Consider the following 56,678-nt stretch of genomic DNA (forward strand, 5'->3'; position numbering starts at 1 on the left):
GAGGGCGCGCTCCTCGTGCTGTGGGCGCTCCAGCGGCGCAGCAGCGAGTAACTCGGTACAGCGGCTGAGAAACGGCCCGCCAAACCACACGGATGACCGGCGCTGCTAGCGGGTACCCGCTACTTACCGCCGGATAACCGGACCGTTAACACCGGTGCGTCCGCTGTCCGGACGACTTTCTCAGTGACGCTCCCCAGTAGAAACCGGTCCAGACCGCTCCGGCCGTGGGTTCCCATGACGATCATATCGATACCTGCAGTCTCGGCATAGTCGATAATCTCCTCGTAGGGGTCGCCCATTCGGTGCTCGGCGACAACGGCCGCACCGTGGTCGGCGATATCGTCGACAGTCTCGTCAATGACCTGTTCGGTCTGTTTCTGCAGCGATTCGATAGTCGTTGCTTCGGCCGCGGCGCTCCCGAGATACGTCGAATCAACGACAGAGAGCACGTGAATCGTCGCGTCGTGCGTCGCTGCCAGTTCGAGCGCATGTGCGAGCGCCTCGTCTGCACCGTCACTCCCGTCGGTCGGAAACAGAATATCGTCGTACACGCGTGGCCTATTCTCCCCAATATACTTAGTATTTGTCTGACAATTTTGAAGATAGTTGCGTATTCATCCACTCTACCCGCTATTCTGTGGATTGTAGCGGCCGGAACGGGGCGTGCGTTAGGGCCTCGACTGGGTGGCTGCGAGTGTGTTTTATTCCTCCACGACAACGAGAACCCATGCACAGGCTGGCCGTCGCCACGAACGCCGAGACTTTCGATCGGATGCAGGCCCCGCTGGCGGCCCGAGATATCGAGGTGGGCCACGTCGAGACGGCCGAGCGGACGCTGCCACTCGATGAGAGTCCTTTCGACGAGTACGACGTGGGGTTCGTCTATCCCTCTCGAATCATGGAGGGAGCGGTCGCCGACGCCATGCTGGACGTGCCGTGGGTCAACGACCGCGAGGCCATTCTCCGCTCGCGGAACAAGGCCGACGTGCTGGCGCGTCTCGGCCGTGCGGACGTTCCGGTTCCCGAGACCGTCGTCGTATCGAACCCGGCGAGCGAGGCCGAACTAACGGCGGCGTTCGAGCGGTTCGACTCGCCTGTGGTCGTGAAGCCAAACTCGACGACACGCGGCGTCGGCGTCGCGAAAGCCCACGATCTGGACTCGTTTCTCGGGATTGTCGACTACCTCGATCTGGTTCACGACTACCGCGCGGTCGGCGACCAGTCGTTTCTCGTGCAGGAGTACATCGCCGACGCCGCCGACTACCGCGTGATGATCGTCGACGGTGAGTACGTCGGCGCGGTCGAGCGCCGCCTCCCCGAAGCGAGCCGCGAACAGGGTCGGTGGAAGCACAACGTCCACCGCGGGGCCGAGGCCGAAGGGCAGGAACTGCCAGCGGCGCTCCGGGAACTGGCCGAAAGCGCGGCCGACGAACTGGCGATTCCGTACCTCGGCGTCGACCTGCTGGTGACCGAGGACCGCGCAGTGGTCAACGAGACGAACGCCCGGCCGACGATCGACTCGGCGACGAAGTACGAGGACGGCTTCTGGGATGACCTGGCGGCGTTGATACGGCAAACAGCGGAGCGGTAGCGATGCGAGTGCGCTGTTCTCGCCTTTTAAAAAGTAGAACGTGTGCTGCGCGCTACAGTTCGATGTCTGCGGAGTCCTCTTCGGGGTCGAAGGTGACTTCGAGGATGCCGTTGTTGTACGTCGCGGCGGCCGAGTGTTCGTCGACGCGGGTCGGCAGGGTCAGTCGTTCATGGTACTCGCGCTCCGGACTTTCGGCGTTGATCGTGAGGACAGTGCCGTCGCACTTGAGGTCGATTGCGTCCTTGTCGACACCCGGAACGTCGGCGACGACACGGATCTCTTCGTCGGTTTCGTGAACGTCGACGTGGAGGTCGGCCCCACCGCCACCGGTGTCCCGGTCGATGTGGACGTCGCCTTCGGCCCCCATCATCTCGTCCATCATCCGCTCTATTTCCCGGAAGAACTCGTCGAACGGGTCGTCACTGTCATCGCGTCTCATTCCTATAGGTCAGTACGTCCGTCCGTTTCAAAAGCCTTCGGACGAACCTAGTACCTGCCAACAAATACCGTCCAGCGGGCGCTCTCATCTGAGCTGGCACCCTCACTATTAATCATTCGTGCCCGAACACGCATAAACAAACACAAATTTACAACAAATCCGAAAACATTTTACACTGACCGACTGCCATTCTAGACACCAATGAGTAAGCCAGTCCGTGTCGGCCTCAACGGCTTCGGCCGTATCGGCCGCAACGTACTCCGCGCATCGTTACACAACGACGACGTCGAAATCGTCGGCATCAACGACGTCATGGATGATTCTGAGATCGATTACTTCGCCCAGTACGACACTGTCATGGGTGAACTCGAAGGAGCCAGCGTCGACGACGGCGTCCTCACAGTCGAGGGGACCGACTTCGAGGCGGGCATCTTCCACGAGACCGACCCCACACAGCTCCCGTGGGAGGACCTCGATGTGGATGTCGCCTTCGAGGCAACCGGCATCTTCCGCACCAAGGAGGACGCGAGCCAGCATCTCGACGCCGGGGCTGACAAGGTCCTCATCTCCGCACCGCCGAAGGGCGACGAACCGGTCAAACAGCTCGTCTACGGTGTCAACCACGACGAGTACGACGGCGAAGACGTCGTCTCGAACGCCTCCTGTACGACCAACTCCATCACCCCGGTCGCGAAGGTCCTCGACGAGGAATTCGGCATCAACGCCGGCCAGCTAACGACGGTCCACGCCTACACCGGCTCGCAGAACCTGATGGACGGCCCGAACGGCAAGCCCCGCCGTCGCCGCGCGGCCGCCGAGAACATCATCCCGACCTCGACCGGTGCCGCGCAGGCGGCCACTGAGGTCCTGCCCGAGCTTGAGGGCAAACTCGACGGGATGGCCATCCGCGTCCCGGTTCCGAACGGCTCCATTACCGAGTTCGTCGTCGATCTCGACGACGACGTGACGGAAAGCGACGTTAACGCCGCCTTCGAGGAGGCCGCCGCCGGCGAACTCGAAGGCGTGCTGGGCGTCACGAGCGATGATGTCGTCTCCTCCGACATCCTCGGAGACCCGTACTCCACACAGGTCGACCTGCAGTCGACGAACGTCGTCTCCGGGATGACGAAGATCCTCACCTGGTACGACAACGAGTACGGCTTCTCGAACCGGATGCTCGACGTGGCCGAGTACATCACGGAGTAATCGCTGGCCGACTGCTTCGGGGAGGCCCGACTGGCAACGGCAGGAAGATTTATAATTATTGTTCACTAGGTTTCGATACACAGAGAGCCCGAGCCAGTGCCTGACCACTGGCCATCTCTGTGTGTCAGCACAGACAACCGTGCCCGCAATCGACACGCTGTGACCCGGTGTCGGCTGTGCACGGCGCAGGTGTCTCCACCGACTTCCCACCCCACCCCTCTCCCACCCCCATTTTTACCCTGGCAACCAGAGCAGATAGCGGTGCTACTCCCTCAGCAGGCCACTCGCTGCTCGGACTCGGAAACCGTTAAGCGGTCGGCAGGTTTCCTCTTGAGTGATGACTTTCCAGACGCTCGATGACCTCGACGACGGACAGCGCGTTCTCGTCCGACTCGACCTCAACTCACCGGTGGAGGACGGCACGGTACAGGACAACCGACGGTTCGATCGCCACGCGGAGACGATCAGCGAACTGGTCGACCGTGGGTTCGAGGTCGCGGTGCTGGCCCACCAGGGCCGCCCGGGCCGCGACGACTTCGTCTCGCTTGCGCAACACGCCGACATCCTCGCCGACCACATCGGCCACGACGTGGACTTCGTCGACGAGACCTACGGGCCACAGGCGATTCACGACATCGCTGACCTCGACGGCGGCGACGTACTCGTGCTGGAGAACACGCGGATGTGCGACGACGAACTGCCCGAGGAAGACCCGGAAGTCAAGTCACAGACGGAGTTCGTCCAGACGCTCAAAGGCGAGTTCGATGCCTACATCAACGACGCCTACTCCGCAGCCCACCGCTCGCACGCCTCGCTGGTGGGCTTCCCGCTGGTCATGGACGCCTACGCCGGCCGCGTGATGGAAACCGAGTACGAGGCCAACACCGCCATCGCCGAGAAAGAGTTCGACGGGCAAGTGACGATGGTCGTCGGCGGGACGAAGGCCACCGACGTCATTGACGTGATGACCCACCTCGACGAGACGGTCGACGACTTCCTGCTTGGCGGTATCGCGGGCGAACTCTTCCTGCGGGCCGCTGGTTACCCGGTCGGTTACGACATCGACGACGCGAATCTCTACGACGAGCAGTGGGAGCAAAACAGCGAGAAGATCGAGTCCATGCTCGAAGACCACCGCGACCAGATCACGCTCGCGGTCGATCTGGCCTACGAAGACGATGGTGACCGCGCCGAGCAGGCCGTCGACGACATCGAAGAGAAGAGCGTCTCCTACCTTGACGTTGGAAGTGAGACCGTCATGGAGTACTCGCCGATCATCCGCGACTCCGAAGCCGTCTTCGTGAAGGGCGCGCTGGGAATGTTCGAGGACGAGCGGTTCTCGGTCGGCACTGCTGGCGTGCTCGAAGCCATCGCCGACACCGACTGCTTCTCCGTCATCGGCGGCGGCGACACCTCACGAGCTATCGAGATGTACGGAATGGAAGAGAACGAGTTTGGCCACGTCTCTATCGCGGGCGGGGCCTACATCCGGGCACTGACCGGGGCGGAACTGGTCGGCGTCGAAGCGCTCCAGCGCTAACTGCGGCCTTTCGTCTCGGCGTGTCGCAGGTCCCAGTCCTCAATTAGTTCCTCGGGCACCTCGACGATTCGACCGGTTTCGGTCGGCTCCGTCCGTGCGTGACGGGCAGTCCAGTCGTGGTCAGCATTGGGCGTGGCTGCCATACACCGCGTTACCAGCGGCGAGTGTAAATTCCTTCTGCAAGAGTGGTGCAAATAATTACTCGATTCCGAGTCTATATTACGTCTCCGGGAAGCGAAGTGCTTTCCGCCAGCCGCGCCGTATCTGGCATATGTTCACCGGAATCGTCGAGACGACCGGCGAGGTGCAGGCGGTTATTGACGACGAGGGCGGGCGTCGGATGCGGATCGGCGCGCCGTTCGAGGGACTCGACCACGGTCAGTCGATCAGCGTCAGCGGCGTCTGTCTCACCGTCGAGAAGGCGGCCGACGGCGAGTGGTTCGAGGTGTTTCTCGCCCAGGAAACCCTCGCCCGGACGTTCTTCGATGATCTCGACGGTGGTGACCAGGTGAATCTTGAGCGGGCGATGCCCGCCGACGGCCGGTTCGACGGCCACATCGTGCAAGGCCACGTCGATACGACAGCCGAAATCGTCGGTATCGAGCAGGAAGGCGACGACTGGACGTTCACGTTCTCCCTGCCCGAGGCCCATCGGGACTATCTGGTCCAGAAAGGGTCGATAACGGTCGACGGCATCAGTCTCACCGTCGCCGACCGCCGCTCCGAGGCGTTCGACGTGGCGATCATCCCAACGACGTACGCTGAGACGACGCTGTCGGAGAAGTCGGTCGGCGATCCGGTACACTTAGAGGTCGACGTGGTTGCGAAGTACGTCGAACAGCTTGCTTAAGGGTCGAACTCGGTCTGTTCCGGACGAATATCGGTCTCGTCAGGGTCTTCATGTGCACGATTGTACGCCTGCCGATAGGCGCGAATCTTCTTCAGCAACAGAAGCCCGAAGAACGAGTCGTACACGATGACGAAGCCGAAGAACGCCACGAGGAAGTCAACATTGTATATCGTGGCCGCAATAGCCGTAACTGGGCCGGCCAGCGTGTTGTAGACGGCGTGGATGACAGAGGCGATGAGCAACCCTTTCAGGACAATCGGGCCGGCGTCGTCCGGATTGAATTTGGCCAGACCGAGGTAGTAGCCGGCGAAGGCCGAGTAGATGACGTGGCCCGGCCCCGCGAGCGCTCTGACCGCAGTGATGTCGCTGCTGGCGGCGAGTAACTCAACTGTCCCGGTAGCCATCTCGGCGTTTTGGGTGATATACAACGCGTTTTCAATGGTCGCAAAGCCAAGACCCGCGGCAGCACCGTACACCGCGCCGTCGACAACGGTATCGAAGCGGTCATCGCGGAAGGCGTACAGACGCACCGCGAGTTGCTTCACTGTCTCTTCGACAGGGCCAACGATGAGGAAGAAAACAAACACCTGGCCGAGAAACGGGACCAGACCGAACCCGGAGCCGATTGCCTGCACCGGATCGCCCAAGCGGCCGTTGAGAATACCGGCAAAGCCGGCAAACAGCACGCCCAGCAGGAACGTCCCCACGAGCAGTGTCAGCGGCTCCGGCGTAGTCACGTCGGCGTAGTAGATGTAGGCCGCGAGTCCGAGCGCCGGCACGGCGGAGAGAATCGCCATCCCGGCAAACAGTGGCTGGTCGCTGAGTGCGCCGAGGCTCCCGAACGCGAGCTGCAGGAGGAGGATCAGAATGGCCGCAAGGATGACCAGATACCGCAGCATCCGTATTCCGATGTGGTAGAGCCAGTGGGCGAACCGGTCCAGTGTCGACCGGGGCTCCCAAGTCGATATCTCGTAGAGATCAGCAGACCCGTCAGCGTTTGCCTCGACCGGGTCCTGCCGTCGCTTTCCCATGTCTCACGTCTGCATCCCGTCTCACCTAACCGTTTGGTTCGGCTATACCTGAGCGAGCCCTGGGCGGCGGTATGGACGATACTGGGCACAGTCAGGGCAGCCCCGCCGAGACGGACACTTGCAGGAGACGAGAAGCTTTTCGCACGGGGCCACAAACAGGGGTGTATGACGCTACGCGCGGGTGTACTCGCGGTTCAGGGCGATGTCTCTGAACACGGGGACGCAATCGAGCGGGCAGCAGCGGCCCACGACCGGACTGCGGAGGTCGTCGAGATACGCGAGGCAGGGCTGGTCCCGGACTGCGATGTCCTGTTGCTACCGGGCGGGGAATCGACCACGATTTCGCGGCTTATCCACCGGGAAGGTATCGCAGAAGAGATCGAGTCCCACGTCGAGGCCGGCAAGCCGGTGCTGGCGACGTGTGCTGGGCTCATCGTCAGCGCGACCGACGCACAGGACGACCGCGTCGACACGCTGAACGTCATCGATGTCTCCGTCGAACGCAACGCCTTCGGCCGACAGAAGGACAGCTTCGAGGCCCCACTTGACGTGACCGGGCTCGGTGAGTCGTTCCCGGCAGTGTTCATCCGTGCACCGGTCATCGACTACGTGGGCGAGGACATTGAAGTGCTGGCGACGTGGGACGACCGCCCGGTCGCGGTCCGTGACGGGCCGGTCGTCGGCACGTCATTCCATCCCGAACTGACCGAGGACCCACGCATCCACGATCTGGCCTTTTTCGACTCCGTGGAGTCGTAGCGACGGCCTGAAGGCCCCGCTAACCGAACGGCGGCTATGAACGACGACACCGACGACGTTATCGACGAACTGTTCGCTGTCATCGAGGACCGCAAGGCGAACCTTCCCGAAGACTCCTATACGGCGTCGCTGTTCACCCACGAGAAGGGCGAAAACGCCGTGCTGGAGAAGCTCGGCGAAGAGACCACGGAACTGATTCTGGCGGCCAAAGACGACGACACCGAGGAACTGGCCCACGAGTCAGCCGACATCGTCTATCATCTGCTCGTCCTGTTGTCGATGAAGGAGATGGACGTCGACGATTTGCGGACGGAACTGGCCAAGCGACGGTAAGACCACCTCTCGTCAGGTTCAGCGTACGACAGATTGACACTAACACGGTGCATATCAGGGTGTATGGGCCATGTGGCGTCGGGTGTTACAGTCCTCTGTGTCGATGACGAACCGTCGTACGCCGACCTCATCGCGACACATCTCGAACGCAGCGACGAGGCGGTCAACGCCACCGGGGTCATGAGCGCTACAGACGGACTGTCGTATCTGGACGAGCACGACGTGGACTGCATCGTCAGCGACTACGATATGCCCGGTACCGACGGACTGGAGTTTCTAGAAACGGTCCGCGCCAGAGACCCGGACATGCCGTTTCTGCTGTTTACAAGCCAAGGGAGCGAGGCGCTCGCGAGCGAGGCAGTCTCGGCCGGTGTCACCGATTACATTCAAAAAGCGCACGGGACCCAGCAGTACGCCGTGCTCGCGAAGCGAGTCCGAAGCGCAGTTGAGCGAGTCAGAGCCAAAGCAACAGCCAACGCCGCACAGGCACGGACGAAACGGATTCTCGACGCGACGAGCGATGCGGTCCTCGTCAGCGTCGCCGACAGCGTCGTGTACGCGAACCCGGCGGCAGTTGATCTGTTCGGTGCCGCCGACAGCGACGAACTCCGCGACCGAGCGCTGACTGAACTCGTCGAGCCAACGGCGGACGGCGGAGTCGAGACCGTCGAAAGCGTCGTCGAAGACGACCAAACGGCCGGCCAGGTCAGACGGATGATACGGACGCTCAGCCGGCAACAGCGTTCAGGCCAGCATCACAGCGTGTGACGTGACCTGGGACGGCAACGACGGCACAGTGTCCGTCATCAGCGACCGGAGCGATACAGACAAGCGCGAGCAGCGACTCGAAGCGCTACACGAGGCCACCCGGCAGTTGATGGCCGCCGAAGTCCACAACGAAGTCGCCGGTATCGGCGTCAACGCCGCCGCAGAGATCATTGGACTCGACGTGAACGCCGTCCACCTCGTCAATGATGACGGACAGTTAGAGCCCGTCGCTGCGACCGCATCGGCCCGGGAGTTGGTCGGTGATCTCCCGACGTTCGAGTCGGGCGACAGCATCGCCTGGCGGGTGTACGAACGTGGCGAGGCGACTGCGGTTCCCGACGTGCGGCTGGAAGCAGACGTGCAGAACCCCGAGACACCGATACGCAGTGAACTGTTTCTGCCACTGGGCGAGTACGGCATTCTAATCGCCGCATCAACCACCATCGACGCCTTCGACGAAGCAGACATCGTCGCTGGACGGGTTCTCGCGGCGAACATGGAAGCGGCCCTTGCCGCCGTCGAGCGTGATAAACAGCTCCGTGACCGTGAGCAGGAACTGTCGACGCAAAACGACCGTCTGGAACAGTTCGCGACAGTCGTCAGCCACGACCTTCGAAACCCATTGAACGTCGCTATCGGTCGGCTGGGTGCATTGAAAGAGGAATGTGACGACGACAACATCACTGCGATAGAGCAGGCACTCGAGCGGATGCAGGCGTTGATAGACGACCTGCTGTTGCTGGCCCGGACCGGCGACAGCATCACCGAGATGGAAACGATAGCACTGGGAACGGCAGTCGAGGACTGCTGGGAGGTCGTCGATACCGGCGACGCGGCGCTGGTGGTCGACACCGACCGCAAGATACAGGCAGACGCAACGCGGCTCAAGCAGTTGCTTGAAAACCTTATCCGAAACGCCATCGAGCACAGCGCCACGGACGAGCAGATGCAGTCTGGCGGTGCCAGCGACTACGACGGTCCGGGCGTGACAATAACGATGAGTGCGATTCCAGGTGGATTCACCGTCTCGGATGACGGCCCGGGCATCCCCGAAGCCGACCGGGAGACGGTGTTCGAAAGCGGCTACTCGACGACGACTGACGGGACCGGATTCGGGCTCTCAATTGTCTCACAGATCGCCGCTGCGCATGGCTGGACAGTCACCCTCACTGAAAGTGACACCGGCGGCGCATGCTTCGAGTTTACTGGTGTCGACGTGGTGTCGGAAGAATAGGGCGCTTAGCTTTCGGGGCGCTACTCGTCGACGGGCGCAAACCGGTGGCGGACGACATCGCTGTCGTCGTCCCACTCGAAGCTGCCGTGGACTTTCTTCATTCGGTTCTTGTACGCAGCGAGGTCCTCTGACCCCTCTCGCTGTGCGTCCTCGTCAGTCATGTCGCCAAGCGTCCGGTGTGTTACGTCTGTCACCTCAAACTCGGTGCCGTCGATATCGAACGTGTCGCCCTCATCAGCGTACTGGTGACCACGGTGCATCTGAGTGACCCGCCCCTCAGCGGCCATCTGCTGGACGTGGTCGTTGGGCAGAATCTCGCCGGCGTCAATCTGTGCCATACCGAAACTGTGTCCGGGACGCTCAAAAACATGACTCGCAACAGTTTGGGGCGCGATTGAACGCGCTTTTACGCTCCGGCCGTCAACGGAACCTATGAGCCATCCCTTCGAGGGTCTGCCGACGACGCCCACTGCCGAGGAGCTCGTGGACAAAGCCTTCTCGCGGGCGTCACGCGCCGGCGGGGCCAAGGACGGGAACGAAGCCCAGCAGTCGATGCTGATGACGGCGTCGAACATCGCCTCCGACAACATGGAGAACGTGGTGACCGCGTGGCCGACGATTGACGACCTCGACCCCTTCTACGTCGAACTCGCCGACGCCGTTGTCGGCGAGGCCTACCCCGCGGACGACGACCCCGGTATCGACGCGCTGAAACAGCACCTTTCGGAGATCTCGTGGGCCGCCGACAAGGTCGTCGAGATCCGCCAGGAGTACGAGAGCCGCGTCGCCCGCGGCGATATCGACACCGCCCGGAAGCTCCGCAAGCAGGCCTTCGCCCGTATCGCCGACGTCGTCGAGGAAGTCGAAGACGACCTCGCCGCCGTCTCGACCGCACACAACGCCCTCAAAGACATCCCCGACATCCGCCCGGACGAGCCAGCTATCGTCGTCGCCGGCTACCCCAACGTCGGCAAGTCGTCGTTCGTCAACCGCGTTACGCGGGCCGACAACGAGATCGCTTCGTATCCGTTTACCACGACGCAGATCCGCGTCGGTCACTTCGAGGACCAGCGCATCCGCTACCAGCTCGTCGACACACCCGGCCTGCTCGACCGGCCACCGGAGGACCGCAACGAGATCGAGTCACAGGCTGTGAGCGCGCTTGAACACCTCGCCGACGCAGTCCTTGTATTCATCGACCCGAGTGGCGAGTGTGGCTATCCGCTCGCGGACCAGCTGGAACTGCGAAACGCCATCGAAGCGCGCTTCGACGTGCCGGTGCTGACCATCGCAAACAAGAGCGACCTCTCGACGGACGTGGAGGCCGACCACTACATGAGCGTCACCGAAGACGACAACGTCGACGGCGTGTTGCAGGCCGCTATCGACGCGGTGGACTACGAACTCGAACTGCCGTTTGACGAGTAGCGAGACGCCGACCATCGGGAGGCGTCTCGAAAACGCCGAGCGGGGAGCGCAGCGACCCACGAGGGTACGGTTGCCGTCGCGAGGCTGTCGTCATCGGAAGATGACGTGTAAAAACGGCCAAGCAGAAGCCGCAGTGGTGAGTAAGAACGGCTTATTCTAGTTCGTACGTGACACTAACGGAGGCGTCGACAGTGACATCGCCGGGCTGGATGTTCGTGCGTCCGCCGGCATCACTGGCAGCCATCGCTTCCGCGTACACGACGGGGCGGCCGTGGTCGCTGGTCTGGACCGTGACAGCGTCACCGACGGATCGATCCTCCGCAGCGGCGACGACTTCGGCGTCCGTCCGAGCGTTGTCCATAGCGGTCGTCAGGGCTTCTTCACGGGCGTCCTGTCGCGTCTCCTCGCTCAGTGAGTAGCGCACGCCCTCGACACGATCCGCGCCGGCGTCGACTGCGGCATCGATGAGTGTCCCGGCAGTCGAAACGTTGCTCGTTTCGGCCTCGACGGTGTGGATCGCCACGTAGCCCACCTGTTCGCGACCCTCTCGACTCTCCTCGTACTCGGGGCGGATCTGGAACCGAGAGGAGGTCACGTCTGCGCCCTCGGCTTCCAGCGCCGACGTGATGGCGTCAGCGTCGCCGCTGAGGTTGTTGCGCGCCGCTTCGGCGGTCTCACCGCGGCCCACGGCGGCGACGGTGACAGTTGCACGGTCGGGCGCGCGTTCGACGGTCGCATCGGCGTTGACGCTCACGGTCGAATTCGTTGACGGTGCGACGGTTCCAGTATCCGCGAGTGCGAATCCAACGCCACCGGCGACGAGCAATGTCAGCACACCAGCGATTGCGAGTGGTCGTGATACCATATCATCTCCGACACACCCAGCGGTATTTATGCCGTCGAACGCTCAAAGTCGGTTTTGAGCGTCAGCCGTTCCGTTCAACAGTGACATAGTGAACTTCCGTCGCAACGTCTCGGCCGGCCGCGTCGTCAGCCGCGATATCGATCTGGTCGGCAAGCAGTGGTTGCTCCGCATCCGGCGGCAGACCGACGGTGACAACGACGCGGCGCGGCCGCTGGAAAATGGCAGTGTTCGTCGACTCGACTTCGACCGACAGGACACTCGCCGGCGGGTCGACGCTCCCCTCAATGCCCTCGCGGATGTCCGACTCCGTCGTCGCTCGCTGGTAGGAGTCCAGCGTCACGCCGCCCAGAAACGCCGACAGGACGAGTATCGAGACGGCGAGGACGCCGATGCGTTTGACGGTCGCCGACCGCGCGTTGCTCTCCTGAAACCAGTGTTCCGGGCGGTAGCCCTGATACCAGAGTCCGACGAGCACTGCGAGGTTGATCGAGAGGACGTTCACCAGCAAAAGCACGGCAGACCCGAGACTGACGAGCGGCTGGCCCCAGGCTATGCCGATGCCGACCGTAGCCGCCGGCGGGATGAGTGCGACGGCAATCATGACGCCGACGAGTGCCGTCGAGACGCCGCTGGTGAGGCTGACAACGCCGGCCGCACCAGCACCGAGTGCGACGATAAGCGAGAGGAAGTCGGGCGCGACCCGCTCGCGTATCTGGCCGACCGAGGTCACGTCGGCGAGCGGCGGAATGACGTTGGCGTACCGGACGAGCAGGGCGAAGGCAGTCGCGCTTGCGACGGCAAGTCCGAGCCCGATAGCCTGGAGTTTGACGCCACGGGCGAACATCTCGTTGTCGTCGACGACGGTCCCGACGTTGGCAGTCATCGCCGGCCCGATGAGCGGCGCGATCACCATCGAACCGACGACGACAGCCGGGGAATCGAGCAGGAGCCCGGCAGTCGCGATAATCGCGCTGATGATGGTCATGAGCGCGTAGTTCGACAGTGAGGGGGCGAGGTCCTTCGCTTTCGATGTGAGCTCTTCCCGGGCGATACGGTCCTCGTCTTCCTCCTCAGCGTACGTCTCCTCTAGCTCCTCGAACTGGCTAGAGATGACAGTGTTCGCGTCCACGATGACAGTATAGCCGTCGTCGCTGATACCGACATCCCGCAGCTCTTCGAGGACTGGTTCAAGCGCGTTGGTCGGGACTGGGAAGGTGACGACAGCGGTGAACTCCCGACCGCTCGTCTCGTCGGTAAGCACGTAGTCGATGCCCTCCTCGGTCAGCACGCCCAAGACGGCATCGCGCTTCCCGGTCGGAATCAGTAGCTGTACCAGCCGCACGGCTCCGGCTGGGACCGCCGACAATAAAAAGGCGGCTAGTCGGTGGGTCGCAGGTACAGAGCAAGCGGGAAACGCGGTCGTGAATCCGGACACTGTCGGTCTCTGCAAAACGGACGCGCTTTTCCCCGCTGGCGGAGTATACGGGGTATGTTCGAATCACGACCAGACCGGGACGCCGAGGTGGTGCTCATTGGTCGGTCAAACGTCGGGAAATCGACGTTGATGCGCGAGATAACGGGCCACACGTTCGACACGGGCCAGCGGCCCGGCGTCACGCGTTCGCCAAACCACTTCGACTGGGCCAGCGCCGACTTCGTTATCAGTGACCTCCCCGGCTTCGGGTACATGAAAGGCGTCCCCGAAGATGTCCGTGAGGAAATCAAGACCGACGTGGTTCAGTACGTCGAGCGAAATGCCGAGCATATTCTCGTCGGTATTCTCGTCGTGGACGGCAAGTCGGTCATCGACATCATCGACCGCCACTCCGGCCCCGACGAGATTCCACACGACGTGGAGATGTTCCATTTCCTCCGGGAGGTTGGCGTCGAACCGGTCGTCGCCGTCAACAAGATGGACAAGGTCGACGAGAAGGATGAGCGGTTGAATGAACTCTGTGATCGGCTCGGATTGCACCCGCCGTGGCAGCAGTGGCAGGAAACTATCGCACCGATCAGCGCAAAGCGCGGCACCACCGAGCCGCTGAACGAGACCGTCCGACACCACCTCCATGAGGCCCAGCGGGACGACCTGTTTCAGTTCTTTTAAGCGGCTAAACCGTTCATAACCCAGCCTTACCCGAAAATCCACCGCGTGACAGCAGGACACCGGCGTTTGCCATCATGCTTTGTCCCAGAACATATGTGCGACTTTCAAGCACTAATTATTCATTAGAAGTGAACCATGGCATCTTGTCGTATATATAACAATATGCAGTAGTCGCGTACAGACGAGCACGATGAGTCAGATGATTGTCTATCTCGGTCCGACGCCGGGCCAGCATCTATCGAGGTGGCTATGAACCAACGCTCGTATGACTTCTTTGGCGACGTTGTCGTGACTGTTCTCGGGGACGGTGGGCGGACGAGCCGGCAGTATCGGAAGATGTACGATCAGTTCGAGACCGACACGCCCGCGAACGACCCCGACATCGTCATTGAGGAGACGACAGACGAGGTCCACGCGGAGGTCGTTCTCGGTGACCCCGACGACCATTACGCTTGGACTGGCGATGAGTTCGTCATCCGAAACGGGGCGGACTTCATCGCGGTCACGCCGGGCTGGCAACACATTCGAGTGACACGCGGTTTTGAGCCGTTTTACTCCATCTATCCGGTCGAGTTCCGTATCCGACAGCAGCGGGCTGCGCGACAGCAGGCACTGATACACGCGTCAGGCGTACGACTCAACGGCCAGACGACGCTATTCCCGGCCTGGCGCGGAGCCGGCAAGACCAACACGTTGCTGTCGCTGTTGCGCGAGGGTGCGGACTTCCTCTCCGATGACCGGCTCTGGGTCGGCGCGGACGGCACGGCTGTCGGCTACCCGCTCGGTGTGAACCTCCAGCCGTTCAATATCGAGTCGTTCCCCGAAATAAAACGACAGCACGACACAGAGCGGGACCGACTACGCAGTGAACTCCACGGGTTTATCGACGAACGAGTCGATAGAGCCGGTTCGTTCCCGGAAACGGTACTCAACTTCCTGAACGAGACGTTTCTCGGCGACGACAGCCGGGATTTCACGAATATCTCAGACCTGTATCCCCGTTCGGAGCACGTTGAGCAATCGACGGTCGACAACGTCGTGTTCCTCCAGGCCGCACCAAACGCTGACACAATCACTGTGGAAGGCATCTCGACCGACACCGCGATGTCGGCCACATCGTCTATCTGTAACTTCGAATGGGATGGACGACTCAGGGAATACTTCCACGCCTACGATTCACTCGTTGATGACGGTTCGATGGTCGCCGCCCTCGATGCGGTCGTCAAACAGGAGCGAGCGACGTTCCGGGAACTGTTCGACGACGTCGCGACCTACCGCGCATACATCCCCCGGAAACGGGACTGGGGCGACCACAATCTCGACACCGCCATCGTTGAGGCCGTCGAGTCGCTTGACTCCCCGCGTGTGATACAGGCCATGGATTGAGCCGAGTATCGTATATGCGTCGTGAAAACGGAATGAAACCGCGACATAACCTGAGAGTGACATTGAACCCCCCGGCTATGAGTAGATGGATAGTTGCGACAAAGCGTTCCCGTTGTGATAGCACCGAAAAGCAACGGCATACTCGCAGTAACCGAGCAATAACTAATCGCCGTTCAGCGAACGGGTCTGTGTTCGAGAGCCTAGCAATGTATCGATTATATGCCGAGACGGCCGACCGATGGCAGACGCGAGAGTCCCATCGTGGCGGGCGAGACAACGGATGGATCATAAGGAAGCAGTCGGGTTGCACCCTGACTCACCGCAGGATCTGTGCCGGGTGTGCGTATGGACAATAGCGACAGGTTCGAACGGTCGGCCACGACGACCAGACGAAGGGTGCTCAAAGGCATCGGTGCTGGCGTGAGTCTCACCGCGCTGGGAACCACTGTCAGCACCGGCCAGCAGTCAGACTACTGGACGGTTGTCGCACTGCCGGACACGCAGGTGTACGCCAAAGAGGGGACGCCCTACGCCAAGGATCAGACGCAGTGGATCGCCGACAACGCGGACGCGGAGAACATCGCGTTCGTCAGCCACGAAGGCGATGTGGTCGACCACGGCGACGACGACGCGGAGTGGCAGTACATGGATGCGGCCATGTCCACGCTCGATGGAGTGGTCCCATACGCTACCGTGACGGGTAATCACGACTACGCGACACTGTGGGACCGGAATTCCTCTATTGCCAAGTATCGGGAGTATTTCGGCCCGTCGCGGTACGATGGCCGGGACTGGTTCGGCGGGGCAGGCCCGACCAACGGCGACGAAGATCGAGACAACCTCAGCACCTACCAACTGTTTTCTGCCGGCGGCTACGACTTCCTCCATCTCGCCTTAGAGTGGGAGCCGCCGGGAACGGTGGGCGACCCGTCGACAACGCTGGGCTGGGCTCAGAGCGTCCTCGACCAGTATCCGAACCGGGCAACGATACTTACGACGCACTCGTATCTCCGCGACGAGCCACAGCGACGGACCCGAGAGTTGCAGGAAGCGAGCGAGGTCGGCAATACGGGTCAGACCGTCTGGGAAGACCTCGTCTCCCCAAACGGTCAGATATTCATGATTCTCTGTGGCCACTGGCACGATGGGGCGGGCAAGAGCGGCGGGGAGGCCCATCAGGTGTCGACAAACGGCGACGGCACAGCAGTGTACGAGCTGCTTGCGAACTACCAGTTCCGAAACGACGGCGGGCATGGTCTGCTTCGCCGCATCGAGTTCCGTCCGGGGGACGGTTCTGACGCCCCGGACCGGATCCAGGTCCGGACATCCTCGCCGAGCACAGACGAGGAACAGACCGACGACGACTCGCAGTTCGGGTTCGACCTCGACTTTGACGCCCGGTTCGGTTCGTCGTCCAAGACACCGGAACCAACGGCAACACCCGAGACGCCAGACGGACCGACGGCGACATTCCAGCAACGGACCGATGGCTACAGCGGGACGACTGACACGGTGATACGCGCTGCCGATCCAGAGGCGAGCTACAGCACTGCTGAGACGCTGTCTATCAGCGGCGGCGGCCCGGAGGGCTCGGGCAGTAGCACGCAGGCACTCCTCCGGTTCGATGGTATCATCGGTACAGACGGCGGGCAGATACCGCCCGGATCGGACGTGAAACAGGCCACTGTAGCGCTGGAAACATCGGACAAGGGTGATGGCGCAGCCGTCCACCGACTGCGAACAGACTGGAGCGCCGATTCAACGTGGGCGTCGCTGGACGGCGGCATCCAGGCGGACGGGTCCCAGGCCGTCGCCGATGCGGTCACACGAACCGATGCGGTAGAGACAGGTGAGACTTCGATTGATGTGACAGCGAGTGTGGAGGCATGGGCAAACGGTGCACAGAACGCAGGATGGGTGTTTCGTCCGCTCGGAAGCGACGGCTGGGATATCCAGAGCGCCGACAGCGACAGACCACCAACGCTGACCGTCAGCTACACCCCCGGAGAAACCGTGGCCGGCGATGCCGACGGCGACGGTGACGTTGACACTGGCGACGTAGACCGGATCCAGCGGTCGGTCGCCGGCGAGGACAGTGATATCGACCGGGATGCGGCAGACATCGACGGCGACGGTGATGTCGACATCGGCGATGCCGTTGCCGCCCAGAACTTGGCGGGAGGGGACCAATGAGAGCCAGCCGAACGCTTGTTATCGCCGTTGCCCTGACGGTCGTAGTCGGAACGCTCCCGGTGGCGGTCGCCACACTGGCACCGGGATCTGCAAGCGCGATTTCGCTCGGTGACACAGTTTCGGGAGCGCCCGACGACGCGATCTCCGTTGCGCCCGGTGAAACAGTCACCGTGCGGGTCTGGGCCAACACAACAGCAGTGCGTGGCTACCAGACCAACGTCACGTTTGACCCCACCATCGCGGAGATTGACAGCGTTGCCGGCAGCGACGACTTTGACAGCCCCGTCACGAACGTGAACAACGAGGCCGGCTGGGTCGCGTTCAACCAGCTTCGGTCCGAGGAGACAGACGACCCAGTTCTCGCCGAAATCACCCTCACAGTCCCGGCGGATGCGACCGGGACTACACAGCTCGCCTTCGTCGAAGCGGACACGAAACTGTCGAACAGCGACGGCGAGACTGTCGCACCTGAAGCGTTCAACAGTATTGAGCTACGTGTCGACAATGGTTCGGCGACTCCGACAGACACCGCGACACCGTCAGAAACGGACACGGCAACGGCTACGGAAGCAGTGACCGACACTGATGGCGGCGAAGATGGAAACGGTACTGACGGGTCTGATAGCAGCAACGACGGCGGTAGCAGCGATAGCGACGATGATGATGACAACGACAGTGGGGGCGGAGGCGGTGCTGTCTCCCCACCTGAACCATCGTTCTCAGTCATAAACACGTCGCTCAACAGAACATCGGTCGCGCCTGAACAGTCGGTCATGGTGTCCGGAACCATCGAGAATGCCGGTGACAGGGACGGGACGTTCGAAGCGCGTATCTATGATAACGGAACAGTGACTGGGAGGAATGCGAGCGTTGAGGTCCCGGACGGAGAACAGCGGCAGGTGAACCTCACAGTCCGGTTCAATACATCTGGTGTCCACGCCGTGAAACTCAACACAACCAGTGTGGGTAACGTAACCGTTCGAGCGGCAAACAGTACTACGAATGGGACGACGAATTCAGCCGGAAACGAGACCATGACTGAGACAGCAGCTAGGACCGTATCATCGACGCCAGGTTCGACAGCGTCGGCCACTGTAACCGACACCGAGACGGCCACCGCATCGCAGACTGCTGCACAGACGACAGCCTCGGACACCGGGACCAGCACGACAACGCCCGTTTCGGATACGCAGACGGCAACAACGGACGGCTCTGGCCCCGGCTTCAGTCTCACCGCCGTTGTCGTCTCGCTATCGCTATTGCTTGGCTGGCTCGGCCATCGACGGGACGGGAAGCAGTGACTCACGACGGCCGCCACGGCTACAGATAGCCAGTCGTTTCGACCACAGTCTACACGGTGAAAAGCTCAGCCCGGAAGCGGGTGTTACGACAGCCGGTTTTTGCGGAGAACATTCCTACGAGAAAATACCAGACGACCATGCAGATAGGGTGAGAGGGCCGCGTACCCGCAACAGCAACGATATGTGATCAGCTCGAAGTTCGCAGTACGCCAAGTGTGACGCTGTCGCTGCTCCATCGAATTCTACATGACGAAAATCTGGTATGGACTCGCCGGGATTTGAACCCGGGGCCTCTTCCTTGCGAAGGAAGCGATCTGCCACTGATCTACGAGCCCGCGTGGTCTGCCACTCGAACGCGGAGTTATAAAAACCCTGCGCGTGAGAGCGGCCTTCGATAGCGATTCACACTGTCCCGGCCAGCGGTTCGGACGGGTGGCACACCGACGCTGTCGCGAAGCGACAGCCCTCGGGGATCAGTCCTCGAGGACGATCTCGATGGAGACGTCGTTGGGAACCTGGATGCGCATCAGTTGGCGCAGTGCCCGTTCGTCGGCGTCGATATCGATGAGCCGCTTGTGGACGCGCATCTCCCAGTGTTCCCACGTCGCAGTCCCCTCACCGTCGGGGGATTTGCGGCTGGGAACCTCCAGCGTCTTGGTTGGGAGCGGAACCGGACCGGAGAGTTCGACACCGGTCTTGTTCGCTATCTCCCGCACGTCCGCGCAGATGTCGTCAAGGTCCTCGGGGCTTGTGCCCGCGAGCCGAACGCGTGCCTGCTGGGACATACGTTATCGCTCGTTGACGCTGAGGACTTTGCCGGCGGCGATGGTCTGACCCATGTCGCGGATAGCGAACGATCCGAGCTCCGGGATCTCGGAGGACGGCTCGATGCTGAGTGGCTTCTGTGGGCGGACCGTCACGACGGCGGCGTCCCCGTTCTGGATGAAGTCGGGGTTCTCCTCGGCGACCTCACCGGAGGACGGGTCGATCTTCTTGTCGATGGACTCGACGGTACAGGCGACCTGTGCCGTGTGAGCGTGGAAGACCGGCGTGTAACCCTCGGTGATGACGGACGGGTGCTGCATCACGACGATCTGGGCCTGGAAGGTCTCGGCGACCGATGGCGGGTCGTCAGCCGGACCACAGACGTCACCGCGTCGGATGTCGTCCTTGCCGACGCCACGGACGTTGAACCCGACGTTGTCACCGGGCTCGGCCTTCGGGACTTCCTCGTGGTGCATCTCGACGGTCTTCACTTCACCGGAGACATCAGACGGCTGGAAGCTGACGTTGTCGCCGGTGTTCAGGATACCCGTCTCGACACGGCCAACCGGGACCGTCCCGATACCGGAGATGGTGTAGACGTCCTGAATCGGCAGTCGGAGCGGCGCGTCCGTCGGCGGCTCCGGAGCCGGCAGGTTGTTGAGTGCTTCCAGCAGGATTTCGCCGTCGTACCAGTCCGTGTTCTCGGATTCCTCGGCGACATTGTCGCCTTCGAACGCCGAGAGCGGAATGAACTTGGCGTTGTCAGGGTCGAAGCGGACCTGCGTGAGGAGATCCTTGACCTCTTCGACGACCTGCTTGTACTCAGACTCGCCGTAGTCGACGAGGTCCATCTTGTTGACACCGACGACGAGTTCGCCGATGCCCAGGGTGCGGGCCAGGAACACGTGCTCCTGAGTCTGCGGCTGGACACCGTCGTCGGCGGCGACGACCAGGACAGCGTTGTCTGCCTGGGACGCGCCGGTAATCATGTTCTTCACGAAGTCGCGGTGACCAGGACAGTCCACGATGGTGAAATCGTAGGCGTCAGTGCTGAATTCCTGGTGGGCGATGTCGATGGTGACACCACGCTCACGCTCTTCGGCGAGGTTATCCATGACGTAGGCGAACTCGAAGCCGCCCTTGCCCTTCTCCTCGGCTTCTTCCTTGTGCTGTTCGATGACGTGCTCCGGTACCGATCCTGTCTCGTACAGGAGTCGGCCGACGAGCGTGCTCTTCCCGTGGTCGACGTGGCCGATAATGGCCAGGTTCTGGTGTTGTTCGTCGCTCATTGTTATCTCTCACGCGCAGAGGCGCTGTATCGGGTTTATTAGCTGGTGGTTCATAAAACGATTTCGAAAGCGTGTAAGCGTCAGGCCGTCGCTTTCTTGCGATTCGGCACTCCATGGCATGGTAGTGTGGCACCTGATAGCTTGGGCAGAGAAACGACCGATACCAGCAGTCACAGCCGAATTACTGTCTTTTGGAGTGGCAAGCAGACTAGTAGCTGTGAAAGACTGCGAATGCAGAGGGCAATGTGGTCGCGCTGGAAATTCTGCTATCCCGTTACAGTCGACCGATATCAGCGAGTACCGCGCTCGCCGTCTCCGGCCCGCCAGCACCGCGGCCGGAGATGTTGAGCTGGCCGGCGTGTTCAGTCTCTAGCTGGGCAATATTCCGGGTCCCGGAGACGGCAAGCGGCGCGTTGTCCGGAACGAGCCGCGGGCCGACACGGACGGATCCTTGAACGACCTCGGCGATAAGCCGGACGGTCCGACCGTCCGCCCGCGCGAGTTCGAGCGCGCTGCCGGAGATTTCCTGAATCCCAGTCACTTCAGCGTCGTCGAGCGTGTACTCCGTTTCATCGTCTGACAGGACGTTCGCGATGATGACGCCTTTCAGCGCTGCGTCAGTCCCATCCACATCGAAGGTCGGGTCGGCCTCGGCGACGCCCAGATCCTGCGCTTCCGCGAGGACGTGCTCGTAATCGAGGCCCTCGGTCGCCATCCGCGAGAGGATGAAGTTCGCCGTGCCGTTGAGCACCCCGCGGACGGCAGTGATATGGCTCGGGTCAAAGTCATCGATGGTCGAGAGGACCGGCATCGCACCACCGACAGTCGCCTCGAACAGCACGTTCCCCTCGCTTTCGCGTTCCAGCGCACGAACGTCGGCGTACCGCTCGGCGACCGGACCTTTGTTCGCCAGCACAGCGTGGCGGTCCCGCTCGAGCGCGGCTTGGATATGGCCGAAGCCGGGTTCGGCGTCACCGAGCGTCGTCGGCGTCGCCTCGACAAGCACGTCGTACTCGGCCGAAAGCGCGTCCTCGGGTGCATCGTTCCCGACCACGCCGTCGGTTCGCTTCCGGTCAAGCACTGCAGCAGTGTCGATACCGGCGCTATCGACGACGGCGCTACTGGAGTCAGCGAACGCGGTGACCGAGTGGCCGTGATCGCTCGCCAGTTCGGCGACAGAGGAGCCGACGGCGCCGGCTCCGATAACGGCGAGTCTCATGCCTCACCTCCCGCGGCGAGCGGTTCGATGACGTGGAGTCCCTTCTCGTCAGCAACAGCACGAATGGCGGCCATCGTCTCATCGACCGCCCCTTCCTCCGTCGCCAGTCGGATGCGCGCGCTGGAGGCATCGTCCGTGCCCTCGGGTGCCGACAGCGAGAGATCGGTTACGGTCGCGTCCGTCGATTTGTGAATCCGCGAGAGCGTATCAGAGAGGTCGGTGTTGACGAGGTGGCCGGTAAGAATGATCGTCAGCGCCTCGCTGTACTGCTCGGCCCCGGCCTGAATGACGTTGATGCCCGCGTCCCGGAGTGCATCGACGATTCCGTCGAACCGATCGGGGGACGCCTCCAGGTCGACCTCCACGGGGATGTGTCCCCGCGGGGTCACGTTCCCCCGCTCGTGGAAGATAGAGAGGAGGTTCCCGCCGTTGTTGGCGATGGGCTCGAGCGCCCGCAGCAGTTCGCCCGGTTCGTCGACCAGTTCCAGCCGAACTGTGTAGGACCGTACCTCGTCGGTCGAGTCGCTCATCGCCCGCTCACCTCCTGAGTATCTCGGCTCATTGTGGATGACTCAGCAGGGGCACGTATAAGAAACCGTTCGTTTGGTCTCAGGGCAGAAAGCGGTCGTACAGGTCGTCGATCCACTCGTTGTACGCCTCGCCGCGAGTCGATCCCCAGGGGTTACGTGAGAAGTAGTACATCGCTGCGAACATTCCCGCAAGTGTCAACGCCAGCCCCGTCGGGAGGACGAAACTCCAGATGAGCGTCGACGTACCGGCGATGACAGCAGCCACGAGAAGGTCCACAATCTGATGCAAGCGGTCACTCATGTCAAGCCGTTCAACGCCAGTAGACCTAAACGTGGGGCACAGCCGGTACTCGTGACGGACACAGACACCTGAACGCTACGTTTTTTTGCCTAAGGACAGAGCGATTCGCATGTGTACGCCCTCCAAACTGCATCAGTGTCGATAGGCGGAGCGTTGCTCGTCTTCGGGCTTTTCGCCGTCATCGGAGCGGGCATCGGTGCACTCGGGAGTGCAGTCGCACAACGACTCTCGAATCCCGTCGCTAGATACCGGCAGTTGTTCCTCGGCATCGTTCTCCCGTTCACGCTGCTGTCGTACGTCATCTTTCTGTTATTCGGACTCGGCCATTTGATTGCCGGCGGACAGACCGGAGTCGTTGGAGCGGTGCTGGCGACGTTCGCCGAACTGCTCGCCGCTGGCATCGTCGGGCTGGCTGCCTACGCGCCGGCTGTCCCGGGCATCCGCAGCGTTCGGGATATCAAACTCTCGACCAGTCAGGCGGTCATCCGGATGGGTCGGTACATCCTTGGAATCACTCTGCTGGTGACTGTCGTCGTCGCACCGCTTGAGTCCGGACTGTCGTCAGTTGCACTGTTGGCTCTCGTTGCCGCTTTCGGTGTCGGCGTACAGATCATTTCCCCGTGGTTCATCCCGCTAGTGCGGTCGGTAGATGATCCGGACGACCAGACAGCGGAAACACTAGACCGACTCAGAGAGCGCGCGGGACTGACCGTCCGCGACGTTCGGGTGTTGGATACAGAGCAGGAAGGAACCGCGAACGTGATTGTCCGCGGAGCCCCAGGCTACCGTCGCCTGTTCGTGACGAGCACGTTCCTCGACGCGTTTGACAACGAGATGGCAACGGCCCTGCTCGCAGTTCAGGCTGGCCGTCAGGAGGCCCGTGTGCGTGCTCGACTCATCGGCGGCCTGCTCATCGCGCTGGTCCCGGTGTTCGTGGCACTGGCCGACATCGGCCCGCTGTGGCCCCTCGTCGGTGTGAGTCTCGGACTCATCGTCGTCAGTCAATGGGTCACTCGCCGCGGTGTCCGGACAGCCGACGACTACGCGGCCGAGCGCGTTGGCCCGGATACCGTCGCAGATGCCCTCGAACGGTACGCCGACATCCACGACATGGAGCCGCCCCGACGGCGACTCGCGAACCCGCTCTCGAAATCGCCGCCGCTAGGGAACCGAATAGACCGATTGCGGGCGCAGACAGAAGCACAGTAGCGGAAGACAAGTTCGAACGCAACAAAATCAGACGGAGCGGAGGTGACACGCATACCGCGCGAGCGGAGGGAGCGCGGTTTCACTCCGAGCGCGTTCGTAGAACGCGACTCGGAGGTCGTTTTTAGCGTGGATTTTTACGAACCCGCTCCCCGCAGCGCGCTCTATGAGCGCGCGAGGAGAGGGGGTGACGTAAAAAGGTACTTAGAAGTAGTCGATGGCCGGGTTCAGTTCCTGCTTCATCCCCTTGCGCTCGCGGATCTCGCTGATCTTGTCAGGCTGAAGGTTGTCGGCAAGGACCTGGAAGCCAGCGTTCTCGGTGTTCCAGGAGGCACGGCCCTCAGTGGCGGAGCGGATGTCCGAGGAGAAGCCGATCATCTCGTCAACTGGGGCGACGCCTTCGACGACCATCAGGTCGCCTTCCTGGTACATGTCGTCGACGCGGCCACGGCGGCCCTGAATCTCGCCGCTCGCAGCGCCCATGTGGTCGTTGGGCACGTCGATGCGGACCTGCTGAATCGGCTCCAGCAGCTTGATACTGGCGTCAATGAGGGAGTTGTGCACGGCCTCGCGGACAGCCGGGATAACCTGGGCCGGACCGCGGTGGATGGCGTCCTCGTGGAGGCGAGCGTCGTGGAGACGGATGAGCGACCCCTGTACCGGCTCGGACGCGAGCGGCCCGTCGTCGAGGGCTTCTTCGAGACCTTCGATGACGAGCTCCATCGTCTCGTTGAGGTGCTGGATACCCTTCGTCTCGTCGAGCAGGATGTTGGTCCCGTGGATGTGCTCGATATTCTGGGAGTCGTCCTTGTCCATGCCGGCCTCCTGCAGCGCTTCACGGCGCTCCAGTTCTGGCATGTCCATCGACGCTTCGCCCATCTTGATTGTCTCGACGATGTCCTCGCCGAGCGGCTCGATGCTGATGTAGAAGCGGTTGTGGTTGTTCGGCGACCGACCTTCGACTTCGCGGCTGTCTTCCTGCGGGGCCTCGCGGTAGACAACAATCGGCTCACCGGTGTTGATCGGGATGCCCTGGTTGCGCTCGATACGCTGACCGATGACTTCCAGGTGAAGCTCACCCTGGCCGGAGATGAGGTGCTCGCCGGTGTCCTCGTTAATTTCGACCTGGATGGTCGGGTCTTCCTTCGCGACCTGTTGGAGCGTCTCGATGAGCTTCGGCAGGTCGTCCATGTTCTGTGCCTCGACGGACTTCGTGATGACCGGCTCCGAGATGTGCTCGATGGACTCGAACGGCGTCATCTCTTCGCTTGAGACAGTGGAGCCAGCGATGGCGTCCTTGAGGCCCGTGACGGCGGCGATATTCCCGGCGGGAACGTGCTCGACTTCCTCGCGCTCGCCACCCATGTAGATACCGACGCTCTGGATCCGGTTCTTGCCCGCGGTTCCGGAGACGTACAGCTCCTGACCCTTCTCCAGCGTGCCGGAGAAGACACGACCGGCGGCGATCTCGCCGGCGTGAGGGTCGACACCGATGTCAGTAACCATCAGGACGACTTCGCCGTCCTCGTTGACCATCGCCATGTCCTCGGCGAGCTGGGATTCGGCGTCGCCACGCCAGATACGCGGAACGCGCATCGGCTGGGCGTCGACAGGGTTGGGGAAGTGCTCACACACCATGTCGAGCACCACGTCGGACAGCGGCGTACGCTCGTGGAGTTCTTGGCGGTTGTCGTTGCGCTCAAGCTCCATGATTTCGCCGAAGTCCATGCCGGTGCGCTGCATCGACGGCATCGAGACACCCCACTTGTACAGCGCGGAGCCGAAGCCGACAGTCCCTTCCTCGACAGAGACCGTCCAGTCCTCGATGTCGTCCATCTCCTCGGTCATGCCGCGGATAAGGTCGTTAACGTCCTGGATGACCGCGAGCAGGCGCTTCTGCATCTCTTCGGGGCCTTCCTGAAGTTCGGAGATCAGGCGGTCGACCTTGTTGATGAACAGCGTCGGCTTGACGCCCTCACGGAGCGCCTGCCGGAGCACCGTCTCGGTCTGGGGCATCGCGCCCTCGACGGCGTCGACGACCACCAGCGCGCCGTCGACGGCACGCATCGCACGGGTCACGTCGCCACCGAAGTCGACGTGGCCGGGGGTGTCGATAAGATTGATGAGGTGGTTCTGGTCCTCGTACTCGTGGGTCATCGAAACGTTAGCCGCGTCGATGGTGATCCCACGTTCCTGTTCGTCTTCTTCGGTGTCCATCGCCAGCTGTTCGCCGGCGGTGTCGTCGGAAATCATGCCGGCACCAGCCAGCAGATTGTCTGTCAGTGTCGTCTTTCCGTGATCGACGTGAGCAGCGATGGCGATGTTCCGGATGTGCTCCGGATCGTCCATCAGTGTCTCACATTCTTGGACGATTTTCTTACGTCGGCCCATTATACAGCTTTCTATCAACAGCAGGGTCAAAAGGATAGTGTTTCACTACGGCCGTGACCGCTCGAAATTCGGCCGTTCGCGTGGCATGGTCTGGCATTCCGACCCGTCGATAGCTAAAGGCGTATGCTCAGCGATTATAATTATTTGCAGGCAGATGAGTAATGATTGCAAAGGTATTAGCGCCAGCCAGCGGACGGGAGCGTATGACTCGACAGCCACACATAGACACGGTCGCAGTCGATACTGAGACGGCGTCAGCAGTAGGGGATGTCACGCTCCCGATACACCTCTCCTCGACCTACGAACTGGCCGGGCTCGACACGGACCTTTCTCTAGAGGACATCGACCCGGGGGAAGGAGAGTTCCTCTACTCGCGACTGTCGAACCCGACCCGACACGGCCTCGAACAGGAGTTAGCCGCGCTCGAGGGCGGAGATCGGGCCTATGCGTTCAGCTCGGGGACGGCAGCCGTTGCGACAGCAGTGTTCTCACTGGTCGAGCCGGGTGACCACGTCGTTGCGTTTGATGACCTGTACGCGGGCACGCGGCGAATGTTCGAAACGCTGTTCCGGGATCAGCTTGGGGTCGACGTGGAGTTCGTCGATGCGACCGATGTCGACGCTGTAGCGGCCGCGATGACACCGGCAACAGAACTAGTCTGGGTCGAGACTCCGACGAACCCGGGTATCAGACTGTGTGACATCGACGCGATTGCGGCCGTCGCTGCCGACTACGACGCGACGGTCGGCGTCGACAACACTTTCGCAAGTCCGTACTTCCAACAGCCACTGTCACTCGGTGCAGACCTCGTGGTCCACAGCACAACGAAGTACCTCAACGGCCACAGCGATGCTGTCGGCGGCGCGCTGATTACCGACGACCCCGAGGTCGCCGAGCGGGTCGAGTTCCGCCAGCAGATCGCGCTCGGGAATATGCTCGCCCCGTTCGACAGCTATCTCATCTCGCGGGGCATCAAAACGCTGGGCGTCCGGATGACTCGCCACGAGAACAACGCCATGGCCCTCGCGCAGTACCTCGAGGACCACGAACGCGTCGAGACAGTCCACTACCCGGGGTTAGAGATCCACCCGCAGCACGACCTCGCTCGCGAGCAGATGCAGGGCTTTGGCGGCGTGCTCTCGTTCGAACTGACCGGAGACATGGCCGACGCAAAGCGCTTCCTCGAAGCGTTAGAGACGGTGACGCTGGCAGTCAGCCTTGGCGGCGTCGAAAGTCTGGCGGAGCTTCCGGCGGCGATGACGCACGAACCGCTCTCACCGGCGGCACGGAACGATCTCGGCATCTCTGATACGCTCATCCGCCTTTCGGTGGGGATCGAGGACGTCGAGGACCTCCGGGCCGACCTGGAGCGCGGTTTCGCGGCGCTTGAGTCCTGAGCACTGCGTGCGAACCCTGCCCCCACCCGTGGATTAATAGCTCTGTGGCCCATGAGAATGTGACACATGGATGTGCACGTGCAGGGTGGGCCGGCCGAACCGTTTCTCGGAGCGAGGGACCTCTTCTCGACGGAACACGACCTGAAACGACCAGTGACTGTCCGGGTCCGGGAGGACCCTGACGAGCGTACCCGCGTCAGCCACAGCGATGACGCTCACAGGCTGACAATCTCCCGTCAAGCCGCGACGAGCGCGATGGCCCGCGAACTGGCGTTACACGAATACGCGCACATGCACCACCACGAACGCGGACATCCGTCACACACACAATCGACGCGGGAAGCCATCTACCTCGCATTGGCGGGGCGCTCGGTCGAACAGCGAAAGCTCACGCACTGTTACCAGATCGCCAACCACATGAAAGACGTCTACGCCGACGACATCTGGATGCCGGTGGTGCCCGGCGACAAACTGGTGCCGTTTCTGGAAGCCAGCCTCGCGGCTGCCGTCGCGGACCGGCCCGACGACCCACCGACATGGGACCGCTCGGCATCGCCGACTCGAGTGCGACATCTAGGCGAACCGGCCGCACGGCTGACACCAGCTGCAGACCCGGATATCACAGCCGTCAACGCGGCGTTCGCCCTTGCGCTGTGTGAGCGCCACGACCTAGTCGAGACGGACCACCGGCTGTACGACCTCGCCCACGCCGCGGCCCAAGACGCCGAATCGATCGACCTCGCGGAGTTCAAGCACCACTTCGCAGCACTCGCGCCCGAGCCGGACGAGTCCGAGTTTCGGAAGGCGCTCGTCGACGTGACTCGCGCGTACGCTGGCGGCGGCGGCCGCGCAGCAGACTGAAGCCGAATGCGCTAGTGCTGTCTGATTCACTGACGATCGGTGTTGTCACACGCAGGCGATGGCCTCGTTGCCGTCGACTGCAGGCTTCGCTCATGCGCGAATGTAGATTAGCCGGCAGAACTGTTTTTGCGTGGACTTGTGAACTAGTTGACTATGACTGAGGCGCTTCGCGGCCGGCATCTCGACGGCGAAACCGATGTCGTCGGCGAACGGATCCGGGTATTACACATCGACGACGATCCCGACTTCGTGGCCGTCGCAGCGGATTCCCTAGAGGCCGCGGACGATCGAATCTCCGTCGAAACCGCGACCAGCGCACGAGACGGGCTTGACCGGCTCGCCCAGAAGGGATTCGACGCTGTCGTCTCCGACTACGATATGCCGAAGATGAACGGCGTCGAACTGCTCGATTCGATTCGGGAGACAAACCCGGATCTACCGTTCATTCTGTTCACCGGCAAAGGGAGTGAAGAGGTAGCCAGCGAAGCCATCTCGATGGGTGTAACCGACTATCTACAGAAGTCGTTCGGTGTCGAGGTGTACGAACTGCTGGCCAACCGCATCGAAAACGCGGTCTCTGAGTACCGCGCGAAGCGACAGGCCGCCGAGTCAGAACGCCGCGTCCGTGAACTCACTGAGGCGACTCATGATATCCTCTGGGAGTTCACCGCCGACCTGAGTGAACTGCTCGTGATCAACTCCGCCTACGAGGATATCTGGGGCCGGTCAGTTGCCAAGCTCCGGGAGAACCCCCACGACTTCCTGAACGGGATCCACCCCGAGGACCGTGAACTGATGAAAGACACGATGCAGAGCCTCATGGATGGCGAGTCGGCCGATGTCGAATGCCGTGTCAACGCAGCAGAAGAATATCAGCGCTGGGTCTGGATACAGGGCGAGCCGATCACGAACGACGCCGGTGAGATAGTTCGTGTGGCCGGATTCGCTCGTGACATCACCGAGCGGCGGAACCGCGAGCGCGAGCTCGAAGCCACAAAGAACCAGCTCGCGGAGCACAACCAGACGCTCCGGACACTCTACGAGATCAGCGCCGACGCCGACGCCTCGTTCGAAGAGAAGATACAGGCAGTCCTGGACCTAGGCCGGGAGCGTCTTGGACCGCTAGCGCGTTCCTGTCCTCGAATGATATTGACCGCGATGAGTTCACCATCCGCTATGCGAGCGGAAGCGATGACCGACTCAAGCCGGGAACTGTCACGCCACTGTCACAGTCGTACTGCCGGAAGATGATCGATACAGGGAGCATCATGGCAATCGCGGAGGCATCCGAAGAGGGGTGGGCCTCGGACCCGGCATACGAACGCTGGGAATACGAGACGTACATCAGCGGCGAGGTCCGTGTCCGTGACGCACATTCAGGGACGCTCTGTTTCGTTGACCGGGCGCACCGCGAGACACCGTTCACGGAGGAAGAAAAGACGTTTGTCCATCTCGCAACGCAGTGGGTGAGCTATGAACTCGAACGCCAACAGCGCGAGCAGCGCCTCGAGCGGTACAAAGAGTACACGGACGATATGCTGGATGCCATCGACGACGTGTTCTACGTCCTCGACAGCGACGGCCGCTTCCGGCGCTGGAACGAGAGTCTGCTGAACGTGACCGGCTACTCGGCCGCGGAAGTAGCTGGGACCCACGGAACCGAGTTCTTCCCGGAGGAGTATCGAGACCTCGTTGCGGCCGCTATCGAATCGGTGTTCGAGGGCGGAACCACCCGCGTGGAGATACCGTTTGTTGCGAAATCCGGGGACCGGATTCCCCACGAGTTCACGGCGACCCGTGTCGAGGACCCTGACGGGAATCCGATGCTGGCCGGCATCGGCCGAGATATCACCGAACGGAAGGCACGTGAACAGGAGCTTACGCGGACGAAGGAGCTTCTCGATCAGGCCCAGCGGATCGCGAGTGTCGGCGGCTGGGAGATAGACGTGACGACTGACCCACCGGAGTTGACGGCGACAGGCGAGTTCTACCGACTACACGGCTTGACACCGGAGGCGGAGATGAGCATCGAATCTCTCGTCGATCTGTACCATCCCGACGACAGAGAAACGATCATGGCTGAGTTCCATCGAGCAATAGAAACGACCGAAGGGTACGACATGGAGGTGCGCATCGAGGACGACGACACGTACCGGTGGGTCCGAACACTGTGTGAACCGGTCACCGAGAACGGCGACGTTGTCAAGCTCCGGGGCTCGGTTCAGGATATCACTGACCGAAAGCTCCGGGAGCGTGAACTTGAGGGTGCACGCGAACGGATGGAGATCGCGCTGGAGACCACCAATGCGGTCGTCTGGGACCGCGAGTTCGAGTCCGGCGACCTATCGTACTACCCCGGGTCCGAGACACTGTACGACACTGACATCGAGTCGCTGGACGAGTTTTTACCGCTGGTCCATCCAGAGGACCAGGCAGACGTGGCGGCCCGCATTGAGTCGGCAGCCGAAAGCGGGACGTATGAAGCCGAATTCCGGATCATCTGTGACGGCGAGGTCCGCTGGATAGAGGCGAAGGGGCGCGTCGAATCCGACAGCGACGGGACACCGGTCCGAGCAATCGGTATTGACCGGGACATCACTGAGCGTAAGCGCCGCGAGCAGGAACTGGAAGAGACGAACGAACGCCTCGAAGAGTTCACTAGCATCGTCAGCCACGACCTCAGGAATCCGCTGTCAGTCGCCGAGGGGCGCATCGAACTGGCCCAGCAGGAGTACGATAGCGAACACCTCGACAACGCCAGTGACGCGCTCGAACGGATGCGAACGCTCATCGACGACCTGCTCGCGACCGCACGCGATGAGCAGTCGCCGGTTGACGGCGGCGTAATGGCGCTCACGGACGCGGCCGAACAGTGCTGGCACAACGTCGAAACCAGCGACGCCAACCTCACTGTCGAGACGGACGCCGTTGTTCGTGCCGACAGGAGTCGATTGGAACAACTGCTTGAGAACCTGTTCAGTAACAGCGTGGAGCACGGCAGCGACGACGTGGCAGTCACCATCGGAGAACTTGACGATGGCTTCTATGTCGAGGACGACGGCGAGGGTATCGACGAGGAAAACCGGTCACGCGTGTTCGAAACAGGCTACTCGACATCGGACGCTGGAACCGGATTTGGGCTCTGGATCGTCGCGGAGATCGCCGATGCCCACGACTGGACGGTGACTATCGACGAGAGTAGCGAGGGCGGCGCACGGTTCGAGATTACCGGTGTCGATATCGTGGAGTAATAGCGTAGCGAAGCCATCAGTTGTACTCAGTCGTACGCAAGCGACTGGCTAGACCGGGACAAGCGGCGACACCGCCAGCGCGATGCCGAGGGCCAGTACCGGGTAGTCACGACGGTCGAATGTGAGCGGCGGAAGCGTCGGGTTCCAGGCGAAACAGCGGGCCCGCAGGGCGACCGAGAGCCGGTCTGAGCGGTCGAGCGTCCGTTCCAGTGACCGGACGGCAAGCAGCCGAACGCGGTCCCGGAGCGGGCGGGCCTCGCCGCCACGGGCGTGGATCGCGTCGCGCACCTCTCGAACGTCAGCGAGCACCAGCGGGAATAACCGGACGACAAGCGCCATCCCGATGCCGAGAATCTGGCCGGGCTTCCCGGGTATCAGACGCTGGACCGCCGCCCGCGTGTCCCGGACCGGCGTCGACGTGAGGTAGGCGGCGCTGACGAGCAACACCGGGAGGACACGCCCGACGTGCAAGGCAGAGCGGAGCGCCGGGTCGATCCGAAACCACGGTGGGCCAAGCGCCACGCCGGCGACGAACGGGGCCAGCGCCAGCACTGCGAGGACGACCCGATACGAGTGCAAAACGGCCAGTGGCGAGAGCCGCGCCGCCGCGAGGGTACCCAGTGCGAATGCGAGCGTCCCGAGAAGCCATGGGAGCGTGGGGTGAGCGACCGCGGCAATAGCGAGCCCGAACTGGACCAGCAGCTTCGACCGTGGGTCCAGCCGATGCGCAAACGTCGTGCCGGGTCGGTAGCTCAACATCGCGGGTCTCGGATGCCGAGGTCCGGGAGGGTGTCGAGCGCTTCGGCTGGCGACGCATCGAGAACGACCTGCCCCTCGTGCAGCGCGACGACGCGGTCGGCCCGCTCGTGGAGGTCCCGGAGATCGTGCGTGACGATGATGACACCCGTGCCATCAGCGACCAGCGCGTCGAGGTGGTCAAGCACTGACTTCCTCGCCGGCCAGTCGAGTCCGACGAGCGGTTCGTCGAGCACGAGGTAATCCGGCTCCATAGCGAGTGCGCCGGCGATGGCGACGCGGGCCTGCTCACCGCCGGAGAGAGCGTCGATACGGCTCTCGGCGGCACCACCGAGGTCGACAGCGTCGAGCGCCGTCTCGACCCGGCGGTCGATCTCTGTCCTGTCGAGCCCGAGGTTCTCCGGGCCGAAGGCCACGTCAGCCGCTACGGTCGCAGCGACGAACTGGTCGCGTGGGTGCTGGAACACCATCCCGATGCGCGTCCGGGCGACGACGGGGTCGTCCGTCACGTCTGTTCCGTCGACAGTGACCGTTCCGGCGTCGGGGGCCAGTAAGGCGTTGAAATGCCGGACAAGCGTCGTCTTACCGCTCCCATTGGGCCCGGCGAGCAGACAGTACTGGCCAGCAGGTATCGACAGCGTCACCCCGTCGAGGACATCGACATCGCCGTACCGATAGCGCAGGTTGCTGACCTCGATCATCAATCGCCGAGGTACCCACCCTGCACGATGGCGATCGCGATACCGAGCTTCAGGAGGTCAAGCGGGATATACGGAGCCATCACAGCGGCGGCGCGAGTGAGTGGTAGGCCAGTTACGAATGACATCCACGGGATGCCGATAGCATACACGACGGCAACCGCCGCGGTGAGCGCGACGACCTGCACCGGGACAGAGAGGTTCACGACCGGTTTCGGCGCTATGCTCCGGTGCGCGATGGCGCCGGCAACGACCGCACCGACGAGGAAGCCAACAAGGAAGCCGCCGGTCCCCTGCCCGGCAATGACGTAGCCCAGACCCGCGTTCGCGTTCGAGAATACCGGAGCGCCGGCAATACCGACAAGCACGTACAACAGCAGGGCGACGCCGCCCCACAGCGGCCCCAACAGCAGGCCGGCGAAGAACATCCCGAAGGGCTGTAGCGAGAACGGCGGTAGCGTCCCCGGGAGCGGGATAGATATCTGTGCGAGCGCCGCGGTCAGCGCCGCGAGCAGCACCGCCTTCGTGAACAAGCCCACAGTGTCGTCATCAACGAGGTCGACAGATTGCTCTGTTGCCATGGGTCTCCCTCTCTCGTCAACTGAAATATAGCCAGTGGTTCACGGAGCGCGTTTCCGCTGGCCGCCCGCGTCGTTCACTCGGCGGGCGTGACGCGCACGAGTACGTCGTCACGCTCTCGCGGGAATCCGTCGCCAGCCCGCCCGTCGCGGTTCGACGTGACGAGGTACAGCCCGCCGTCTGGGCCCTGCTCAACGTGGCGAATCCGACCGAGTTCGTCGGCCAGCAGAGAGTGGGTCGTCGCGGTGTAGGCGTCGTCGGTCCAGTCCGCGTCGTACACCTCGGCGTCGGCACCCGGTGGCAGGTCCGCACCGGCCGGTGTTAGCGTCGTCATGAGGAGTTTCTGACCCTTCAGGCCACCGGTGAGCAGTCGGTTCCGGAGCAAGGGCACAGCATCGCCGGTGTAAAACAGCGAGCCGGCGGGTGCCCACCCGCCAGTGTTGCCCGTGTTGGCGAGCGGCCGCCGGACCTCGGGGTCAGCATCGAGGTACTCCGCGTGCTTGCGAGTGTCGGGCCAGCCGTAGTAGCCCCCAGCTTCGAGACGGTTGAGTTCGTCCCGTCCGGTCGGGCCGTGCTCGGAGGCGACGAGCGTCCCGTCGGGGAGCCAGGCCAGTCCCTGTGGGTTCCGGTGGCCGTAGGTGAACACCCGCGGGTCTCCGCCCAGATTTGGGTTCCCGGGCGCAGGGTTGCCCGCAGGCGTCACGCGGAGGACCTTCCCGCCGAGCGAGTCGGTGTCGGCAGACAGTTCGCCGTCGCCCGCGTCCCCCGTCGTAATCCAGAGATAGTTCTCGGGGCCGAACGTGAGCCGCCCGCCGTTGTGTATCTTGCTCCCGGGAATGTCGCCGATGAGGACTGACTCCGTGGCAGCCGGGTCCTCGGCCGACACGTCCATCGCGACGACCCGATTGACCCGTACGTCGTCGGCGGTCATTGTCGTGTAGTAGACGTACACCACCGGCGGATCGGGATAGGTTGGGTGTGCGGCGACGCCGAGCGTGCCGCCCTCACCGCCGGTGACCCACCAGCTGTCGTCGCTTGATTCCGCGTCGATGACCTCGGCCGGTTCAGTGACTGTTCGAACGCTGCCGTCCACGAACGAGAGGACGCGTCCGACCCGTTCGGTGAGAAACAGCGTTCCGTCCGCGGCAAACGAGAGGTCCCACGGGATTTCGAGGTCTTCTATGAGTGGTTCGGTGGCGAGCGGCGTGTCAGCCGGCGACGTGGTCGGAGCCGTCCAGTCGGTGTCGGGAGACTGGGTACGCTCGTGGCTGAGGGATACGTCGTAGCGCTCCAGCGCCCGGGTCGGGCCTGCCGCCGTTGTAGTCGTCGGGTCCGGGGGCTCCGTCTGTGTCCCGGACTCACCGCGACAGCCGGCCAGTACAGTCGCTCCGATACCGCCAAGCGCGGCGAGATACTGGCGGCGGGAGCGGGCGTCACGGCAGGGGTTTCGCATAGATTTCTCTGCCGAGTATGGAAGAATAAAGATGTCGGAGACAGCCGAGTTAGCGAGCGGCAGCCGCGACGCGTTCTTTCTCTTCTTTCTGGTTGACGGCGTAGGTCTGGACGTCGTCGTTAGCAGCACCGATGAGCTGCTGTGCGAGCGATTCGGCGGCACTCGTGGTGGTCTTGAACGAGCCACCGTAGACGCCCTCAGCGAGGAACTTCAGGGCCTGGTCGACGCGGCGCTGTGGCGCGACGTCGACGGCCTTCGGGACCGAGATACCACCGTATTTCAGGCGGACGGTCTCCTCTCGGGGGGCGCTGTTCTCGACAGCACTGACGAGCACCTGAATCGGGTTCTCGTCGGTGCGCTCGTGAACGATTTCGAACGCCTCGGTGACGATGGAGGTCGCAAGCTGTTTCTTGCCCGTGTTCTCGTCAGTCTGCATCAGGCGGTTGACCAGCCGCTCGACGATGCTGATCTCGCTTTTCTTGAACTGCTTGTCCGCGTGTCGCCCCATCGTGTGGGCGATCGGCGTGACAGTGATGTAGCGCTCGGTCGAGGGGTCGGAGTACTCGATGTCCGTGATTTCCCACTCGCCGAACAGCTTCGCGCGGGCCGTCTCCGACTCGCTTTCCTCAGCCGCGTCAGCGTCAGCTTCGGGTGTGTCTTCTGCACTCATGGTTATCGGACCGGTTTCTCCGCGTTCCCGCGAACGAGTTCAATAAGGGAGACACCGTTGACCTTCTCGACCTTGTAGTTAACACCGGAGAGGTCGCCCATCGCGCGGCCCTTCGCCCCGCCGATACCCGCGATCGTGACCTCGTCGTGCTCGTCAATGAAAGAGATAGCGCCGTCACCGGGACAGAACGCGGTGACCTGCTTACCGTTCTTGATGAGCTGGACGCGGACACACTTCCGGATAGCGGAGTTCGGCTGCTTAGCCTCGATTCCGACTTTTTCCAGTACAATACCTCGTCCCTGGGGCGCACCCTCGAGCGGGTCGGACTTCTTGCCCAGGCCGCGTTCGCGACGCGCGTAGTCAGTGTCGGACCACCGGTGCTGCTGGCGGTCCTTCTTGAGCTTGCGCGCGGCGTACTTGCCGTTCGCCATAGTAGGCACTGGTACCTTTCGGAGGTACTTAAGACTCCTCTTTCGGACTCAGCCGGTAGCGTTGGCGTGTGTGGCGTTCTGTGCCATAGACGGGTCAAAAGTGCGGTAGATAGCGCGAGGGAAGGGACACGACAACGGGAAAGAAGCGGTCAACACGATGTTTCCGTCGGGGTATGACGCTCAACGCAACACGCTACCATCTGTCGAGAATCCGCGCTCTGCGACGTCGACCCCGCACAGGAGTCGACTAACACTATCGGCGGCAACCGTTTCGATGGGGCCGACAGCCTGAATTGACAGGCCCCTTCACAGCCGTGCAGCCGACAGTATGCACGTCAGCGGCTACAGGTCCCGTGCCACAGCCCGTCAACGGGGAGATAACGCACGTTCTTGGAATCAGGTGTGATAACTGGGTAGGTGGTTTCTAGTACCGGCGCTTGGGTTATTCAGACAGACCCGCCGTAGTAGCTATGAAACTTGAACAACGTCTCCCAGATGTCGTCCGGCAAACGTATCTCCGGAAGCTGGCGCTTATCATTCTCTGTATTGCCCTGCTCGTTGCAGGTGTTAGCGTCACCGCGGAGCGGACGGTTGCAGACGAACTGACAGAACAGCGCGAGAACGAACTGCAGACCGGCACCGTCCAGACAGCGGCCACGACAGCGGACTGGGTTCGGAGCCAGCGCAACGCCGCGCGAACCCTCTCGACGCTGTCCGACGTTCAGGAGGGGAGTCCGACGATGATCCGTGGCGCGTTACAGCGGCAAGCGTTCTACCAGCCGGACTCGGTGTACGCCATCCATTACGTCAATGAAGAGACTCTAGAAATCAGGGAGTCGTCGCTGAGCGACCGACGCGAGACATCGCTCCGGACGGATGACTTCGCATGGGAGGGCGAGAGCCTCTCGGTCACCGGGTCGAACTCGGTCGATATGTCGAAAGTGTACACCTACGATGGGGGGAAGTACATCGCCTTCGCGAGCCCGGTCGCTCGAAGCGACAAACTCGTGGTCGTGGTGCATAACGTGACCGCACGGACGGCCCAGTTCCGCAACTCCATCGACGGCGGTGAAACGCGGATCGTCCGACAAGATGGGACGGTCCAGTTCGCCGAGGACGCCTCGACCATCGGCACGCAGTACAACGTCTCCACCAACCTGACCGCACTCACAGCGGAAAACAGCGGCGTGGCCCGGAGTGGGTCATACCTGATCGCCGCGGAGTCTGTCGATGACACGCCGTGGATCGTCGTCAAGCAGGCCCCGAAATCGACCGCCTTCGCGCTCCGTGACAGTATTCAGGGGAGCTTCGTCGCCATCATCGGCGTCTCGCTGGCCGGGTTCGTGCTTATCGGTGTTCTCGTTGGTCGCGGCATTATGCAGTCACTCAGACGGCTCTCAACGCAGGCAGAAGCGCTCGCGGTGGGGAACTTCGACACCGATATCCAACAATCAGATCGCCTCGACGAGGTCGGCGACGTCCAGAACGCCTTCTACGAGATGAAGACGTATCTCGACACCGTCGCCGCACAGGCAGACGCGCTCTCCAGACAGGCGTTCGACGACCCGGCGCTCGATGAGGACGTCCCCGGCCAGCTTGGAGCGTCGCTATCGAGTATGCACGGTAATCTCGAATCGTTCATCAGCGACCTCGAACAGGCCCAGCAGGAGGCCGAGGAGTCCAAAGCGGAAGCAGAAGAGATAGCGGGAACACTCGAACAGCAGGCCGAGGAATTCTCGGCCGTAATGCGGAAAGCAGCCGACGGCGACCTCACCCAGCGCCTCGATACTGACACTGACAACGATGCGATGGCCGATATCGCCGCCGCGTTCAACGATATGCTCGCCCAGCTCGGCCAGACAGTCATGCGTATCCGGGAGTTCGCCGACGACGTCGACGGCTCCGCCGACCAGATCACCGCGAGCGCTACTGAGGTCCGTGGCGCCAGCGAGGAAGTCAGCGAATCCGTGCAGGAGATCGCCGACGGGGCGGAAACGCAGTACGAGAACATCGAAGAAACGGTCGACGAGATGTCGGGCCTCTCCGCGACGGTCGAAGAGGTCGCAGCACAGGCCAACGAAGTCGCGACCACATCGGACGAAGCTGCCGAGATCGGCGAAACCGGCAGCGAGCGCGCATCGGAGGCCATCGAAGTGATGAACGACATCGAGACGCGAGCAGACGAAACAATCGACCGCGTCGAGTCCCTCGACGAGGAGATGGAGCAGATCGGCGACATCGTCGACCTCATCGACGACATCGCTGAACAGACCAATATGCTTGCTCTGAACGCCTCCATCGAGGCCGCGCGGGCCGGTGAAGCGGGTGAAGGGTTCGCCGTCGTCGCCGACGAGATCAAAGGCCTCGCACAGGAGACGACCGAAGCCACCGAAGAAGTCTCGACGGTTATCGAGGATGTGCAGGACACCACCGGCAACGCCGTGACCGACATCAGACAGATGGGCGACTCCGTCACGGACGGCATCGATACCGTCGACGACGCCATCGAGTCGCTTGAGGCCATTGTCGACCGCGTCGAGGAGGTCAACGACGGCATTCAGTCCATCAGCGACGCCACCGACGAACAGGCCGCGACGACGGAAGAGGTCGTGGCGATGACCGACGAGGTCGGGACGATCAGCGAGGAAACCGCTTCTAGCGCCGAGAACGTTGCCGCCGCGGCGGAGGAACAAACCGCGACTATCAACGAGGTCACCAGCGGTATCGAATCCCTGTCCGATCAGGCCGGCGACCTCAGCGAACTCCTGCAGACGTTCGATGTCGATAGCGGACCCTCGCACAGCGATACCGACGTGTACGAGCACGACGCGTCGGACGTCTCAGTGGGCGACGACTGAACGCAGTCGCTTTCCGGTAAGCTTTAGAAAAAGACGATACGAGCGGGACCGCCCCGCTCAGGTCAGTTCGATGCCGTCGATTTCGAAATGCCGCTTGGCCAGTTGCCGGGCGGCATCGATGTTTCGGCCTTCACGGCCGATAGCGGCCCCGCGGTCTTCCTGTGCCACTTCGACGTAGGCGACGGTGTCGTCGTTCTCCGAGACGGTGACGTTGTACACCGCGGCCGGCGCGAGCGCGTTAGCCACGAAGTCCTCGGCCGTCTCGGCGGCTTCGACGAGTTTGACCTCGCGTCCCAGACGCTCTTCAACACGCTCAACCGTCTGGCCGCCCGGGCCGATGGCGTCAGCCATCTCCCCGCGTTTGATCAGATACACCACCTGGTCGTGGTCTTCGTCGACGACGCAATCCCGGACGGTGACGGCTGCCTCGTCCTCGAAGAGGGCGACCAGTCGACGTGCTTCGTCCGAGAGTTCGACCCGCATCAGTCCTGGGTCGTACCCATCCGGAGGTTGACGTCACCGGTGCCAAGTTTGATCGGCTTCCCGACGATGACATTCTCCGTGACGCCGTCGAGTTCGTCGACCTCGCCGTGGATGGCGGCGTCGAGCAGGTGATTGACCGTCACCTCGAACGCTGCACGGGCGAGCACGGAGTCTTTCGACCCCGAGATGCCGTGGCGGCCGATGGACTCGATGGTCCCCTCGTTGGTCATGATGTCGGCCACGAGCATCAGGTGCCGGACGTTCACGTCGTCGAGCCCCTGCTCTTCGAGCGTGTTCATCGTCTCGTTGATAAGCGTCTCGCGGGCCGCTTCGACGCCGAGTTCCCGGTAGATCTCGTGGATGTTGTTACACGTTGTCCGGGAGGCGTCGACGCCTTCGATGTCCAGCACTTCGCCGAAGTCCGAGCCCTCGGTGTAGAGGACAAACTCCTCGCCGTTGTCGGTCTCCTCCTTGCGGATAACGACACGGGTGATTTCCTCAATCCCCTTGAAGACGATCTCCCGCAGCTCCTCGACCAGTTGCAGCAGGTCGCGGTAGCTTGGTTCCTCCGGGCCGAACTCGATGACCGTGCCGGCCTGCCGGGTCGAGACACCGAGGTTCGACTCGATGGTCTCAGCGATCTCCTCGGCGATGGCGTCCGTGTCGTTGACCGTCGGCCACCGCTCCAGCAGCGTGTCCTCGTTGAGGTCGATCTCGACGAGCATGTCTGCGACGTTCGTCGAGATGTCACCGAGCGCGAGGATGCGCGTCGCTTCGATCTTCCAGACGACCTCGTGGGCACGCTCGCGGTCCGTGGCGTACTCCTCGTCGAGGTGGACCGTCATCATCGGCGTGTCCGGCGTCTTCCGGGCGTCCACCAGCTCGATGAGCCGTGGCAGGCCCTGCGTCACGTCGATCTCGGCGACCCCCGCGTAGTGGAACGTGTTCATCGTCATCTGCGTTCCCGGTTCACCGATGGACTGGGCCGAGACGGTCCCGACCGGGTCAAGTGGGTCGACGCGCGTGTCGAGGTAACGGGTCTCGACAGCCTTGGCGATGCGGTCAGCGTCGTCGACGCCGACGCCGCGTTCGTCGATAGTGCTGTACACTTCGTCTTTCAGCCGTCGGGGCAACTCAGTGTCCTCGACGACGGCCTCGATGTCTGCTGATACGTCGTGTGCTGTCATTGTTAGTCGTCACCCTCGGCCATCCACCAGTCGTCGGCGTGCTCCGAGAGGTTGGTCCGCTCGGTGCGGGTCCCGAGGAAGCTCTCTTTCTGTTTCTCGCTCTCGAACTCCTCGTCGAGGACGCTGTCGGCGATCTGATCGACATCCACGATATCGCCGTCCTGGTTCGAGGACACGTCGACCGGCGACGTGCCGTCCTCGCCGAACTCGAACTGGACGATGGTGTCCGAGGTGTCCCGGACAGTCCCATCGTACTGCGTTTCGAGTTCCGAGAGGGCGTTGATGAGGCGGCGCTGCAGGTACCCGGATTTCGACGTCCGGACAGCCGTATCGACAAGCCCCTCGCGGCCACCCATCGCGTGGAAGAAGAACTCCTTCGGGCCGAGCCCGGAGCGGTAGGAGGCCTCCACGAAGCCGTGGGCGTCCGCCGACAGGTCGTTCTCCTCGAAATGTGAGAGGGTGCGGTTCTCGTAGCCGCGGTTGATCCGCTCGCCACGGACTGCCTGCTGGCCGACACAGCCGGCCATCTGGGTCAGGTTCAGCATCGACCCACGCGCACCGGATTCGGCCATGATCACGGCCGGGTTGTCCTCGCCGAAGTGGTCCTCGGCGATGTCACCGGCGGAGTCACGTGCCTTGCCCAGCGTCTGCATGATCTTCATTTCGAGCGTCTCGTCGACGGTCCGGCCGGGCAGCGATTCGAGCTCGCCGCGGTCGTAGGTCTCGATGAGCTCCTCGACGCGGTCGTACGCGCTGTCGATGGCGTCGTTGATCTGCTCTTCTGCTTCCCGCGGAATCGACTCGTCGTCGATGCTGATGGAGAACCCGAAGTGCATGATCGACCGCATCGCCAGCGCCGAGACCTCGTTGACGAGAATCCGGGCACGGGTCCGCGAGTAGTCCTTGGCGATGGTGTCGACAATTTCGCCACCGAAGGCACCGACGGCGTCCTCGTCGATAGTACCGCCGGTCATCTGGCCGTCCTCGACGACGACAGTGTCGCCAGCGGAGGACGTGAACTCTAGATTCAGGTCGTCGGGCAGCAGCTCCGAGAACAGCGAGCGGCCGGTCCAGTACTCCTCGCCGCCCTCGTCGACGCCGTCGGCCTCGGGCAGTTCGTCGATGCGGGTCGCCCGGAGCAGGTCAAGCGCCTGCGTCTCGTTGAACTTCGGATTGGTGTGAGTCAGCAGGTAGGTCCCGCTGATGTGGTCCTGAATCGCGCCGATGATGTTCTCGCCAAAGCGCGGGGAGAGCATCTGTTCCTGCACACGCATGAGGACGCGGGCCTCAGCCCGGGCCTCCTCGTTTTGCAGCGCGTGCATATTCATCTCGTCCCCGTCGAAGTCAGCGTTGTACGGCGGACAGACCGTCGTGTTCAGCCGGAACGTCTTGTACGGCATCACGACGACCTCGTGGGCCATGATGGACATCCGGTGCAGCGACGGCTGGCGGTTGAAGATGATGATGTCGCCGTCAACCAGATGGCGGGACACTTCCCACTCCGCTTCGACCTTCTCTGCGAGTTCCTCGCAGTTCTTCTCGGTCACCTTCAGCCGGCGGCCATCCGGCCGCTTAACGTAGTTCGCGCCGGGGTGTGCTTCAGGCCCGTTGGAGACGTACCGTCGCGCTTCCTCCAGGTTGCGCTCGGTGACGTTCATCGTCTGGGTCATCTCCTTGGCGACCCGGTCCGGCACACCGACCTCGTTCAGCGAGAGCGTCGGGTCCGGCGAGATGACGGTACGAGCGGAGAAGTTCACGCGTTTCCCGGACAGCGAGCCACGGAATCGGCCCTCCTTGCCTTTCAGGCGCTGGGAGAGCGTCTTCAGCGGCCGGCCGGAGCGGTGTCGCGCCGGCGGCGTGCCCGAGATCTCGTTGTCCATGAACGTAGTGACGTGGTACTGCAGCAGTTCCCAGAGGTCCTCGATAATCAGCTGTGGTGCACCCGCCTCGCGGTTCTCCATGAACCGCTGGTTGATGCGGATGATATCCACGAGCTTGTGGGTGAGGTCGTCCTCGGAGCGCTGGCCGTTGTCCAGCGTAATCGAGGGGCGAGCGGTCACCGGCGGCACCGGCAGCACCGTCAGAATCATCCACTCCGGCCGGGAGCGAGCCGGCTTCATGCCTAGTACTTCGATGTCACCGTCCGGGATGTCTTCGAACCAGTCCCGGATGTCGCTGGGCATCAGCTTGTTCATGTCCTCCTCGGTCAGGTCGACCGACAGCGCCTTCTCTAGGGCCTTTCGGTCTTCCTGCCGGGGTCGGAACTCGCCGCTGAGGATCTCCTGAACGCGGCTGCTGTCGATGCCGGTTTCCTCGGAGAGGTCGATCGGTGAGATCGGCTCTTCGGACTCCTCCATCGCGGCGGCGATCCGCTCGGGGTAGTCCGAGGCCAGCACGTCCTGAACCTCGTAGTAGGTAGTCGGCTTCTCGTGTTTGATGTCGTACTGCTTCTCGCCACAGAACGGACAGCGGTCCTTCTTTCGGGCCTGCCGGATTGCGGCCTTTGTCACGTCGTTGAGGTCGCGACCGAGGTCCTGGGTCCGTGTCAGTCGGTCAGCGAACTCATCGCGCTCGTGCTCGTCGAGACAGAGCCGGGAGCACTCCCGGCAGGTCCCGCGCAGGAGTCGGCGGATGAGCTTCGCGAAGCCGACGTGGATGACGGGGGCGGCGAGTTCGATGTGGCCGAAGTGGCCGTTACACGACCCGCTGTGTTTCCCGCAGGTCTTGCACTCCAGCCCGGGGTCGATGACCCCGAGTCGCGGGTCCATCAGCCCCATGTCGATTGGGAAGCCGTCGTCGTCGTACGTGTCGGCCGTGATCACTTTCGTGGCCGACATTTCCCGGTACTCCTCTGGGTCCATCAGCCCGAAACTGAGCTGACCGATTTCCTGGGGTGTCTGTTGTGAGCTCATACTGCGTCCTCCAGTTCGATCCGCGGGGCGATTCCGAGCGCCTTCATTTCGTCGAGCAGGAGCTTGAACGCGTAGGACATCTCGACCTCGTGGATGTCGGTCTCCTCCTCACAGTTCGGACAGTAGATACGCCGCTGTTCGACGTTCTCGACGGCGGTCATCCCACACTGCCCGCAGACGTTGATCCACTCGCGGTCGGACTCATCGAGCAGGCGCTCCTTGAGCGCCATCGCCGCACCGTGCCCGATGAGCACGTCCCGTTCCATCTCACCCACACGGAGGCCACCTTCGCGGGCGCGCCCCTCGGTCGGCTGGCGGGTGAGCACCTGCACCGGCCCGCGCGAGCGGGCGTGCAGCTTGTTCGAGACCATGTGGTACAGCTTCTGGTAGAAAATGTCGCCGACGAAGATCTCCGCGTCGATCTTCTCGCCGGTGATACCGGAGTACATCGTCTCCTTGCCGCTGGAGTCGAAGCCGTGCTCTTCGAGCGAGCCACGGAGTTCCTCCTCGTCCTCGCCGGTGAAGGCGGTGCCGTCGACACGGCGGCCTTCGAGCGCTCCAACCTTCCCGCCGATCATCTCCAGAATGTGGCCGACGGTCATCCGCGACGGCAGCGCGTGCGGATTGATGATGAGGTCCGGGACGACACCCTCCTCGGTGAAGGGCATGTCCTCCTGCGGGGCGATGTGGCCGACGACACCCTTCTGGCCGTGCCGTGAGGCGAACTTGTCCCCGAGTTCGGGGATGCGTTCGTCACGCACAGAGACCTTCGAGAGCTTCGAGCCGTCTTCGCCTTCCATCAGCGTAACCGTGTCCACGACACCGGATTCGCCCGAGCGCATCGTTACGCTCGTCTCCCGGCGCTTCTGTGGTGAGAGACCGCCCATGTCGTCCGGCTCTTCGAGGAACCGGGGCGGACTGGTCTTGCCGAGCAGGACAGCGTTCTCGCCGACCTTCGTCTCGGGGTTGACGAGGCCGTCGTCGTCAAGGTGCGTGTACGCTTCCTCACCGCGTGCGCCGCGGACCTCGTCGTCGGGAATCTCGAAGCGGTCCTCCTGACCACCGGGGTAGCGCCGTTCCTCGCCCTCGTACGTACGGAAGAAGTGCGAGCGGGCGAGCGCACGGTCGACCGACCCCTGGTTCATGACGAGTGCGTCCTCGATATTGAACCCCTCGTAGCTCATCACGGCGACGACGAAGTTCTGTGCCGCGGGGCGGTCGTCGTAGCCGATCTGTTCGGTGGTCTGGGTCTTGACCATCGACAGCTGCGGGTAATGTAGCAGGTGCTGGCGCGTGTCCGGGCGAATACGGTAGTTCGCCGACGGCAGGCCAAGCGACTGCTTGATCATCCCCGACCCCATCGTAATCCGGGGTGAGGCGTTGTGTTCGGGGTAGGGAATCATCCCGGCACCGATACCGAACATCAGCTGCGGGTCGACTTCCAGGTGCGTGTGGTTCTCGGTGAGTTCGCCCTCGTCGACACCGACGAGGATGTCCTCTTCCTCTTCAGCGTCGATGAACTCAACGAGGCCGCGTTCGACGAGCTCTTCGAATTCGAGTTCGCCGTTTTTGACCTGCTCGACCTCCTCGTCGGTCATCAGCGGCTCGCCGTCCTCGACGACCAGCAGCGGGCGTCGGGCACGGCCGGCGTCGGCGTTGATGATGACTTCCCCGGTCCGGTTCTTGACCGAGACGTTGACCATCTGGGAGACATCACCCCGTCGTCGCGCCTGTCGTACCTGTTCTGCGAGCTGTTCCGGGTCGGGATGTGTCCCAACCAGACTACCGTTTACGTATACTTTGGCTTCGCGTCCCTGACTCATGTTAATCGTCCGCGGGCTGCTGTTCGATCGACTCGATACCGGGGATGCCCTGAACCCCCATCTCGGCAAGCTCCTGTTTGAGACCCTGTGGGTCCGATACGTCCTGTGACAGCTCCATCGCCTGGGCAAAGTTCTTCACCAGCCCACAGTTGGGGCCCTCCGGCGTCTCAGAGGGACAGATGCGACCCCATTGGGTCGCGTGCAGATCCCGTGCCTCGAAGTGTGGCTGGGAACGACTGAGCGGCGAGCGCAGTCGGCGGAGGTGTGACAGCACCCCCATGAAGTCGGTCCGGTCGACCAGCTGGCTCACACCAGAGCGGCCACCGACCCAGTTCCCCGTCGCGATCGGGTGCTCGAGTCGCTCAGTCAGCACATCCGAGCGAACGACCGTCGAGACGGACAGCTGGCGGTTTCGCATGTTGGCCCGTTCCAGCTGGTATTTCACGTCCCGGGCAAGCTTGTTCAGCGCCGTCCGGAACAGGTCGGTCATCAGGTCGCCGCTGACCTTCAGGCGCTTGTTGGCGTAGTGGTCCTTGTCGTCGGATTCGCGGCGTTCGAGTGCGAGTTCGAAACACGCCTCGGCCATCCGACAGAGGTAGAATGCTTTGTTGATGCGGACCTCTTCTTCCTCGACGCCTTCCTCGTGTAGATGTGGGAGGAGATAGCGGTCGATAACGTAGTTAGCTCGCTTGAGCTGGTAGTTCTTGCCCTGCCCGGAGGCGACACGCTTGCCCAGCGTCTCGATGGCTTCCTCGGTCGTCTGGACTTCGGCCTCCTCCAAGTTCTCCAGCATGAACTTCACGATTTCCGGGTCCTCGCTGACGCGGTGGACGATCTCCTCGTCCGACTCCAGCCCGAGCGCGCGGACCAGCGTGACGAAGTCGATACTGCCCGAGACGGATGGGAACGAGACTTCCAGCAGTCCGTCCCGCGTCCGTTCACACAGCACCAGCGCGCGGTAGCCACGGCGCTGGGAGAACGTCTTGGCGACCTGCACCTCGTCGCCGTACTTGGTGTCGTACTCGGCCAGAATCTTGTTCGGGGCGAGGTCCTCACTGGTCATCAGCACCCGCTCGGAGCCGTTGACACAGAAGTAGCCACCGGGATCTGCAGGGTCCTCGCCGATGTCGATGAGCTCCTCGTCGTTGAAGCCTGCGATGTTACACTTGTTCGACCCGACCATGATGGGCATCCGCCCGATCTTGGTCTCCGTCCGGTCGACGACTTCTTCCGGTTCTTCCTCGCCACCGCGGACGATGGCCATCTCCATGAACACCGGCGCGGAGTAGGTGATGTTGCGGAGACGGGCTTCCTGCGGGTACAGCAGTTCCTCGCTGCCGTCAGCTTCGCGGACCCGTGGGGTGACGACGCGGACGTCGCCCAGTTCGACCCACACCGGTTCCTGCCCTTCCTTGTCACCGATGTCAGTCTCGATGGTCTCTTTCTCGTCGACGACCTGCTGCATTCCCCGGTCGAGGAACGCATTAAACGAGCGGAAGTGGTGTTCGGCGAGCCGTTCCTTGGCGAAATATTCACGCGATATAGCGCGGCGATCTTGTGTGTCCATTATTCTACCACCAGTCGGTACACGACGGCTTCATCCGTCGTTCTGGAGTCGCGGACGATCCGAACCACGTCACCGACTTCGGCATCATCGGGCAGCGCCTTGTCGGTGCGCTTGATCTTCGGAAGGTCCGTCTTCTTGATTTCATACTCGGTGAGTACTGCTTCGAGGTCGTCCTCGTCGACGACACTGTGGTCTGGGACGAGGTCGTGTTGACTTACATCTACCATGTGTGTGCGTGTGCGTTTGGCCTGCTGCTGGAGAAGGTGGCTGTCACGAGATACTACAGGGTCATACTGTCGGGGTTCATATAACACTTGCCAAGTCGCTCTGCCGTGGCTATTGGACCCGCACACCCTCACGGACTGCGGGCGTGTTTGCTCCTACCAATCACATGCAGCAGACCGGACATAGAACTTTGGGTCTCGTCATGTGCACTCATCCCGGGGCGGGTCTCTTTGGAAAGTCTTAATACCAACACCAAGGTACGAAGGAATGCAACGAAGGCCCGGATGGTGTAGTGGCCCATCATACGACCCTGTCACGGTCGTGACGCGGGTTCAAATCCCGCTCCGGGCGTTCCTATTGCAATCAAACTGGCGAGCACCATGCAGTGTGTGCTTGTCTGCTGCCCGGATGGTGTAGTGGCCCATCATACGACCCTGTCACGGTCGTGACGCGGGTTCAAATCCCGCTCCGGGCGTTCCTATTGCAATCAAACTGGCGAGCACCATGCAGTGTGTGCTTGTCTGCTGCCCGGATGGTGTAGTGGCCCATCATACGACCCTGTCACGGTCGTGACGCGGGTTCAAATCCCGCTCCGGGCGTACTTTTGCGGCGAACAAACTCGTGAGCCGTAAATCCGTAATGGGCGAATTTGAACCCTGGAAGTGGTAGCGCCGAACGGAGTGAGGCGACCGTCTTCCGTCGGTTCAAATCCCGCTCCGGGCGTTTCTCTGCATTCAACTCGACAAGCCACGCGGTTTAGTGAGTCGCGCCCATTCTACATATCAGCCCAGTACGCGCTTTAGTAACATCCAACAGGCAGTACACACCGTTTACTGGCCGAGAAAACGGCATGTACTGATAGCAGACGAACAGGACAACAGCAGACGTCCGGGGGAGTGCCCCCTTGGCCTGTCATAGTGTCCGTCCACCGGGGCCGGACGTGCTATCACTTCACGCGGGGTGGCATATGTTTTGTGTTGGTTGTACGGCGTGCCGGGTAGCGGCTATCAGCGACAAACTGTTTACGAGGCCCCGCAAAAGAGGGGCCATGGAGGACGTGGATGGCGAGGAAATGCCTGGCGCGATTGTCGAGGCGTTCCTCGAACGCGAGGAGGGCGTCCGGGCGCTGCTTGAAGAACTGGAGAAGCTCACTATCGAGGGCCGTCATGAGGAGGTCCGCGACCGAGTTCGCAATCTGGCCGATAGCGACGAGTCAGTGTTTTATACCGTGGCGTTTAGCCTCACCAACTCGCGGCAGTTCTTTGGCGACGTGGAGGCGCAACTGGACGTGACCGCCGCGGACCGGCTCCGGGATCTCGCCGACACGTTTCCCGCGTTAGCCGAGCCGTTCAATATCGTCCGGACGGAGCGGGCGGACGACCGCCTCAACCCGGTAACGGATACGAGCTACGCAGTGAGCTACCACCGTGGCATCGAGTCGCCGATGGTGACATACAGCCCGCTGTCGGGCGAACAGGAGCTGTACGAATCTCGCGGGACGCCAAGCGAGGTGTTGCGGGTCGCGTCCGACCTCACGAGCGCAACGACCGACGCGCTGGACGTAGCGATGGACAACGACTACTCGGTCAACACGGAGGAACTGAGCGCGCTTATCGATCGCCGCGAAGAACTAGAGACAGAGCTGAGCAAGCTCCGGGACCAGCTCGACGAGCTTCGACGGACGCCAGTCTCGGACGAGTAGCGACTGACAGTTCGGACGCAGAGTCATAGAGCAGTACAGAGAGCAAACCCGAATCACAGTGCCGCAACTGGGGCGTTTATGTGTCACGACCGTAAATGCACAGATACGATTTGCTATGGGAATGGACCGACTAGAAGATCAGGTCGAGAAGGAGGGGCGGGACCTGTCGATCCTCGAAGCCGTCATCGAGAACGGGCCGATCGGTATCGTTCGGCTCGCCGAGGAGACAGATGTCCCGAAACACAAGGTGCGGTACTCGCTACGGATGCTGGAAGACGATGAACTCATCGAGCCGACGCCGCAGGGAGCGATTCCGGTGGACAATATCGACGAGCGGGTCGCAACGATCAACGGCGGCATCGACCGGCTGGTCGAACAACTGGACGGGCTGCGAGACGTGTTTTCGTCCACAGAGTAGCGCCGCCGGGACGAGTGGTCGGTATCTGTTTCCGTGGCAGTAACCCTTTTCGAACGCCAAGGTAATGCATCGGTATGGATGTCGCTCTTATCAGCGATTCGCACATCCCGTCCCGGGAACACGAGATTCCGCCGTCGTTCCGGGAACGCATCGAGGTCGCCGACCACGTCATCCACGCCGGTGATTTCGACAGCAAAGGGGCTCTCGCTGACATTCGCCACATGGCGACGGAACTGACCGCCATCTCCGGTAACATCGACCCACAGATCGGGTTGCCGAAACGGGCGACAGTCGAGCTTGGCGGCGTCACGTTTGTCGTGACACACGGCACCGGGTCGCCGCGGGGCTGGGCGGACCGTGTCGCCGCTGCGGTCCGCGAGGGAGCCGACAGCAGCGCCGTTGGCGTCGCCGGCCACACCCACGAACAGACAGACATGATCTACGAGGGCGTCCGGCTCCTGAACCCCGGCAGCGTCACGGGCGCATCGCCGGCAGACCGCCCGACGATGCTGACCGCGACCGTTGAGGACGGCTCGCTCGACGTGGCCCAACACGAACTGTAGCGCGGGTGGGTGAGCGCCGTCGCGCCCGGGATGTACCGGCAGCTGTTGCCACTGTTGGCCGGCTTTGCAGCGAACGGGGGTCTTTTTCCGGCAGAGACCCCACAAGTGGTATGGAAGTCTTCGCGGTCGAGGGGCTGCCCGAGGTCCGCCCTGGCGACGACGTGGCCGAGCTACTCGTCAGACAGGCCGACCTACGGGACGACGACGTGGTCTGTGTCGCCAGCACTATCGTTTCCAAGGCCAACGGACGCGGGCAGTCGCTGTCATCGTACGAGCCAAGCGGGCGTGCGGAGCGCATCGCAGCGACCATCGAGGACATCGCCGACGAGGAGAAGGACCCGCGGATGGCACAGGCGATTCTCGACGAGTGTGAGGAAGTGCTGGTCGAAGCCCCCTTCATCCTCGGCGTGACGAAATTCGGGCACATCACGGTCAACGCGGGCATCGACCGCTCGAACGTGCCCGGCGCGGACCTCCTCTTGCTCCCCGAAGATCCAACGGCGGAGGCCGAAGCGATCCGCGACGGTATCCGCGAGCGGACGGGCGTCGAACCCAGCGTCATCGTCACTGACACGTCGGGGCGGCCGTTCCGCCTCGGCCAGCGCGGCGTCGCGCTGGGCTGGGCCGGGCTCTCCGCCTCGCGGGACTGGCGGGGCGAACACGACCGCGACGGCCGCGAACTCGAAGCCACCGTTCAGGCCGTCGTCGACGAACTCGCCGCGGCGGCCAACCTCGTCACCGGCGAAGGCGACGGCGGCACACCCGCCGCAGTCGTCCGCGGTTTCGACTTCGGCGACCACGCGGGCAGCGAGCAACTGTTCCGCGACCCGGAGAAAGACGTAGTCAGACAAGCACTCAGAGAGTGGTCTCATGTACGCGATTGAAATTACCCCGGAACACCCGGTCGCACAGCTCGCCTCATTTGCCGAACAGGCCGAATCGAACGCGCTCGACGCCGTGTACGTCAGCCATCACTACAACAACCGCGACCAGTTCATGTCGCTGACCGCGATGGCCGAGCGGACCGATGAGGTACTGCTCGGTCCCGGCATCGCCAACCCCTACGAGACGCATCCGGTGACACTGGCCTCGCGGGTCGCAACGCTCGACGAACTGAGCGACGGGCGAGCCCTCTTCGGTATCGGGCCGGGGGATAAATCGACGCTCAGCAACCTCGGCTTCGACCACGACGACGCCCTGCGGCGCGTGCTTGAGACGTTCACGACCGCGCGGAAACTCTGGGACGGCGAGCGAGTCGACAACGATGGAACCTTCGAGGCCGTTGACGCCGGGCTGAACTACGAGGTCGACGATATCCCGGTGTACGTCGGTGCACAGGGGCCCCACATGACCCGGATGTCGGCGAAACACGCCGACGGGGCGCTGTACAACGGAGCGCATCCAAAGGACCTCGCGTGGGCACGCGAGCAGGTAGAAGACATGGCCGACGAGCGACCCGAGGAGTACGGTGAGTTCGACCTCGCGGCCTACGCCAGCGTCTCGGTCGCCGAGGACGAGGCCGAAGCGCGGGAGGCCGCTCGGCCACCGGTCGCGTTCGTCGCCGCGGGGTCGCCACCGCCGGTGCTCGACCGCCACGGCATCAACCACGAGGCCGCCGACGACATCGGGCAGGCGATTTCGGCCGGCGATTTCACGGCCGCATTCGAGGGCGTGACCGAGGCGATGCTGGACGCGTTCTGTATCGCCGGGACGCCAGAGGCGGTGGCTGAGCGCACAGCGGCGTTAGAAGAACACGCTGATAGCGTGGTGTTCGCGTCGCCACTCGGGCCGGATGTCGAGACAGCTATTGATTTGCTTGGGGCGGTCCTCGACCGCCAGAGCCGCTGAACAGCGAGAGCACGGCCCCCAGCGACAGGTACCCGAAGAAGACAACAGAGACGGTCGTGATGACGGCACCGACGGCGAGCATAAGTGCCGCCAGCGGGTCGTTCAGTGCCACGTCGAGGAACCAGCCGGGCATGTCGATGATGCTCTGGAGCAGTTCCGACAGCAGTCCTTGCATTACCTGAACGTTAGCGTGGCCCTACTTTGCGTTTGCGTTCCCGGCTACCACGTGGACTCCCGGGAGCTGCTGTCGCGCAGCGCCACGGGCGAATGACCCTACGCAACAGGCTCAAGTTCCGCTGAGAAGTGTCTGAGTTCTTCCATTGGGGGCTCCCAGACGATTTCCAGGCCGGAGTACTCGTCGCGGCGGTCACGAACTCGTGCAGCGGTCTCCGCGATGTGTTCGAGGTGTTCGTGCCAGTACGTCCGGCGAGGAAGGGCGAGACGGACGAGTTCCGGACGGTTAGTCCCGGGGAAGGCAAACGAGCCGAGTTCGACTGTCCGGACGCCGCCCTCGCGGTAGAGTTCGCAGACGAGTCGCTGCCCGGGGTACTGGTCGGCGGGAATATCCGGGAACAGGGCGGCCGCATCAATGTAGACGGCGTGACCGCCGGTCGGCGTGACTATCGGGATATCTCGATCGCGCAGGAGGTCCCCGAGGGTCGCGACCTGTTCGATTCGCTCGGCGACGTACGGCGGTTGAACCGCTTCCCGCAGGCCGGTCGCCATCGCTTCAAGATCACGACCTGCGAGGCCACCGTAGGTCGGGAATCCTTCATACAGGATCGCGCGCTGTTTGCACTGTTCAAACAGGGCAGCGTCTCGGACAGCCGTGAACCCGCCGATGTTTGCCAGTGCGTCCTTTTTGCCACTCATCGTGATTGCGTCCGCGGGACGTAACTGCTCGCGAGCAATCTCGCTGAGGGGCGTATCGGCGTATTCGGGGTCCCGTTGCTTGATGAACTGTGCGTTTTCAGCGAACCGACAGGCGTCGATGACGAACGTTGCATCGATTTCCGTGGCGAAGGCGGCTGTCTCGCGGATGTTCGCCATCGACACCGGCTGGCCGGCGGCGGAGTTGTTCGTGATCGTCAGAACGACGGCCGAAACAGCGTCCTGCCCGTGCTCCTCGACGGCGTCCCATCCCCGGTCTGTGGAGAAGTTTCCGGCAAACGTCCCGACGCTATCAGTGGTCAGGTCCGTCTCTGCCGGGCAGTCAACCGCGACTGCACCCTGATTCGTCACGTGTGCGCGGGTGGTGTCAAAATGCGTGTTGTTGAGAACGACGTCACCGTCGTCCAGCAGCGCCCCGAACAGGACGTTCTCCGCGCCGCGGCCCTGGTGTGTCGGGACCACGCGGTCGAACCCCATCACGTCGGCGACCGTCTCACGGAAGCGTTTGAACGAGCGCGACCCGGCGTACGCCTCGTCACCTCGAACCACGTCCGCCCACTGGTCGTCACTCATCGCGCCAGTTCCCGAATCAGTCAGTAAGTCGATAAAGACGTCATCCGCAGCGAGGTTGAAGACGTTGTGTCCGGCCTCGGTGAGCGCGGTCTCACGTCGCTCACGGGGCGGAAGCTGTATCGAGGTCACCGATTTGGCCTTGTACGAGCGCATGCTGTGTCGCAGTACGCCGACCGACTTATCTTCCGCCTGATATTTTGTGTACGGAAGTGGGCTGAGATGTCCATCACCAGACGGGTACGGCTATCGGTGGACACGTGTTGCTAGGAGGCAGAAATAGCGGGCATTTTGAGGCCGCAACTGCTGGGGGAACGTATGAGTGTCCGCGAGGAATTCGACGCGTGGGCGGCCGAAGGCAAAGACAGAGGCATGGAGGACCGGCACTGGCACACCGCCAAGCACGTCCTCGCCCGGATGCCGGTCGAGCCGGGCGACACGGTACTCGACCTCGGGACGGGCTCGGGCTACGCGCTCCGTGCGCTCCGAGACACCAACGACGCCGGTCCCTGTTATGGCCTCGACGGATCGCCGGAGATGCTCCGGAACGCCCGCGAGTACACGGACGACGACGGCATCGGGTTCCTGCGTGGGGACTTCGACGCCCTGCCGTTTGCGACCGACAGCATCGACCACGTGTTCTCGATGGAGGCGTTCTACTACGCCAGTGACCCGCCACACACCCTCGAAGAGATCGCGCGGGTGCTGCGACCCGGCGGGACCGCCAACATCGCGGTGAACTACTACGAGGAGAACGTCCACTCCCACGAGTGGCAGGAGTTCATCGACATCGAGATGACCCGCTGGAGCGCCGACGAGTACCGCGAGGCGTTCCGCGAAGCGGGTCTGGCCGTGGCTGCACAGGACACGATCCCCGACCGCGAGGTGGAGATTCCGCCGGCAGACACGTTCCCCACAGATGAGTTCGAGACGCGCGAGGCAATGGTCGAGCGCTACCGCGAACTGGGGACGTTGCTGACCGTCGGCGTCGCCACCGAATAACGGCCCGGACGGCGTGTCAAAACGCGGACTACGAGTGGAACGACCGACAGGGTATTTTGTGGCCGCAGGCAAAACCACTGTGTATGGCCGAGGACACCTCGCTGGAGGACTTTCTCGACGCTGGCGACGAGAGCGAGGCCGAAGGAGAGAGTGGTGCGTCTGCGGGAGACGATACTACAGAGCCAGAAAGCGAAGCCTCCGGCTCTGAAGCTTCGACCGACGCGGTCGACCCGGCCGTGACGACCTACGCGTGGTCGCCCGACGGAGCGGCCTGTGCCGAGTGTGGCGAGGTCGTCGAGCGGCGGTGGACACAGGACGGACACCTCGTCTGTGGGGCCTGTAAGTCCTGGTGAACAGCGCTACCGGCCGTCAAACGGATGTGTGTTGTTCTCACCCATCCACAGAGTTACATACGCTCACGCCGTAATTGTAGCTACAATTGAACGGCCCGGAGGATGTGGCACCCACACAAGACACTTACTGGTCGACAGGGCAGAGTATCCCACTAGTCCCCGTGCCGAGGCGTCGTCCCACGAGACCGCGACTATGACAGACACTGATACCCCACACAGTCAACAGTCGGACAGTCCCCTCCGCGACGCCACACGCGTCGCCAATCAGGTGATCGAAAACGTCGAGCAGGTCATCGTCGGGCAACACGCCGCCATCGAACACATTGTCATCGCGCTGCTCGGCCGCGGTCACGTCCTGCTTGAGGACGTCCCCGGCGTCGGCAAGACGATGCTTGCTCGCTCTGTTGCCGCGTCCTTCGACGGCGAGTTCAAGCGCGTCCAGTTCACCCCGGACCTCCTCCCGACCGACGTGACCGGCGTCAACATCTACAACCAGAAGACACAGGAGTTCGAGTTCCGGCCGGGTCCGATTTTCGCCAACGTCGTTCTCGGCGACGAGATCAACCGCGCGCCGCCGAAGACGCAGTCGGCGCTGCTGGAGGCCATGGAGGAACAGCAGGTGTCCGTCGATGGGACCACACATCCCGTTCCACAGCCGTTTACCGTCATCGCCACGCAGAACACGGTTGAACAGAACCGGGCCTACGACCTGCCGATGGCCGAACTCGACCGGTTCATGACGAAACTGCATCTCGGCTATCCGAACGAGGCGGCGGAGACGGAGATGCTGGGTGATGTGGTGGGCCACCATCCCATCGAGGATCTCACCTCAGTCGCTACCCTCGATGCGTTGTCCGCCGCCCGGGAAACGGTGGCCGACGTGGTTGTTGAGGAGCCCATCCGCTCGTACGCGACCCGGCTGGCACGGTACACGCGGGAGAACGCACAACTGGGCGTTAGCCCACGGGGAGCATCTCGCTGCTCCGGGCTGCACAGGCCCGCGCCGTGCTCGATGGTCGCAGCTACGTCATCCCCGACGACATCCAGACGGAAGCGCCGGTTGTCCTCCCACACCGAATCCGGACCGAGAGTAGCGAGCAGGACGCTCGGGCACTCGTCGCGGAGGCACTCGATACCGTCTACGTCGAATGAGACCGACACGACGCGGCTTCGCCGTCCTCGCTGTCGCCGTTGCCGCCCTTCTAGTCAGTGCCAGATTCGGTCAGTCCGGACTCACTGCTGTCGCTGGCCCGCTGTTCGTCGGCGTGTTCGCCGCCGCCGTGCAGGTTCACTGGAGCGGTGCGCCGACTGTCGAACTAGGCCATCTCCGCCGTGGGTTTCCCGGCGAGACGAAGTCCGTGGAGTTCCACGTCGACGGCAGCGGCATTGCGACAGTCACCGCTCGGCTCTCCGAGGGGCTTGCTGGGGAAACGACGGTCACAAGGTCA

50 protein-coding genes, 4 tRNA genes and 3 pseudogenes (1 of these 57 only partly in view) are annotated in these 56,678 nt (G+C 62.6%); 29 read left to right on the top strand and 28 right to left on the bottom strand.

Annotation, left to right across the window (positions count from 1 at the left end; all coding sequences use genetic code 11):
* Nucleotides 1–51, top strand: partial view of a hypothetical protein gene (locus ACODNH_RS08900; protein ID WP_306709463.1) — the final stretch only. It extends 144 nt beyond the left edge of the window; the window shows 51 of its 195 coding nt (coding positions 145–195); its start codon lies off the left edge, out of view; it ends in the stop codon at nt 49–51.
* 68 nt (nt 52–119) lie between these two features.
* On the opposite strand, the gene ACODNH_RS08905 is transcribed toward ACODNH_RS08900, so the two are convergent.
* The gene (locus ACODNH_RS08905) at nt 120–551 is read right to left on the bottom strand and encodes a universal stress protein (protein WP_306709465.1); all 432 of its coding nucleotides are present in this window, start codon (nt 549–551) and stop codon (nt 120–122) included.
* 176 nt (nt 552–727) lie between these two features.
* Between ACODNH_RS08905 and ACODNH_RS08910 the strand changes: the two genes are divergently transcribed.
* A complete protein-coding gene (locus ACODNH_RS08910; protein WP_306709468.1) occupies nt 728–1,591 on the top strand; it encodes an ATP-grasp domain-containing protein in 864 nt (287 codons plus the stop codon).
* 52 nt (nt 1,592–1,643) lie between these two features.
* Here the strand turns inward: ACODNH_RS08910 and ACODNH_RS08915 are convergent, their stop codons facing one another.
* Complete coding sequence (locus ACODNH_RS08915) at nt 1,644–2,030, bottom strand: Hsp20/alpha crystallin family protein (protein ID WP_004590910.1); 387 nt, start codon at nt 2,028–2,030, stop codon at nt 1,644–1,646.
* A 201-nt stretch (nt 2,031–2,231) separates the two neighbouring features.
* Between ACODNH_RS08915 and gap the strand changes: the two genes are divergently transcribed.
* Nucleotides 2,232–3,236, top strand: coding sequence for a type I glyceraldehyde-3-phosphate dehydrogenase (gene gap / locus ACODNH_RS08920; RefSeq protein ID WP_188975261.1), 1,005 nt, complete (start codon nt 2,232–2,234; stop codon nt 3,234–3,236).
* Nucleotides 3,237–3,573: 337 nt separating this feature from the next.
* Entirely contained in the window at nt 3,574–4,776 is a 1,203-nt protein-coding gene (locus ACODNH_RS08925) for a phosphoglycerate kinase (RefSeq protein WP_434531273.1), read from the top strand.
* Here the strand turns inward: ACODNH_RS08925 and ACODNH_RS08930 are convergent.
* On the bottom strand, nt 4,773–4,919 hold the full coding sequence (locus ACODNH_RS08930) for a hypothetical protein (protein WP_306709476.1): 147 nt from the start codon (nt 4,917–4,919) through the stop codon (nt 4,773–4,775). The genes ACODNH_RS08925 and ACODNH_RS08930 overlap by 4 nt on opposite strands.
* 128 nt (nt 4,920–5,047) lie before the next feature.
* Here ACODNH_RS08930 and ACODNH_RS08935 point away from each other — a divergent pair, with 128 nt between their 5' ends.
* Nucleotides 5,048–5,626, top strand: coding sequence for a riboflavin synthase (locus ACODNH_RS08935; protein ID WP_306709478.1), 579 nt, complete (start codon nt 5,048–5,050; stop codon nt 5,624–5,626).
* Here the strand turns inward: ACODNH_RS08935 and ACODNH_RS08940 are convergent.
* A complete protein-coding gene (locus tag ACODNH_RS08940; RefSeq protein WP_434531274.1) occupies nt 5,623–6,657 on the bottom strand; it encodes a PrsW family intramembrane metalloprotease in 1,035 nt (344 codons plus the stop codon). The two genes, ACODNH_RS08935 and ACODNH_RS08940, sit on opposite strands and share 4 nt — an antisense overlap.
* Before the next feature lie 165 nt (nt 6,658–6,822).
* Here ACODNH_RS08940 and pdxT point away from each other — a divergent pair, with 165 nt between their 5' ends.
* The 3 genes and pseudogenes from pdxT (at nt 6,823) to ACODNH_RS08955 (ending at nt 9,751) form a co-directional block, all read left to right on the top strand.
* Nucleotides 6,823–7,416, top strand: a complete 594-nt coding sequence (gene pdxT, locus ACODNH_RS08945; protein ID WP_306709482.1) for a pyridoxal 5'-phosphate synthase glutaminase subunit PdxT — start codon at nt 6,823–6,825, stop codon at nt 7,414–7,416.
* Nucleotides 7,417–7,452: 36 nt separating this feature from the next.
* Complete coding sequence (hisE, locus tag ACODNH_RS08950) at nt 7,453–7,749, top strand: phosphoribosyl-ATP diphosphatase (RefSeq protein WP_306709485.1); 297 nt, start codon at nt 7,453–7,455, stop codon at nt 7,747–7,749.
* Between the two features lie 63 nt (nt 7,750–7,812).
* Nucleotides 7,813–9,751 (top strand): annotated as a pseudogene (locus ACODNH_RS08955) (response regulator).
* A 20-nt stretch (nt 9,752–9,771) separates the two neighbouring features.
* On the opposite strand, the gene ACODNH_RS08960 reads toward ACODNH_RS08955, so the two are convergent.
* Nucleotides 9,772–10,089: an ASCH domain-containing protein gene (locus ACODNH_RS08960; RefSeq protein ID WP_306709489.1), complete on the bottom strand. Its 318-nt coding sequence runs from the start codon at nt 10,087–10,089 to the stop codon at nt 9,772–9,774.
* A gap of 94 nt (nt 10,090–10,183) precedes the next feature.
* Between ACODNH_RS08960 and ACODNH_RS08965 the strand changes: the two genes are divergently transcribed.
* On the top strand, nt 10,184–11,179 hold the full coding sequence (locus ACODNH_RS08965) for an NOG1 family protein (protein ID WP_005537191.1): 996 nt from the start codon (nt 10,184–10,186) through the stop codon (nt 11,177–11,179).
* 151 nt (nt 11,180–11,330) lie between these two features.
* On the opposite strand, the gene ACODNH_RS08970 is transcribed toward ACODNH_RS08965, so the two are convergent.
* Nucleotides 11,331–12,044, bottom strand: a complete 714-nt coding sequence (locus ACODNH_RS08970) for an SIMPL domain-containing protein (RefSeq protein WP_306709492.1) — start codon at nt 12,042–12,044, stop codon at nt 11,331–11,333.
* Between the two features lie 61 nt (nt 12,045–12,105).
* Nucleotides 12,106–13,386 carry a TIGR00341 family protein gene (locus ACODNH_RS08975; RefSeq protein WP_306709493.1) on the bottom strand — a complete coding sequence of 427 codons (1,281 nt, stop codon included), beginning with the start codon at nt 13,384–13,386 and terminating at the stop codon, nt 12,106–12,108.
* A gap of 147 nt (nt 13,387–13,533) precedes the next feature.
* On the opposite strand from ACODNH_RS08975, the gene engB reads away from it, so the two are divergent.
* The 4 genes from engB to ACODNH_RS08995 all read left to right on the top strand — a co-directional run bounded on the left by engB (nt 13,534) and on the right by ACODNH_RS08995 (nt 19,031).
* Nucleotides 13,534–14,151 (top strand): GTP-binding protein EngB, encoded by a 618-nt coding sequence (engB, locus tag ACODNH_RS08980; RefSeq protein WP_306709495.1) that lies wholly within the window; start codon nt 13,534–13,536, stop codon nt 14,149–14,151.
* 249 nt (nt 14,152–14,400) lie between these two features.
* On the top strand, nt 14,401–15,537 hold the full coding sequence (locus tag ACODNH_RS08985; protein ID WP_306709497.1) for a hypothetical protein: 1,137 nt from the start codon (nt 14,401–14,403) through the stop codon (nt 15,535–15,537).
* Between the two features lie 345 nt (nt 15,538–15,882).
* On the top strand, nt 15,883–17,730 hold the full coding sequence (locus ACODNH_RS08990) for a DNRLRE domain-containing protein (protein ID WP_306709499.1): 1,848 nt from the start codon (nt 15,883–15,885) through the stop codon (nt 17,728–17,730).
* Nucleotides 17,727–19,031 carry a cohesin domain-containing protein gene (locus ACODNH_RS08995; RefSeq protein WP_306709501.1) on the top strand — a complete coding sequence of 435 codons (1,305 nt, stop codon included), beginning with the start codon at nt 17,727–17,729 and terminating at the stop codon, nt 19,029–19,031. The genes ACODNH_RS08990 and ACODNH_RS08995 overlap by 4 nt, the downstream gene beginning before the upstream one ends.
* 263 nt (nt 19,032–19,294) lie before the next feature.
* Here the strand turns inward: ACODNH_RS08995 and ACODNH_RS09000 are convergent.
* From ACODNH_RS09000 to ACODNH_RS09025, 6 genes are all read right to left on the bottom strand, one after another.
* Nucleotides 19,295–19,366, bottom strand: a tRNA-Ala gene (locus tag ACODNH_RS09000).
* 138 nt (nt 19,367–19,504) lie between these two features.
* Nucleotides 19,505–19,816 (bottom strand): 30S ribosomal protein S10, encoded by a 312-nt coding sequence (gene rpsJ, locus ACODNH_RS09005; protein WP_004590697.1) that lies wholly within the window; start codon nt 19,814–19,816, stop codon nt 19,505–19,507.
* Between the two features lie 3 nt (nt 19,817–19,819).
* Complete coding sequence (tuf, locus tag ACODNH_RS09010; RefSeq protein ID WP_005537153.1) at nt 19,820–21,085, bottom strand: translation elongation factor EF-1 subunit alpha; 1,266 nt, start codon at nt 21,083–21,085, stop codon at nt 19,820–19,822.
* Between the two features lie 274 nt (nt 21,086–21,359).
* Entirely contained in the window at nt 21,360–22,304 is a 945-nt protein-coding gene (locus ACODNH_RS09015) for a homoserine dehydrogenase (RefSeq protein WP_306709506.1), read from the bottom strand.
* Nucleotides 22,301–22,834: an amino acid-binding protein gene (locus ACODNH_RS09020; RefSeq protein WP_306709508.1), complete on the bottom strand. Its 534-nt coding sequence runs from the start codon at nt 22,832–22,834 to the stop codon at nt 22,301–22,303. The genes ACODNH_RS09015 and ACODNH_RS09020 overlap by 4 nt, the downstream gene beginning before the upstream one ends.
* A gap of 79 nt (nt 22,835–22,913) precedes the next feature.
* Nucleotides 22,914–23,135 carry a hypothetical protein gene (locus ACODNH_RS09025; protein ID WP_306709510.1) on the bottom strand — a complete coding sequence of 74 codons (222 nt, stop codon included), beginning with the start codon at nt 23,133–23,135 and terminating at the stop codon, nt 22,914–22,916.
* A gap of 153 nt (nt 23,136–23,288) precedes the next feature.
* On the opposite strand from ACODNH_RS09025, the gene ACODNH_RS09030 reads away from it, so the two are divergent.
* Nucleotides 23,289–24,344, top strand: coding sequence for a peptidase (locus ACODNH_RS09030; RefSeq protein ID WP_306710465.1), 1,056 nt, complete (start codon nt 23,289–23,291; stop codon nt 24,342–24,344).
* A 201-nt stretch (nt 24,345–24,545) separates the two neighbouring features.
* Here the strand turns inward: ACODNH_RS09030 and ACODNH_RS09035 are convergent, their stop codons facing one another.
* Nucleotides 24,546–26,732: an elongation factor EF-2 gene (locus ACODNH_RS09035; RefSeq protein ID WP_058994061.1), complete on the bottom strand. Its 2,187-nt coding sequence runs from the start codon at nt 26,730–26,732 to the stop codon at nt 24,546–24,548.
* Between the two features lie 203 nt (nt 26,733–26,935).
* On the opposite strand from ACODNH_RS09035, the gene ACODNH_RS09040 reads away from it, so the two are divergent.
* The 3 genes and pseudogenes from ACODNH_RS09040 (at nt 26,936) to ACODNH_RS09050 (ending at nt 32,241) form a co-directional block, all read left to right on the top strand.
* A complete protein-coding gene (locus ACODNH_RS09040; RefSeq protein WP_306709514.1) occupies nt 26,936–28,129 on the top strand; it encodes a trans-sulfuration enzyme family protein in 1,194 nt (397 codons plus the stop codon).
* Between the two features lie 66 nt (nt 28,130–28,195).
* The gene (locus ACODNH_RS09045; protein ID WP_306709516.1) at nt 28,196–28,990 is read left to right on the top strand and encodes a DUF5781 family protein; all 795 of its coding nucleotides are present in this window, start codon (nt 28,196–28,198) and stop codon (nt 28,988–28,990) included.
* A 153-nt stretch (nt 28,991–29,143) separates the two neighbouring features.
* Nucleotides 29,144–32,241, top strand: a pseudogene (locus ACODNH_RS09050) (PAS domain S-box protein).
* A 48-nt stretch (nt 32,242–32,289) separates the two neighbouring features.
* Here ACODNH_RS09050 and ACODNH_RS09055 read toward each other — a convergent pair.
* The 6 genes from ACODNH_RS09055 to ACODNH_RS09080 form a co-directional block, all read right to left on the bottom strand.
* On the bottom strand, nt 32,290–33,000 hold the full coding sequence (locus tag ACODNH_RS09055) for an energy-coupling factor transporter transmembrane component T family protein (protein ID WP_306709519.1): 711 nt from the start codon (nt 32,998–33,000) through the stop codon (nt 32,290–32,292).
* Nucleotides 32,994–33,698: an energy-coupling factor ABC transporter ATP-binding protein gene (locus tag ACODNH_RS09060; RefSeq protein WP_306709521.1), complete on the bottom strand. Its 705-nt coding sequence runs from the start codon at nt 33,696–33,698 to the stop codon at nt 32,994–32,996. The genes ACODNH_RS09055 and ACODNH_RS09060 overlap by 7 nt, the downstream gene beginning before the upstream one ends.
* Nucleotides 33,698–34,276 (bottom strand): biotin transporter BioY, encoded by a 579-nt coding sequence (locus tag ACODNH_RS09065; protein ID WP_306709523.1) that lies wholly within the window; start codon nt 34,274–34,276, stop codon nt 33,698–33,700. Before ACODNH_RS09065 ends, ACODNH_RS09060 begins: the two co-directional genes overlap by 1 nt.
* A gap of 74 nt (nt 34,277–34,350) precedes the next feature.
* Nucleotides 34,351–35,727, bottom strand: coding sequence for a PQQ-dependent sugar dehydrogenase (locus ACODNH_RS09070; RefSeq protein WP_306709525.1), 1,377 nt, complete (start codon nt 35,725–35,727; stop codon nt 34,351–34,353).
* 49 nt (nt 35,728–35,776) lie between these two features.
* A complete protein-coding gene (locus ACODNH_RS09075) occupies nt 35,777–36,397 on the bottom strand; it encodes a 30S ribosomal protein S7 (RefSeq protein ID WP_306709527.1) in 621 nt (206 codons plus the stop codon).
* Between the two features lie 2 nt (nt 36,398–36,399).
* On the bottom strand, nt 36,400–36,828 hold the full coding sequence (locus ACODNH_RS09080) for a 30S ribosomal protein S12 (RefSeq protein ID WP_306709529.1): 429 nt from the start codon (nt 36,826–36,828) through the stop codon (nt 36,400–36,402).
* A gap of 470 nt (nt 36,829–37,298) precedes the next feature.
* Between ACODNH_RS09080 and ACODNH_RS09085 the strand changes: the two genes are divergently transcribed.
* Complete coding sequence (locus ACODNH_RS09085; protein ID WP_306709532.1) at nt 37,299–39,686, top strand: methyl-accepting chemotaxis protein; 2,388 nt, start codon at nt 37,299–37,301, stop codon at nt 39,684–39,686.
* 57 nt (nt 39,687–39,743) lie between these two features.
* Here the strand turns inward: ACODNH_RS09085 and ACODNH_RS09090 are convergent, their stop codons facing one another.
* Genes ACODNH_RS09090 through ACODNH_RS09115 form a run of 6 tightly spaced genes read right to left on the bottom strand, consistent with a single transcriptional unit; the run spans nt 39,744 to nt 47,885 of the window.
* On the bottom strand, nt 39,744–40,169 hold the full coding sequence (locus tag ACODNH_RS09090) for a NusA-like transcription termination signal-binding factor (protein ID WP_306709534.1): 426 nt from the start codon (nt 40,167–40,169) through the stop codon (nt 39,744–39,746).
* Nucleotides 40,169–41,356, bottom strand: a complete 1,188-nt coding sequence (rpoA2, locus tag ACODNH_RS09095; protein WP_306709537.1) for a DNA-directed RNA polymerase subunit A'' — start codon at nt 41,354–41,356, stop codon at nt 40,169–40,171. The genes ACODNH_RS09090 and rpoA2 overlap by 1 nt, the downstream gene beginning before the upstream one ends.
* A gap of 2 nt (nt 41,357–41,358) precedes the next feature.
* Nucleotides 41,359–44,268, bottom strand: a complete 2,910-nt coding sequence (locus tag ACODNH_RS09100; RefSeq protein ID WP_306709539.1) for a DNA-directed RNA polymerase subunit A' — start codon at nt 44,266–44,268, stop codon at nt 41,359–41,361.
* A complete protein-coding gene (gene rpoB, locus ACODNH_RS09105; protein ID WP_306709541.1) occupies nt 44,265–46,091 on the bottom strand; it encodes a DNA-directed RNA polymerase subunit B in 1,827 nt (608 codons plus the stop codon). Before rpoB ends, ACODNH_RS09100 begins: the two co-directional genes overlap by 4 nt.
* Nucleotide 46,092: 1 nt before the next feature.
* On the bottom strand, nt 46,093–47,658 hold the full coding sequence (locus ACODNH_RS09110) for a DNA-directed RNA polymerase subunit B'' (RefSeq protein ID WP_306709543.1): 1,566 nt from the start codon (nt 47,656–47,658) through the stop codon (nt 46,093–46,095).
* Nucleotides 47,658–47,885 carry a DNA-directed RNA polymerase subunit H gene (locus tag ACODNH_RS09115; protein ID WP_004959115.1) on the bottom strand — a complete coding sequence of 76 codons (228 nt, stop codon included), beginning with the start codon at nt 47,883–47,885 and terminating at the stop codon, nt 47,658–47,660. The genes ACODNH_RS09110 and ACODNH_RS09115 overlap by 1 nt, the downstream gene beginning before the upstream one ends.
* 276 nt (nt 47,886–48,161) lie before the next feature.
* Here ACODNH_RS09115 and ACODNH_RS09120 point away from each other — a divergent pair.
* From ACODNH_RS09120 to ACODNH_RS09155, 8 genes are all read left to right on the top strand, one after another.
* Nucleotides 48,162–48,234 (top strand) — tRNA-Asp (locus ACODNH_RS09120).
* A gap of 51 nt (nt 48,235–48,285) precedes the next feature.
* Nucleotides 48,286–48,358 (top strand) — tRNA-Asp (locus ACODNH_RS09125).
* Nucleotides 48,359–48,409: 51 nt separating this feature from the next.
* Nucleotides 48,410–48,482, top strand: a tRNA-Asp gene (locus ACODNH_RS09130).
* Nucleotides 48,483–48,931: 449 nt separating this feature from the next.
* Nucleotides 48,932–49,585 (top strand): hypothetical protein, encoded by a 654-nt coding sequence (locus tag ACODNH_RS09135; RefSeq protein ID WP_004959117.1) that lies wholly within the window; start codon nt 48,932–48,934, stop codon nt 49,583–49,585.
* A gap of 121 nt (nt 49,586–49,706) precedes the next feature.
* Entirely contained in the window at nt 49,707–50,003 is a 297-nt protein-coding gene (locus ACODNH_RS09140) for a winged helix-turn-helix transcriptional regulator (RefSeq protein WP_306709548.1), read from the top strand.
* Between the two features lie 74 nt (nt 50,004–50,077).
* Nucleotides 50,078–50,566, top strand: coding sequence for a metallophosphoesterase family protein (locus ACODNH_RS09145; RefSeq protein WP_306709550.1), 489 nt, complete (start codon nt 50,078–50,080; stop codon nt 50,564–50,566).
* Nucleotides 50,567–50,676: 110 nt separating this feature from the next.
* Entirely contained in the window at nt 50,677–51,450 is a 774-nt protein-coding gene (locus ACODNH_RS09150) for a coenzyme F420-0:L-glutamate ligase (RefSeq protein WP_306709552.1), read from the top strand.
* Nucleotides 51,437–52,414: a 5,10-methylenetetrahydromethanopterin reductase gene (locus ACODNH_RS09155; RefSeq protein WP_306709553.1), complete on the top strand. Its 978-nt coding sequence runs from the start codon at nt 51,437–51,439 to the stop codon at nt 52,412–52,414. Before ACODNH_RS09150 ends, ACODNH_RS09155 begins: the two co-directional genes overlap by 14 nt.
* Here the strand turns inward: ACODNH_RS09155 and ACODNH_RS09160 are convergent.
* Together ACODNH_RS09160 and ACODNH_RS09165 are read right to left on the bottom strand one after the other, a co-directional pair.
* Nucleotides 52,371–52,589 (bottom strand): hypothetical protein, encoded by a 219-nt coding sequence (locus ACODNH_RS09160; RefSeq protein ID WP_306709555.1) that lies wholly within the window; start codon nt 52,587–52,589, stop codon nt 52,371–52,373. The two genes, ACODNH_RS09155 and ACODNH_RS09160, sit on opposite strands and share 44 nt — an antisense overlap.
* Nucleotides 52,590–52,687: 98 nt before the next feature.
* Nucleotides 52,688–54,031, bottom strand: coding sequence for a tryptophanase (locus tag ACODNH_RS09165; protein WP_306709557.1), 1,344 nt, complete (start codon nt 54,029–54,031; stop codon nt 52,688–52,690).
* Nucleotides 54,032–54,193: 162 nt separating this feature from the next.
* On the opposite strand from ACODNH_RS09165, the gene ACODNH_RS09170 reads away from it, so the two are divergent.
* The 3 genes and pseudogenes from ACODNH_RS09170 to ACODNH_RS09180 all read left to right on the top strand — a co-directional run bounded on the left by ACODNH_RS09170 (nt 54,194) and on the right by ACODNH_RS09180 (nt 56,382).
* A complete protein-coding gene (locus ACODNH_RS09170; RefSeq protein WP_004959132.1) occupies nt 54,194–54,877 on the top strand; it encodes a class I SAM-dependent methyltransferase in 684 nt (227 codons plus the stop codon).
* An 83-nt stretch (nt 54,878–54,960) separates the two neighbouring features.
* Nucleotides 54,961–55,230, top strand: coding sequence for a DUF7573 domain-containing protein (locus ACODNH_RS09175; RefSeq protein ID WP_306709561.1), 270 nt, complete (start codon nt 54,961–54,963; stop codon nt 55,228–55,230).
* A gap of 193 nt (nt 55,231–55,423) precedes the next feature.
* A pseudogene (locus ACODNH_RS09180) lies at nt 55,424–56,382 on the top strand (AAA family ATPase).
* Nucleotides 56,383–56,678: the final 296 nt, after the last annotated feature.

Origin of the sequence: Haloarcula sp. NS06 (genome assembly GCF_051122755.1) — an archaeon.
Classification (GTDB): domain Archaea; phylum Halobacteriota; class Halobacteria; order Halobacteriales; family Haloarculaceae; genus Haloarcula.

Excerpts from the sequence above, each read along its gene's own strand:
- rpoB (WP_306709541.1), bottom strand. The coding sequence starts at position 46,091 with ATGAGTCAGGGACGCGAAGCCAAAGTATACGTAAACGGTAGTCTGGTT.
- ACODNH_RS09160 (WP_306709555.1), bottom strand. The coding sequence starts at position 52,589 with ATGCAAGGACTGCTGTCGGAACTGCTCCAGAGCATCATCGACATGCCC.
- ACODNH_RS09035 (WP_058994061.1), bottom strand. The coding sequence starts at position 26,732 with ATGGGCCGACGTAAGAAAATCGTCCAAGAATGTGAGACACTGATGGAC.
- ACODNH_RS09060 (WP_306709521.1), bottom strand. The coding sequence starts at position 33,698 with ATGATCGAGGTCAGCAACCTGCGCTATCGGTACGGCGATGTCGATGTC.
- ACODNH_RS09135 (WP_004959117.1), top strand. The coding sequence starts at position 48,932 with ATGGAGGACGTGGATGGCGAGGAAATGCCTGGCGCGATTGTCGAGGCG.
- ACODNH_RS09100 (WP_306709539.1), bottom strand. The coding sequence starts at position 44,268 with ATGAGCTCACAACAGACACCCCAGGAAATCGGTCAGCTCAGTTTCGGG.
- ACODNH_RS09040 (WP_306709514.1), top strand. The coding sequence starts at position 26,936 with ATGACTCGACAGCCACACATAGACACGGTCGCAGTCGATACTGAGACG.
- ACODNH_RS09015 (WP_306709506.1), bottom strand. The coding sequence starts at position 22,304 with ATGAGACTCGCCGTTATCGGAGCCGGCGCCGTCGGCTCCTCTGTCGCC.
- ACODNH_RS09145 (WP_306709550.1), top strand. The coding sequence starts at position 50,078 with ATGGATGTCGCTCTTATCAGCGATTCGCACATCCCGTCCCGGGAACAC.
- hisE (WP_306709485.1), top strand. The coding sequence starts at position 7,453 with ATGAACGACGACACCGACGACGTTATCGACGAACTGTTCGCTGTCATC.
- ACODNH_RS08915 (WP_004590910.1), bottom strand. The coding sequence starts at position 2,030 with ATGAGACGCGATGACAGTGACGACCCGTTCGACGAGTTCTTCCGGGAA.
- ACODNH_RS08940 (WP_434531274.1), bottom strand. The coding sequence starts at position 6,657 with ATGGGAAAGCGACGGCAGGACCCGGTCGAGGCAAACGCTGACGGGTCT.
- ACODNH_RS09020 (WP_306709508.1), bottom strand. The coding sequence starts at position 22,834 with ATGAGCGACTCGACCGACGAGGTACGGTCCTACACAGTTCGGCTGGAA.
- ACODNH_RS09155 (WP_306709553.1), top strand. The coding sequence starts at position 51,437 with ATGTACGCGATTGAAATTACCCCGGAACACCCGGTCGCACAGCTCGCC.
- ACODNH_RS09070 (WP_306709525.1), bottom strand. The coding sequence starts at position 35,727 with ATGCGAAACCCCTGCCGTGACGCCCGCTCCCGCCGCCAGTATCTCGCC.
- ACODNH_RS08925 (WP_434531273.1), top strand. The coding sequence starts at position 3,574 with ATGACTTTCCAGACGCTCGATGACCTCGACGACGGACAGCGCGTTCTC.
- ACODNH_RS08930 (WP_306709476.1), bottom strand. The coding sequence starts at position 4,919 with ATGGCAGCCACGCCCAATGCTGACCACGACTGGACTGCCCGTCACGCA.
- ACODNH_RS08970 (WP_306709492.1), bottom strand. The coding sequence starts at position 12,044 with ATGGTATCACGACCACTCGCAATCGCTGGTGTGCTGACATTGCTCGTC.
- ACODNH_RS09170 (WP_004959132.1), top strand. The coding sequence starts at position 54,194 with ATGAGTGTCCGCGAGGAATTCGACGCGTGGGCGGCCGAAGGCAAAGAC.
- ACODNH_RS09085 (WP_306709532.1), top strand. The coding sequence starts at position 37,299 with ATGAAACTTGAACAACGTCTCCCAGATGTCGTCCGGCAAACGTATCTC.
- rpoA2 (WP_306709537.1), bottom strand. The coding sequence starts at position 41,356 with ATGACAGCACACGACGTATCAGCAGACATCGAGGCCGTCGTCGAGGAC.
- ACODNH_RS08990 (WP_306709499.1), top strand. The coding sequence starts at position 15,883 with ATGGACAATAGCGACAGGTTCGAACGGTCGGCCACGACGACCAGACGA.
- ACODNH_RS08910 (WP_306709468.1), top strand. The coding sequence starts at position 728 with ATGCACAGGCTGGCCGTCGCCACGAACGCCGAGACTTTCGATCGGATG.
- ACODNH_RS09115 (WP_004959115.1), bottom strand. The coding sequence starts at position 47,885 with ATGGTAGATGTAAGTCAACACGACCTCGTCCCAGACCACAGTGTCGTC.
- ACODNH_RS09075 (WP_306709527.1), bottom strand. The coding sequence starts at position 36,397 with ATGAGTGCAGAAGACACACCCGAAGCTGACGCTGACGCGGCTGAGGAA.
- ACODNH_RS09055 (WP_306709519.1), bottom strand. The coding sequence starts at position 33,000 with ATGTTGAGCTACCGACCCGGCACGACGTTTGCGCATCGGCTGGACCCA.
- tuf (WP_005537153.1), bottom strand. The coding sequence starts at position 21,085 with ATGAGCGACGAACAACACCAGAACCTGGCCATTATCGGCCACGTCGAC.
- ACODNH_RS09140 (WP_306709548.1), top strand. The coding sequence starts at position 49,707 with ATGGACCGACTAGAAGATCAGGTCGAGAAGGAGGGGCGGGACCTGTCG.
- rpsJ (WP_004590697.1), bottom strand. The coding sequence starts at position 19,816 with ATGTCCCAGCAGGCACGCGTTCGGCTCGCGGGCACAAGCCCCGAGGAC.
- ACODNH_RS08960 (WP_306709489.1), bottom strand. The coding sequence starts at position 10,089 with ATGGCACAGATTGACGCCGGCGAGATTCTGCCCAACGACCACGTCCAG.
- ACODNH_RS09025 (WP_306709510.1), bottom strand. The coding sequence starts at position 23,135 with ATGAGTGACCGCTTGCATCAGATTGTGGACCTTCTCGTGGCTGCTGTC.
- ACODNH_RS09080 (WP_306709529.1), bottom strand. The coding sequence starts at position 36,828 with ATGGCGAACGGCAAGTACGCCGCGCGCAAGCTCAAGAAGGACCGCCAG.
- pdxT (WP_306709482.1), top strand. The coding sequence starts at position 6,823 with ATGACGCTACGCGCGGGTGTACTCGCGGTTCAGGGCGATGTCTCTGAA.
- ACODNH_RS09045 (WP_306709516.1), top strand. The coding sequence starts at position 28,196 with ATGGATGTGCACGTGCAGGGTGGGCCGGCCGAACCGTTTCTCGGAGCG.
- ACODNH_RS09065 (WP_306709523.1), bottom strand. The coding sequence starts at position 34,276 with ATGGCAACAGAGCAATCTGTCGACCTCGTTGATGACGACACTGTGGGC.
- ACODNH_RS09110 (WP_306709543.1), bottom strand. The coding sequence starts at position 47,658 with ATGGACACACAAGATCGCCGCGCTATATCGCGTGAATATTTCGCCAAG.
- ACODNH_RS09150 (WP_306709552.1), top strand. The coding sequence starts at position 50,677 with ATGGAAGTCTTCGCGGTCGAGGGGCTGCCCGAGGTCCGCCCTGGCGAC.
- ACODNH_RS08935 (WP_306709478.1), top strand. The coding sequence starts at position 5,048 with ATGTTCACCGGAATCGTCGAGACGACCGGCGAGGTGCAGGCGGTTATT.
- ACODNH_RS08965 (WP_005537191.1), top strand. The coding sequence starts at position 10,184 with ATGAGCCATCCCTTCGAGGGTCTGCCGACGACGCCCACTGCCGAGGAG.
- ACODNH_RS09090 (WP_306709534.1), bottom strand. The coding sequence starts at position 40,169 with ATGCGGGTCGAACTCTCGGACGAAGCACGTCGACTGGTCGCCCTCTTC.
- ACODNH_RS08985 (WP_306709497.1), top strand. The coding sequence starts at position 14,401 with ATGAACCAACGCTCGTATGACTTCTTTGGCGACGTTGTCGTGACTGTT.
- ACODNH_RS09165 (WP_306709557.1), bottom strand. The coding sequence starts at position 54,031 with ATGCGCTCGTACAAGGCCAAATCGGTGACCTCGATACAGCTTCCGCCC.
- ACODNH_RS08995 (WP_306709501.1), top strand. The coding sequence starts at position 17,727 with ATGAGAGCCAGCCGAACGCTTGTTATCGCCGTTGCCCTGACGGTCGTA.
- gap (WP_188975261.1), top strand. The coding sequence starts at position 2,232 with ATGAGTAAGCCAGTCCGTGTCGGCCTCAACGGCTTCGGCCGTATCGGC.
- ACODNH_RS09175 (WP_306709561.1), top strand. The coding sequence starts at position 54,961 with ATGGCCGAGGACACCTCGCTGGAGGACTTTCTCGACGCTGGCGACGAG.
- engB (WP_306709495.1), top strand. The coding sequence starts at position 13,534 with ATGTTCGAATCACGACCAGACCGGGACGCCGAGGTGGTGCTCATTGGT.